The 56,743-nt window shown below is 59.5% G+C and carries 52 protein-coding genes, 1 pseudogene, 1 CRISPR repeat array and 3 riboswitches (1 of these 57 running past the window's edge); of the genes and pseudogenes, 28 read left to right on the top strand and 25 right to left on the bottom strand.

Features of this window, described 5'->3' with window-relative positions:
• The first annotated feature begins 101 nt into the window (after positions 1-101).
• The gene (locus L7A20_RS07225) at positions 102-833 is read left to right on the top strand and encodes a hypothetical protein (RefSeq protein WP_237222938.1); all 732 of its coding nucleotides are present in this window, start codon (positions 102-104) and stop codon (positions 831-833) included.
• A 132-nt stretch (positions 834-965) separates the two neighbouring features.
• Here L7A20_RS07225 and L7A20_RS07220 read toward each other — a convergent pair whose 3' ends face one another.
• Positions 966-2,432 (bottom strand): LLM class flavin-dependent oxidoreductase, encoded by a 1,467-nt coding sequence (locus L7A20_RS07220; protein ID WP_237222937.1) that lies wholly within the window; start codon positions 2,430-2,432, stop codon positions 966-968.
• Between the two features lie 108 nt (positions 2,433-2,540).
• Positions 2,541-2,641, bottom strand: a riboswitch (SAM riboswitch).
• A 201-nt stretch (positions 2,642-2,842) separates the two neighbouring features.
• A riboswitch (SAM riboswitch) is annotated at positions 2,843-2,936 on the top strand.
• Positions 2,937-2,940: 4 nt separating this feature from the next.
• On the opposite strand from L7A20_RS07220, the gene L7A20_RS07215 reads away from it, so the two are divergent.
• The 9 genes from L7A20_RS07215 to L7A20_RS07175 all read left to right on the top strand — a co-directional run bounded on the left by L7A20_RS07215 (position 2,941) and on the right by L7A20_RS07175 (position 12,590).
• Entirely contained in the window at positions 2,941-3,747 is an 807-nt protein-coding gene (locus tag L7A20_RS07215; RefSeq protein WP_237222936.1) for an ABC transporter ATP-binding protein, read from the top strand.
• An 8-nt stretch (positions 3,748-3,755) separates the two neighbouring features.
• The gene (locus L7A20_RS07210) at positions 3,756-4,796 is read left to right on the top strand and encodes an aliphatic sulfonate ABC transporter substrate-binding protein (RefSeq protein ID WP_237222935.1); all 1,041 of its coding nucleotides are present in this window, start codon (positions 3,756-3,758) and stop codon (positions 4,794-4,796) included.
• Positions 4,797-4,798: 2 nt separating this feature from the next.
• Entirely contained in the window at positions 4,799-5,656 is an 858-nt protein-coding gene (locus tag L7A20_RS07205; protein ID WP_237222934.1) for an ABC transporter permease, read from the top strand.
• Between the two features lie 265 nt (positions 5,657-5,921).
• On the top strand, positions 5,922-6,818 hold the full coding sequence (locus L7A20_RS07200) for a type IV toxin-antitoxin system AbiEi family antitoxin domain-containing protein (protein WP_237222933.1): 897 nt from the start codon (positions 5,922-5,924) through the stop codon (positions 6,816-6,818).
• 317 nt (positions 6,819-7,135) lie between these two features.
• Positions 7,136-9,244 carry an AMP-binding protein gene (locus L7A20_RS07195; protein ID WP_237222932.1) on the top strand — a complete coding sequence of 703 codons (2,109 nt, stop codon included), beginning with the start codon at positions 7,136-7,138 and terminating at the stop codon, positions 9,242-9,244.
• Positions 9,245-9,370: 126 nt separating this feature from the next.
• Positions 9,371-9,994, top strand: coding sequence for a hypothetical protein (locus L7A20_RS07190; RefSeq protein ID WP_237222931.1), 624 nt, complete (start codon positions 9,371-9,373; stop codon positions 9,992-9,994).
• 5 nt (positions 9,995-9,999) lie between these two features.
• On the top strand, positions 10,000-11,214 hold the full coding sequence (locus L7A20_RS07185) for a glutathionylspermidine synthase family protein (protein WP_237222930.1): 1,215 nt from the start codon (positions 10,000-10,002) through the stop codon (positions 11,212-11,214).
• 152 nt (positions 11,215-11,366) lie between these two features.
• Positions 11,367-11,816 carry a gamma-glutamylcyclotransferase family protein gene (locus L7A20_RS07180; protein ID WP_237207009.1) on the top strand — a complete coding sequence of 150 codons (450 nt, stop codon included), beginning with the start codon at positions 11,367-11,369 and terminating at the stop codon, positions 11,814-11,816.
• Entirely contained in the window at positions 11,817-12,590 is a 774-nt protein-coding gene (locus tag L7A20_RS07175) for a trimeric intracellular cation channel family protein (RefSeq protein WP_237222929.1), read from the top strand.
• Here L7A20_RS07175 and L7A20_RS07170 read toward each other — a convergent pair.
• A complete protein-coding gene (locus L7A20_RS07170) occupies positions 12,587-13,051 on the bottom strand; it encodes a GNAT family N-acetyltransferase (RefSeq protein ID WP_237222928.1) in 465 nt (154 codons plus the stop codon). The genes L7A20_RS07175 and L7A20_RS07170 overlap by 4 nt on opposite strands.
• A 136-nt stretch (positions 13,052-13,187) precedes the next feature.
• Between L7A20_RS07170 and L7A20_RS07165 the strand changes: the two genes are divergently transcribed.
• The gene (locus tag L7A20_RS07165; protein WP_237186906.1) at positions 13,188-13,409 is read left to right on the top strand and encodes a DUF6290 family protein; all 222 of its coding nucleotides are present in this window, start codon (positions 13,188-13,190) and stop codon (positions 13,407-13,409) included.
• Positions 13,410-13,411: 2 nt separating this feature from the next.
• A complete protein-coding gene (locus tag L7A20_RS12115; protein WP_283489840.1) occupies positions 13,412-13,675 on the top strand; it encodes a type II toxin-antitoxin system RelE family toxin in 264 nt (87 codons plus the stop codon).
• 137 nt (positions 13,676-13,812) lie between these two features.
• Here L7A20_RS12115 and L7A20_RS07160 read toward each other — a convergent pair whose 3' ends face one another.
• From L7A20_RS07160 to L7A20_RS07145, 4 genes are read right to left on the bottom strand one after another with little or no spacing between them, the layout of a single operon-like run.
• Positions 13,813-14,562, bottom strand: a complete 750-nt coding sequence (locus L7A20_RS07160) for an amino acid ABC transporter ATP-binding protein (protein ID WP_237198707.1) — start codon at positions 14,560-14,562, stop codon at positions 13,813-13,815.
• Complete coding sequence (locus L7A20_RS07155; protein WP_237222927.1) at positions 14,555-15,232, bottom strand: amino acid ABC transporter permease; 678 nt, start codon at positions 15,230-15,232, stop codon at positions 14,555-14,557. Before L7A20_RS07155 ends, L7A20_RS07160 begins: the two co-directional genes overlap by 8 nt.
• A gap of 57 nt (positions 15,233-15,289) precedes the next feature.
• Entirely contained in the window at positions 15,290-16,114 is an 825-nt protein-coding gene (locus tag L7A20_RS07150; RefSeq protein WP_237222926.1) for a transporter substrate-binding domain-containing protein, read from the bottom strand.
• Positions 16,115-16,154: 40 nt separating this feature from the next.
• Positions 16,155-17,291, bottom strand: a complete 1,137-nt coding sequence (locus L7A20_RS07145) for a trans-sulfuration enzyme family protein (RefSeq protein WP_237222925.1) — start codon at positions 17,289-17,291, stop codon at positions 16,155-16,157.
• 299 nt (positions 17,292-17,590) lie between these two features.
• Here L7A20_RS07145 and L7A20_RS07140 point away from each other — a divergent pair, with 299 nt between their 5' ends.
• Complete coding sequence (locus L7A20_RS07140; RefSeq protein ID WP_237222924.1) at positions 17,591-19,813, top strand: ZmpA/ZmpB/ZmpC family metallo-endopeptidase; 2,223 nt, start codon at positions 17,591-17,593, stop codon at positions 19,811-19,813.
• A 96-nt stretch (positions 19,814-19,909) separates the two neighbouring features.
• On the opposite strand, the gene L7A20_RS07135 is transcribed toward L7A20_RS07140, so the two are convergent.
• Positions 19,910-20,731 (bottom strand): NlpC/P60 family protein, encoded by an 822-nt coding sequence (locus L7A20_RS07135; RefSeq protein WP_237186900.1) that lies wholly within the window; start codon positions 20,729-20,731, stop codon positions 19,910-19,912.
• A gap of 364 nt (positions 20,732-21,095) precedes the next feature.
• Positions 21,096-22,217, bottom strand: coding sequence for a pirin family protein (locus tag L7A20_RS07130; RefSeq protein ID WP_237222923.1), 1,122 nt, complete (start codon positions 22,215-22,217; stop codon positions 21,096-21,098).
• A gap of 273 nt (positions 22,218-22,490) precedes the next feature.
• Positions 22,491-23,433: a CRISPR direct-repeat array (repeat unit 28 nt; unit sequence GGCTCATCCCCGCACACGCGGGGAACAC).
• Positions 23,434-23,438: 5 nt separating this feature from the next.
• Here L7A20_RS07130 and L7A20_RS12110 point away from each other — a divergent pair.
• Entirely contained in the window at positions 23,439-23,522 is an 84-nt protein-coding gene (locus L7A20_RS12110; RefSeq protein WP_369126953.1) for a hypothetical protein, read from the top strand.
• A gap of 58 nt (positions 23,523-23,580) precedes the next feature.
• Here the strand turns inward: L7A20_RS12110 and L7A20_RS07125 are convergent, their stop codons facing one another.
• From L7A20_RS07125 to L7A20_RS07110, 6 genes and pseudogenes are all read right to left on the bottom strand, one after another.
• A complete protein-coding gene (locus L7A20_RS07125) occupies positions 23,581-23,748 on the bottom strand; it encodes a cysteine-rich KTR domain-containing protein (protein WP_002319681.1) in 168 nt (55 codons plus the stop codon).
• A gap of 122 nt (positions 23,749-23,870) precedes the next feature.
• Positions 23,871-25,790, bottom strand: a complete 1,920-nt coding sequence (tet(M), locus tag L7A20_RS07120) for a tetracycline resistance ribosomal protection protein Tet(M) (RefSeq protein ID WP_002364936.1) — start codon at positions 25,788-25,790, stop codon at positions 23,871-23,873.
• A 15-nt stretch (positions 25,791-25,805) separates the two neighbouring features.
• A pseudogene (locus tag L7A20_RS12105) lies at positions 25,806-25,859 on the bottom strand (hypothetical protein); the annotation flags it as partial.
• A 9-nt stretch (positions 25,860-25,868) separates the two neighbouring features.
• Positions 25,869-26,327: an HD domain-containing protein gene (locus L7A20_RS12100; protein WP_423817433.1), complete on the bottom strand. Its 459-nt coding sequence runs from the start codon at positions 26,325-26,327 to the stop codon at positions 25,869-25,871.
• A gap of 416 nt (positions 26,328-26,743) precedes the next feature.
• Positions 26,744-27,247 carry a CoA-binding protein gene (locus L7A20_RS07115; RefSeq protein ID WP_135012911.1) on the bottom strand — a complete coding sequence of 168 codons (504 nt, stop codon included), beginning with the start codon at positions 27,245-27,247 and terminating at the stop codon, positions 26,744-26,746.
• A 3-nt stretch (positions 27,248-27,250) separates the two neighbouring features.
• Positions 27,251-28,765, bottom strand: a complete 1,515-nt coding sequence (locus L7A20_RS07110; protein WP_237222922.1) for an O-acetylhomoserine aminocarboxypropyltransferase/cysteine synthase family protein — start codon at positions 28,763-28,765, stop codon at positions 27,251-27,253.
• A gap of 342 nt (positions 28,766-29,107) precedes the next feature.
• Here L7A20_RS07110 and L7A20_RS07105 point away from each other — a divergent pair, with 342 nt between their 5' ends.
• Positions 29,108-29,734 carry a DedA family protein gene (locus tag L7A20_RS07105; RefSeq protein ID WP_237222921.1) on the top strand — a complete coding sequence of 209 codons (627 nt, stop codon included), beginning with the start codon at positions 29,108-29,110 and terminating at the stop codon, positions 29,732-29,734.
• 107 nt (positions 29,735-29,841) lie between these two features.
• Here the strand turns inward: L7A20_RS07105 and L7A20_RS07100 are convergent, their stop codons facing one another.
• The gene (locus L7A20_RS07100) at positions 29,842-31,047 is read right to left on the bottom strand and encodes an RNase H family protein (RefSeq protein ID WP_237222920.1); all 1,206 of its coding nucleotides are present in this window, start codon (positions 31,045-31,047) and stop codon (positions 29,842-29,844) included.
• A 388-nt stretch (positions 31,048-31,435) separates the two neighbouring features.
• Here L7A20_RS07100 and L7A20_RS07095 point away from each other — a divergent pair, with 388 nt between their 5' ends.
• Positions 31,436-31,873 carry a LytTR family DNA-binding domain-containing protein gene (locus L7A20_RS07095; protein ID WP_237222919.1) on the top strand — a complete coding sequence of 146 codons (438 nt, stop codon included), beginning with the start codon at positions 31,436-31,438 and terminating at the stop codon, positions 31,871-31,873.
• Between the two features lie 17 nt (positions 31,874-31,890).
• Entirely contained in the window at positions 31,891-32,334 is a 444-nt protein-coding gene (locus L7A20_RS07090) for a DUF3021 domain-containing protein (RefSeq protein ID WP_237222918.1), read from the top strand.
• 70 nt (positions 32,335-32,404) lie between these two features.
• Here L7A20_RS07090 and ilvD read toward each other — a convergent pair whose 3' ends face one another.
• From ilvD to L7A20_RS07075, 3 genes are all read right to left on the bottom strand, one after another.
• On the bottom strand, positions 32,405-34,243 hold the full coding sequence (ilvD, locus tag L7A20_RS07085) for a dihydroxy-acid dehydratase (RefSeq protein WP_237222917.1): 1,839 nt from the start codon (positions 34,241-34,243) through the stop codon (positions 32,405-32,407).
• Between the two features lie 174 nt (positions 34,244-34,417).
• Positions 34,418-34,927, bottom strand: coding sequence for a GNAT family N-acetyltransferase (locus L7A20_RS07080; protein WP_237222916.1), 510 nt, complete (start codon positions 34,925-34,927; stop codon positions 34,418-34,420).
• Positions 34,928-34,935: 8 nt separating this feature from the next.
• Positions 34,936-35,178: a hypothetical protein gene (locus L7A20_RS07075; RefSeq protein WP_237222915.1), complete on the bottom strand. Its 243-nt coding sequence runs from the start codon at positions 35,176-35,178 to the stop codon at positions 34,936-34,938.
• A 341-nt stretch (positions 35,179-35,519) separates the two neighbouring features.
• Between L7A20_RS07075 and L7A20_RS07070 the strand changes: the two genes are divergently transcribed.
• The 3 genes from L7A20_RS07070 (at position 35,520) to L7A20_RS07060 (ending at position 39,665) form a co-directional block, all read left to right on the top strand.
• Positions 35,520-36,725, top strand: coding sequence for a cobalamin-independent methionine synthase II family protein (locus L7A20_RS07070; RefSeq protein WP_237209769.1), 1,206 nt, complete (start codon positions 35,520-35,522; stop codon positions 36,723-36,725).
• Positions 36,726-37,119: 394 nt separating this feature from the next.
• Positions 37,120-37,854 (top strand): trehalose operon repressor, encoded by a 735-nt coding sequence (treR, locus tag L7A20_RS07065; protein ID WP_237222914.1) that lies wholly within the window; start codon positions 37,120-37,122, stop codon positions 37,852-37,854.
• Between the two features lie 161 nt (positions 37,855-38,015).
• On the top strand, positions 38,016-39,665 hold the full coding sequence (locus L7A20_RS07060) for an alpha,alpha-phosphotrehalase (RefSeq protein ID WP_237222913.1): 1,650 nt from the start codon (positions 38,016-38,018) through the stop codon (positions 39,663-39,665).
• Here L7A20_RS07060 and L7A20_RS07055 read toward each other — a convergent pair.
• A complete protein-coding gene (locus L7A20_RS07055; protein WP_237222912.1) occupies positions 39,662-40,195 on the bottom strand; it encodes a TetR/AcrR family transcriptional regulator in 534 nt (177 codons plus the stop codon). The two genes, L7A20_RS07060 and L7A20_RS07055, sit on opposite strands and share 4 nt — an antisense overlap.
• A 195-nt stretch (positions 40,196-40,390) precedes the next feature.
• On the opposite strand from L7A20_RS07055, the gene L7A20_RS07050 reads away from it, so the two are divergent.
• Positions 40,391-41,911 carry an MFS transporter gene (locus L7A20_RS07050; protein WP_237222996.1) on the top strand — a complete coding sequence of 507 codons (1,521 nt, stop codon included), beginning with the start codon at positions 40,391-40,393 and terminating at the stop codon, positions 41,909-41,911.
• 89 nt (positions 41,912-42,000) lie between these two features.
• Here the strand turns inward: L7A20_RS07050 and L7A20_RS07045 are convergent, their stop codons facing one another.
• On the bottom strand, positions 42,001-43,014 hold the full coding sequence (locus L7A20_RS07045) for a magnesium and cobalt transport protein CorA (protein ID WP_237222911.1): 1,014 nt from the start codon (positions 43,012-43,014) through the stop codon (positions 42,001-42,003).
• A 122-nt stretch (positions 43,015-43,136) separates the two neighbouring features.
• Positions 43,137-44,432, bottom strand: coding sequence for an adenylosuccinate synthase (locus L7A20_RS07040; RefSeq protein ID WP_135012930.1), 1,296 nt, complete (start codon positions 44,430-44,432; stop codon positions 43,137-43,139).
• 262 nt (positions 44,433-44,694) lie between these two features.
• Here L7A20_RS07040 and L7A20_RS07035 point away from each other — a divergent pair, with 262 nt between their 5' ends.
• Positions 44,695-45,720, top strand: a complete 1,026-nt coding sequence (locus L7A20_RS07035; protein ID WP_237222910.1) for an Ltp family lipoprotein — start codon at positions 44,695-44,697, stop codon at positions 45,718-45,720.
• 103 nt (positions 45,721-45,823) lie between these two features.
• Complete coding sequence (locus tag L7A20_RS07030) at positions 45,824-46,249, top strand: low molecular weight phosphatase family protein (protein ID WP_237222909.1); 426 nt, start codon at positions 45,824-45,826, stop codon at positions 46,247-46,249.
• Positions 46,250-46,339: 90 nt separating this feature from the next.
• Here the strand turns inward: L7A20_RS07030 and L7A20_RS07025 are convergent, their stop codons facing one another.
• Complete coding sequence (locus tag L7A20_RS07025) at positions 46,340-47,326, bottom strand: aldo/keto reductase (protein ID WP_423817432.1); 987 nt, start codon at positions 47,324-47,326, stop codon at positions 46,340-46,342.
• A 113-nt stretch (positions 47,327-47,439) separates the two neighbouring features.
• Positions 47,440-47,529: riboswitch (SAM riboswitch) on the top strand.
• Between the two features lie 104 nt (positions 47,530-47,633).
• On the opposite strand from L7A20_RS07025, the gene L7A20_RS07020 reads away from it, so the two are divergent.
• Together L7A20_RS07020 and metE are read left to right on the top strand one after the other, a co-directional pair.
• A complete protein-coding gene (locus tag L7A20_RS07020; RefSeq protein WP_237222907.1) occupies positions 47,634-48,545 on the top strand; it encodes a methylenetetrahydrofolate reductase in 912 nt (303 codons plus the stop codon).
• A gap of 37 nt (positions 48,546-48,582) precedes the next feature.
• Complete coding sequence (gene metE, locus L7A20_RS07015; protein WP_237222906.1) at positions 48,583-50,913, top strand: 5-methyltetrahydropteroyltriglutamate--homocysteine S-methyltransferase; 2,331 nt, start codon at positions 48,583-48,585, stop codon at positions 50,911-50,913.
• A gap of 109 nt (positions 50,914-51,022) precedes the next feature.
• Here the strand turns inward: metE and L7A20_RS07010 are convergent, their stop codons facing one another.
• Both L7A20_RS07010 and L7A20_RS07005 read right to left on the bottom strand, forming a co-directional pair.
• A complete protein-coding gene (locus tag L7A20_RS07010) occupies positions 51,023-52,540 on the bottom strand; it encodes an MDR family MFS transporter (RefSeq protein ID WP_237222905.1) in 1,518 nt (505 codons plus the stop codon).
• Between the two features lie 170 nt (positions 52,541-52,710).
• Positions 52,711-53,556, bottom strand: coding sequence for a ChaB family protein (locus L7A20_RS07005; RefSeq protein ID WP_237222904.1), 846 nt, complete (start codon positions 53,554-53,556; stop codon positions 52,711-52,713).
• A 153-nt stretch (positions 53,557-53,709) separates the two neighbouring features.
• Between L7A20_RS07005 and vapB the strand changes: the two genes are divergently transcribed.
• The 3 genes from vapB (at position 53,710) to L7A20_RS06990 (ending at position 56,403) form a co-directional block, all read left to right on the top strand.
• Complete coding sequence (gene vapB / locus L7A20_RS07000; protein WP_237196682.1) at positions 53,710-53,946, top strand: type II toxin-antitoxin system VapB family antitoxin; 237 nt, start codon at positions 53,710-53,712, stop codon at positions 53,944-53,946.
• Positions 53,946-54,347 (top strand): type II toxin-antitoxin system tRNA(fMet)-specific endonuclease VapC, encoded by a 402-nt coding sequence (gene vapC, locus L7A20_RS06995; protein ID WP_237205445.1) that lies wholly within the window; start codon positions 53,946-53,948, stop codon positions 54,345-54,347. The genes vapB and vapC overlap by 1 nt, the downstream gene beginning before the upstream one ends.
• A 79-nt stretch (positions 54,348-54,426) precedes the next feature.
• Positions 54,427-56,403, top strand: coding sequence for a M13 family metallopeptidase (locus tag L7A20_RS06990; RefSeq protein WP_237222903.1), 1,977 nt, complete (start codon positions 54,427-54,429; stop codon positions 56,401-56,403).
• A 245-nt stretch (positions 56,404-56,648) separates the two neighbouring features.
• On the opposite strand, the gene L7A20_RS06985 is transcribed toward L7A20_RS06990, so the two are convergent.
• Positions 56,649-56,743: the end of a tyramine oxidase subunit B gene (locus tag L7A20_RS06985; protein WP_237222902.1), read on the bottom strand. It continues 1,090 nt past the right edge of the window; the window shows 95 of its 1,185 coding nt (coding positions 1,091-1,185); its start codon lies beyond the right edge, outside the window; it ends in the stop codon at positions 56,649-56,651.

Raw genomic sequence — 56,743 nt, 5'->3', positions numbered from 1 at the left:
GCCTTAATATTTATCTACTAAAAATGTAGTACGGGTTACATTTATCCAGAAGCTAGGTATACTTATTAAACGCACAAATGAACGAGTAAGGAGAGATGCCCATGACACCCTACTACTCGAAAACCACTCTGGCTTCTGCTTTTTTGATAGGTTCAATGGCCTTTGCGGGTTGCGGAGCCGCGCAGGAGGCCTCTGACTCAACGTCATCTTCTGTGGAATCAGTAGGGGCTGCCATTAACCTCACTGAAGAACAGAAGCGCCAGCTGGAACCTGCTATCAAGAACTACTTCATGAAGGCAAGAGAAGCTGGCTCTTTGCATAATATGCCAGATGATATTCAAGCCATCATCGACAAAGCTGAGGGCGGCGAAGACGCTGAAAATCTCAAAGACCTCGGTAAAGCTATCGATACGTTGAGCGCCGATGATCGCCAGAAGTTACTAGAGTACAGTCGCGGAATTGACCCTACCTATGACCTCTTCGAACGATCTGGTCTGACTGAGGGAGAAGATGTTGCTCTCAGTCTTATGAATACTTTTGTTGGGTCAATGTTCTCTGGCCTGGACACTGCAATCATTGAATCCATCACGGTTGACCTCAATAAAGTTGAATTTGGTGAACGGACCGCAACGACCAGCACAGATTCTTTTCTAACTGAAACAGAGACATCCACAAGCACGTCGGTTCCTGAAAGCGTCACGGCTGCTGCTGAAGGTGCTCTCGTAGCGTTGTTTGACGGTACTAGCTTCACCTATGAGGAGGGAGCTTGGAAAATCGATGCGGATAGCTTCCTTGATACCTTTAACCGTTCCATCGACGATGCGAATAAGTAGATAAAGATATCTTGCCGAGCTTCAAACTTCTCAGAAAAGAATAGCCAGAACGCCCCCATGTAAGGACGCCGCCCCGCACTCCCCTGCCCGTTGGCAGGAAGGTGCGGGGCGGCGTCCTTACAGCTCTAAGAACTAGTGGCCTGCGGCCTCAGCCTTCTCAGCGTTCTCAAGCGCCAGCTTGAGGAAGTCACGGGCCGGGGTGTCGGCAGCCGACGGCTTACCCGCGTAGGCGCCGCGGTACTTGGCGGCCGGGTGGCGCTCGTCCACGTACTTGTTGCCCTCACCGAAGAGGCTCTCACGCAGGGTGGAACCCTCATAAGCGGTGCGGTAGCGGCCGCGCTTCTGCAGCTCGGGAACAACGAACTCAACGAAGTCCTCAAAGGAGCCAGGGGAAACGTGGTAAGCCAGGTTGATGCCGTCCAGGCCGCCCTCGTCAATCCACTTCTCCAGCTCATCGGCAACAGTCTGGGGGGAACCCACCAAAACCGCACCCATGCCGCCGGTGGCGCAGTGCTCGGCGATGTCCTTGCGGGTCCACTCCTTCTCCTTATCCTGCAGGGTAAAGGGGGTCAGGAAGGACTGAATCGACTCGGTCTCAACGTACTTGAGGGCCTCGTCCTCATCGAACTGGTCCAGGTCAAGGCCGCTCCAGCCGCCGATGATGCCCTGGGAAGCCTCAACATTCTGGTACTTGAGGTACTCGGCGTACTTGGCCTGGGCCTTCTCGTCGGTCTCGTCCACAACAACGGAGAGCATCGCCAGAATCTTCACGTCATCGCGCTTGCGGCCGGCCTTTTCAGCCTCAGAACGGATACGCTCGGTCAGAACCTTGGTCAGGTGGGGACGCAGGGCGGTAATGAAGATAGCCTCGGCGTGCTGGCCCGAGAAAGCCTGACCGCGGGAGGACGCACCGGCCTGGAAAATCACGGGGGTGCGCTGGGGTGAAGGCTCGGTCAGGGCGATGCCGGGCACCTGGAAGTACTTGCCCTTGTGCAGGATGGGGTGAACCTTAGAGGGGTCAGCAAAGACACCGTTTTCACGGTCGCGGGGCACAGAGCCGTCCTCCCAAGAGCCTTCCCACAGCTTGTAGCAGACGTCGAGGAACTCTTCGGCAATCTCGTACCGCTCATCGTGCTCAATCTGACCGGGCAGACCCTGGTTCTCAGCAGCAGACTGAAGGTAGGAGGTCACCACATTGAAGCCCACGCGACCACCGGTCAGGTGATCCAGGGTGGAGTAGGAACGGGCCAGAGTATAGGGCTGGTTGTAGGTCACAGCGGCGGTCACGCCAAAGCCCAGGTGCTCGGTTACAGCGGCCATAGCAGAAATCTGCAGGAAGGGGTCACCCACAGGAACCTGGGCGCCGTCCTTCAGTACGGGAGCTACTGAATCCTTGTAGACATCGTAGACACCCACCACGTCAGCGATAAAGACAGCGTCGAACAGACCCTTCTCGCAGACCTTGGCCAGGTCGGTCCAGTACTTAATGGTGTTGTACTCATCCGCCCGGTTACGGGGGTGACGCCACAGGCCAAAGCTCTGGTGGCTGGTGGTAGTCATATCGAAGGCGTTGACGACGATGCGCTTCTTCTCGGTCATGAACCGGGCCCTTTCACAGGTGGTGCTTGGCCCTCCGCGCCCGTGCTGCCACCGGCGTCCTTACCCAAAGTAAAAGGCACCGAGCCTTCGCGAAGGTGGCGCCTGGTTGCGCCGTACTTGCATTACTGCCTGATCCTCATCTGGGGCACCCCGCTACGGGAGAGGGTTGCCGCCCAACTAGCCAGAGCTTGACGTTGGGACTCTTGATCTTGAGATTTAGTGTAGCCCGCCCGGCCTGCCCAGGTGCAAGCATCTGAGGCTACGTTTCACATTGTGGCGCGTGTTGAGCTCTGTTACGGACGCCGGCGAGTTTCGGTCAGTTTTACCCACAGCGTCACACTCGTAACCGGCCGAAATACCGCGTCATACTCTTGCCCAGTCCCAACAAACGCCCCTAGCGTTGAAAGCGTTAACCATCCAGAGCGACCGAGAGACTTGGCTCAACGACGTCGCAGCAACCTCCCTACACCAGGGGTCGGTGCTAACGCCAAGAGACGATGGAGAAAGCATGAGCGCACCCACGCTAGAACGCACCCCCACCACCCTCACCGCCTGCGAAATCGACTTCAATGCCGTTGGCAAGACCTTTATCGGTGAGCGCGGGGAGACCCGCACCGTCCTTGAAAACGTGTCGTTTACCGCCTACCCCGGTGAGATTATTTCGATTATTGGTTCCTCGGGCTGCGGCAAGTCGACCCTCTTACGGGCTGCTGCAGGCCTGGGGACAGCGACCGCCGGTACCGTCACGATTGACGGCAGCCCGGTACGGGGTCTCGATTCCCGTGTGGCTATTGGTTTCCAGGAGCCGCGTCTGCTGCCCTGGCGCACCGTTGAGAAGAACGTGGCGCTAGGTCTGCCCAAGGGTACCCCCAAGGACGTTGCCCGCGAGCAGGTTGCCCGCCTTCTGGACGTCGTGGGGCTGGCAGACTACGCCCAGCACCGCCCCCGTGAGATTTCCGGTGGCATGGCTCAGCGCGCCTCCCTGGCACGGGCGCTGGCGCGGAACCCCGGCGTCCTTCTGCTCGATGAGCCCTTCGGCGCCCTTGATGCCCTCACCCGCATCAACATGCAGGATCTGCTGCTCGATATTCATGCCCACGACCCGGCCACCGTCCTGCTGGTCACCCACGATGTGGAAGAGGCCCTCTACCTCTCAGACCGGGTGATTGTGCTGGGTAAGCCAGGCCCCGCCGCACCCGCGACGATTGCCCGCATCGTTGAGGTGCCCGATCACCGCCCGCGCGACCGCGGCAACCCCGCACTATCGTCCCTGCGTAAAGAACTTTTGGCCGAACTCGGCGTTGAAGAACACTAGGAACACACATGTCACTCATTTCTCGTCTCACCACCACCTCTGCCCTGCTCGCAACCGGCACCCTACTACTGACCGGGTGCCTGGCAGGGGAAAACGCTTCTACCGCCGATACTTCTGCCGCAGCGGGCGACACCACCGTCACCATCGACTACGCCACCTACAACCCGCTCTCCCTGATTATCAAGGAAAAGGGCTGGCTTGAGACCGCCCTACAAGAGCAGGGTAAGGACGTCGAATGGGTACAGTCAGCCGGTTCGAACAAGGCTAACGAGGCCCTGCGCTCCGGTGCGATTGACGTGGGTTCCACCGCGGGCTCAGCTGCCCTGCTGGCTCGCTCTAACGGCTCCCCCATTCAGGTGATTGACCTCTACTCCCAGCCCGAGTGGCCCGCTCTGGTGACCCGCACCAACACCAGTATCTCATCGGTGAAAGATCTGGCCGGTAAAAAGGTAGCCGTCACCAAGGGCACCGACCCCTACTTCTTCCTGCTCCAAGCTCTTGAAGAAGCAGGAGTATCACCCGATGAGGTCACCATCGAGCAGCTGCAGCACGCCGACGGCCGCACCGCCCTCAACCAGGGCATCGTAGACGCCTGGAGCGGCCTTGACCCCATCATGGCCAGCGCCGAAATTGAGGACGGCAACACCCTCTTCTACCGCAACGTCGACTTCAACACCTACGGCTTCCTGAACGCCACCGAGGACTTCATCGAGAGCGACCCCGAAGCCGCCCAGACCATCGTTGACGTCTACGAATACGCCCGCGACTGGGCACTCGCCAACGAAGAAGAGGCCGTGCAGATTCTGGCGGACGGCTCCGGAATTGAGCTTGAAACCGCCCAGGTCGTCTGGGACCGCACCTACCTCGATATCGATAACGTACCCGGCGACAAGCAGCTCGCCGTGCTGGAGAAGGTCGGCCCCTACCTGGTTGAATCCGGCGACGTTGCCTCACAAGACGAAGTAGACACCGCCCTGGGCAGCATCGTCAACGATACCTTTGCCCAGAAGGCCGACCCCGCCCGCATTTCAACCCTGGTGGCTGAGTAATCATGTCAGTTACCTCTGATCTCACCACCCAACCGGCAACCCGCCGCCGTCTGGCGCGCACCGAAACACCGGCGTCCGCGAAGGTACCCCGCCGCCCCCTGCTCACCCGCCGCTGGGCACCCTGGCTCGGCGCCCTGCTGCCCCTGATTCTTCTGGCGCTCTGGCAGTACCTGAGCACCGCCGGGGTCTTCAGCGCAGTTCAGCTCCCCGCCCCCTCCAAGGTGGTTGCTGCCGCCCTCGATCTGGCAGGACGCGGCCAGCTCGGCCTGCACGTCGCAATCTCAACCCAGCGCGTGGTACTGGGCTTCAGCATCGGCGCTCTCTTGGGGCTGCTGCTCGGAGCCTGGGTAGGGCTCTCCCGCTGGGCCCAGGTGCTCGCCGCCCCCACTATCGGCGCCCTACGCGCTGTACCGTCGCTGGCCTGGGTGCCCCTGCTGCTGCTCTGGATCGGCATCGGTGAAAACTCCAAGGTCACCCTCATCGCTATCGGCGCCTTCTTCCCCGTCTACACCACCGTCTCGGCGGCCCTAGCCCACGTGGACCCCAAGCTGGTTGAAGCGGCCCGCACCTTCGGCGTCCGCGGCATCAACCTCTTTACCACCGTGCAGCTACCTGCCGTTCTACCCGCTGTGGTCTCGGGTCTGAGGCTGGCCCTGGCGCAGGCCTGGCTCTTCCTGGTCGCCGCCGAACTGCTTGGTGCTTCGATGGGGCTGGGCTTCCTACTCACCGACTCCCAGAACAACGGCCGCACCGACCGCCTGCTCCTGGCCATCGTGCTACTCGCTATCCTGGGTAAAATCACCGACGCCCTGCTGGGTGTGTTCGAACGCTGGGTCAAGGCCCGGTTCCCCAGCAACTAGAAGACGAGGTGGGCGGACGCGCCGGGTTGAGGGGCGAGGGCGCGACCATCCGTGAATGTAACCGAAAGCTTCATCTGCATGTTCTTTGAACACGCAGATGAAGCTTTTGGCTACCTACAGCACTGGTGAAGCTCCCCTGTGGAAAACAGCCCTTCAAGCGTCATACAAACGCATAGAGGTATAAACCCACACAAAACACCCCGAGTTATCCACAATTTATATATAACCCCTTGTCATGGACGAAACTATAGGAGACATTCATGGCATGGAACAATTCTTTACCGAAGTAAAAACCTCTACGGAGCTGCGCCATCTCGGGAAGTCGTCCTCAAGCATCACCAGGGCGTGTCAGGGCGGAACCCTTCGTCGCATCTGCCACGGAGCCTACATCAAGACCTCCACCTGGAACAGCTGGGACGCCCGCGCCCGCTGCATCGCCCAACACGTAGGGTTTCTCAAAACCAGATCAGACTTCGTGCTCAGTCATGTATCTGCAGCACTCTGGTGGGATGCGCCCCTACTGCGGCTCCCCCGCAAAATTTGGGTCAGCCATCCAATGGAGACCGTCCGCTCTACCCCAAAAGTCCATGTCAGCCGTGCCCGAAAGACAGAGTGCTCATCTGCTGTCTTCCATCAAGGAGCTTTTGTCACTCCTCCCCTACAAACAGCAGTCGACTGTGCGCTGACTCTGCCCATACTTGATGCCCTGTGTATCGTGGACTTTTTTCTCAACCAAGGACTCATCGCCGCTTCTGATTTCACCAGTAGCATCACGGGTTTACGTTGCAAAGGGGTCAAAAACGCGCGTGAGGTCAGCCGTCTCATGAGCGAACGCTCAGAATCTCCTGCGGAAACGGTGACCCGCTATCGAATTGCGATGTGGGGGTTCACCCCGCCCAAGGAACAGGCAACCATTTGGGTGGGGAGTTCCTACTACCGCCCCGACTTTCTGTGGGAAGAGCTCAAACTCATCTTAGAAGTCGACGGTTACGTCAAATATGATGGCACCTACGGCGACCCTGGGGCAGCTATCCGCGCTGAGAAAAGACGCCACCGTGACCTTGAGAAACTCGGGTACCGGGTCATTAGGGTGCAGTGGGAAGACATCGTGCATCACCCGGAAAATTTACGCATCCTTTTGGTCAATGCCGGGGTGCGGTAACGTGGCGTGTGCTCGGCGAATGTCGTCAAAACCTTCATGTGCATGTTCTTTGAACGCGCAGATGAAGGTTTCGGTTACATTCGGGGACGAAGCAGGCGGACGGACGCGCGTCACGCGGCGTCATAAACGTTAAGGGGCGTCACGGTTTAGTAGCAGTGGCTCGCAGGTGCTTACCCTGAAAGAGATTTTGTCCATCACGAGCGATACGAGAGACCTGGCTCTACGACGATCGCAGCAACCACGCCGAACAAGCCGCCCACGGGCGTCCTGCGAGAACCGGCGCCGGTGCTACAGCCAGCTACCGATGGGAGATACCCTTGGGCGCACCTGCCGACTTCGTGTACACCGACCCCTTCAATCCCACGCCCAACCCGGCGCTCATCTCAGATAAGGCCCGAATCCAATTCTGGGCTGACCAGGCTAAAGCCCGCCTGACCTGGGGTGAGATGTTTGACGAAGCCAACCCCCACACCTTCGCCAAGCCGCAGAGCCTGGGCCTCGATGATGAGGGTATCGAGCAGTTCACCGTGCCCGAGATTAAGTGGTTCGAGGGCGGCAAGCTCAACGTTGCCTACAACTGCGTAGACCGCCACGTCGAAGCGGGTAAGGGCGATAAGGTGGCCCTCTACTTCGAAGGTGAACCCGGTGACCGCGAGGCTATCACCTACGCTGAGTTGCAGCGCCATATTGCCAAAGCAGCCCACGGCCTGGAGAAGCTGGGCGTCGGCAAGGGTGACCGTGTGGTGATTTACCTGCCGGTGATTCCCGAAACCATCATCTTCACTCTGGCCTGTGCCCGTATTGGCGCTATCCACTCCCTGGTTTTTGGAGGTTTCTCCGCCGAGGCCCTGAAGTTCCGGGTGGAAGATACCGGCGCTAAGGTGCTCATCACCACCGACGGGCAGAACCGCCGCGGAACCGTCGTGCCGGTCAAGGCTACCGCCGATGAGGCCTGCTCGGGTGAGAACAACATCGAGCACGTGATCGTCATTGACCGCACCGCTGGCACCCCCGAAGCCCACGCCGCCGTGCCCTGGACTGAGGGCCGCGACATCTGGTACCACGACCTGGTCGATGACCTGCCCGACACCCACGACTACCAGCTCTTTGACGCTGAGACCCCCCTCTTTATCATCTACACCTCGGGTACCACCGGTAAGCCCAAGGGTCTGGTGCACACGTCCGCTGGCTACCTGACCCAGGTGGCCTACACCCACGCCCTGCTCTTCGACCTGCTCCCCGAAATTGAGGACGAGCAGGGCCAGCGCCGCGTGGACGAACTGGCAACCGTCAACGACCCCGCCAAGGTTGAGAACACCGTTCACTGGTGCACCGCCGACCTGGCCTGGGTCACCGCCCACACCTACGAAATCTACGGGCCGCTGCTCAACGGCGTCACCGAGGTCATTTACGAGGGCACCCCCAATACCCCCACCTTTGAGCGCCACTTCGAGGTGATTGAACGCTACGGGGTCACCAACTATTACACGGCCCCCACCCTGATTCGCTCCCTCATGGGTGCCTTCCCTGACGGCCCGCCGGCGGGCAAGTACGACCTCTCATCTGTGCGCCTGCTGGGGTCGGTGGGTGAGTCCATCAACCCCGAGGCCTGGCGGTGGCTGCGGACGCATGTGGGCGGGGGCACCGCGTCCTTCATCGATACCTGGTGGCAGTCCGAGACGGGCTCGACCGTCTGCTCGCCGCGTCCGCACGACCCCCAGTTCGCGCCCGCTGGCACCTTCGCGGACGACGCACCCCACACGGCATCCAAGCCCGGCTGCGCGACCCGGGCGGTTCCGGGTATCTCAACCCGCGTGGTCGATGAGCACGGGGCCGACGTTGAGCCCGGCCTGCAGGGCTTCATTGTGGTCGATAAGATTGGCCCCTCCATGGCCCGCACGGTCTGGGGCAACCCCCAGCGCTACCTAGATTCCTACTGGCGGCACTACGGCGAGCGCGGCTGGTTCTTGGCCGGTGACGGCGCCAAGGTCGATGACGAGGGCGATGTCTATATTCTGGGCCGTATCGACGATGTCATTAACATTTCGGGCCACCGCCTGTCGACCATTGAGATTGAGTCTGCCCTGGTTACGCATGAGGCTGTGGTGGAGGCCGGGGTCTGCCCGGTGGAGGACGAGCTGACCGGCCACCAGGCGGTTGCCTATGTGACCCTGTCTGAGGCCGGCCGCGCCCTGAGCGCCGAAGAGTTGAAGGCGGCGCTAACCGAGCATATCCGCCACGAGATTGGGCCGATTGCCAAGCCCAAGGACGTCATTGCGGTGGCTGATATTCCTAAGACCCGGTCGGGCAAGATTACCCGCCGCCTGCTCGGGGAGCTCTACCAGGGCCGGTCACTGGGCGATACCTCCTCCCTGCAGAACGAGGAAGCTCTCGAAGCTATCGCCCAGGTGCTGGCAACCCGCTAAAGGCACCCGAACCGCCCCGCGCGTCCGCGTCCGCCTGCCCGCCCCGCGGGCGCCCCTTTGCGCAGGTGAGCGCCTACCCGTCCTAAAATAGGGAGGGAACACACTCACCTACCATCGGGAGATTTCATGCCAAGGTTCTCACGCGCGACCAAGACCGTGCTTGCCCTGCTTGCGGGCGGGGCAGCCATCATCGGTATTGGCGCCACCAACCACGCCGCCCCGACTCGTGTTGCGCCCCTGATGGGCGGCTCGTCCTCGTCGTCGCAGAAGCAGGGCGGACGTTCCTCCACCAGTTCGCAGATCAGCGGCAGTTCCAAGGAGTACGCCGAGATTTGCTACGACCCCGGTACCGGGCAGCGCCTCGAGAACTCCGAGTGCGAGGACGGCAGCGGCTCAGGTTCCAGCGGAGGCGGTGGCGGCGCAGGCGGCACCGGGCGCTCCTACTGGGTTCCCTATTCTTCGTCGTCGACCCTGCCCAAGGTGGGTGAGAAGGTGGCAGGCGGTTCGGAGAGCCGCCCGTCCGATGGCACGATCTTCCGTAACCTGCCTTCGCAGGGCGGCGGGTTTGCCGAGTCTTTCCGCGAGTCAAAGAGCTCTTATACCGTGGAGAACTCGCAGGTGAAGTCGAGCCAGAGCGGGGACTCCTACGGCGGTTTCAACCAGGATGCCAAGAAAGACACCACCACCAAGAAGAGTCGCGGCGGCTTTGGCGGCGGGTCGAAGACCGGCGGCGGAACCAAGGGAGGCTAAGGCAGATGAGACGACTGTCCTTCCCCCTGGGCCGCCATAACTGGGAGCAGACTATCGCCACTGAGGGGCTAATCTATTCGCTCGAAGGCCCCGACGACACCGACCACTACTGGAACGAATTTGCTGCCTACGAGTTCACCGTGGCTGAAGCCCTCTGGCTGCAGGAGCAGATCGAAGAGGCCCACCGCATGTGCGTTGCGGCCATCGACCACATCATTGCCGGCCCCCTCAAGTACAAGCTGGGGCTCAGCGACGCTGCGCTGAAACTGGCGATTGATTCCTGGCGCTGGCACGAATACGACTTCTACGGCCGCTTTGATTTTGTCTACAACCCCGAGACTCACGCGCTCAAAATTCTGGAATACAACGCAGATACCCCCACCGGCCTGGTGGAGGCGGCAGTCAGCCAGTCCACCTGGTTCAACGACCAGCGTCTGGATCTGCGCGGCTTCAAAGAGTGGAACGACCTGGGTAACGCCTTTGTCGCCCGCTGGGCGCAGATCCGCCAGCGCGTCAAGTACCCGGTGCTACACCTGGCCTGCGTGAACGAAGACATCGACGAGCTCGGCGAGGACATTGAAAACCTCAAGGTCGTAGCCCACGCCGCGCACATGGCGGGCTGGGAAACCCACATCATGCGCATCGACGACCTCTACTGGGACGCTGACCGCCGCATCTGGCTCGATCACCACGACCGGCAGGTGCACAACCTCTTCAAGCTCTACCCCTGGGAAGACATGGTTGAGGACGCCTACGGGCAGGTCCTCTTCGAGGGCGGCTACGCTGCCATGGAGAACTGGTTTGAACCGGCCTGGAAAATGTTCCTCTCCAACAAGGTGCTAATGGTAGCCCTCTGGGAACTCTACCCGGGGCACCCACTGCTGCTGCCGGCGTCCTTGTCGCCCGGCCACGGCTTCACCAACTGGGTCAAGAAACCCATCTTTGGGCGGGAGGGCGACGGTATCGTAGTGAACGCCCCGACCCACGGGGTGCAGGTTGCCCACACCGACGGCTACATGACCGAAACCGCCGCCGACCACGAGTACATCTACCAGCAGTACGTGCAGCCGCCCAACTTCACCGGGGACGCCGGCGAACCCAACTACCCCGTCATCGGGGCCTGGGTGGTGGGCGGACGCTCCGTGGGCTTCGGCGTGCGCGAATCAGACGGGGCAATTACCGACGGTTACTGCCGGTTCGTGCCGACGGTGCTCAAGTAAGCGAATAGGTGAAGCAGGCTCGCGCTCGCTGCCGACCCTCTCGCTGGTTCGCTAACGCTCACAAGCGATTCACGCCAGCCGCCGAGCCAGCAGCTTCGCTGCGAGCCTGCTTCACCTACGCCTTCAATAAACCCGATGGGTACGATAGATGCATGACAGCCCACCACCCCGTTTTCGTTTACGGCACCCTGCGCCCCGGTATGAGCAATAATCGCTGGTTCCGCGGGGCTGATTCCAACCGCACCGATGCGACTATTACCGGCTACGAGCTGGTCACGAACGGCTCCTACCCCTACCTGCTCCCGGCGTCCGCATCGGTCGGCAGCGACGCCGCCGGGCAGGACGCCCCGGTGGTGCGCGGCACCCTGGTCTTTGTAGACCCCGCCGACTGGGAGGCCGTTGCTGCATCCCTCGATGAGCTTGAGGGGACCGACCCCGCGCGTCCTGTGCACGATGACAACCTCTACAACCGGGTGCTGGCCGAGGTGGTGACGGACGCCGGTGAGCCGGTCACCGCCTGGGTCTACATTCCGCCGGTGAGCAAGCAGGCGCAGCTGCGCGAGCGCTACCCCCTGGTGCCGGGCGGCGAGTGGACCGAGTAAATGCCCCCTTTTGATTTTGAGCCAGAAACCTGGTTCCGTGTGATTGATGTTGCCGCTATTGTCACCAACGGTCTGTTGGGTGGGGCGGTTGCTCGCGCCCACCGTTTCGATATTGTGGGGTTCATTATTTTCTCGGTCATTACGGCGATGGGCGGGGGCATTATTCGCGATGTTTTGCTTGATACCGGTTTTCCCGTTGCTCTGACCGATAGCTACTATTGGGTGGCTGCGCTGGGGTCTGCGGCCCTGGCCTATCTGATGGATTTTGGGTCCCATTGGGCTGACCGCACCCTGCTCGTGGCGGATTTTCTGGGCATGGGCTGTTGGACCGCCACCGGAACCATCAAGGCCCTCGCCCTGGGTCTGCACTGGCTGCCGGCGATTGCCCTGGGTGTGGTGACAGCTGTGGGCGGTGGGGCTCTGCGCGATATTATGGTCAACCGTATTCCGGCGATTCTGGGTGGGAGCCCGCTCTATGCCACGGTGGCTTTTGTGGGGGCTTCTGAGGTTGCCCTGTGCGTGGTTTTGTGGGACCAGCAGGTGCTGGGCATGGCTCTTTCTATTGTGACCTGCCTGGTCATGGGTATTTTGGCGCGGTGGCGCCGCTGGCAGCTGCCGGAGCCGGTTCAGCTCAAGGTGCCCCGGCCACGTTTGCGGTTAGGACGCCGCCGCCCGGCTTCGCGCGACCGGTGGGTGCCCGGAGCCCCGCTGACCCAGGAGATGCGGATTATCGACGAAGAAACAGCCCGAGCCCACCGCGAGGGGCGGGCTTAGGGTGTAGCATTCACCCCTTTAACCTCATCAAAGGTAAATTTCGCCAGGGTCACGCAGCCGTAGCCCTCGACGGGGTTGAAGCCCCTACCCCGGTAAAGGTCAATCACGTGCTGGTTGCTAGGGTGGGTGTCTGTGGTGATGTAGACCTGGCGGACGCCGCCGACGGCAGCCAGCGCCATGTCGAGCAGGCGGGAACCAAGGCCGGACTTCTGAAAGTCCGGGTTAATGAGTAAATCTTGAATATAGCTAATGCTGACCCCATCGCCGACGACCCGCACCAGCCCGGCGAGTCGGCCGGTAGTCTCCTCGCGGGCTACCGCCAGGTAAAGGCTACCGGTGCACATGGGCACCAGGTCTTCAGGGTGGTCGGTGTAAGCACTCCACCCAACAGAGGTATAGAGATCTACCAGTTCCTGCTGGCTAGGCACCAGACCTACTGAAAAAGTAAAAGCGGTGGTCATGGGCAAAACTTTACCGTGCACTTATCCCTGAAAATACTCCCAGCTTCTTCATCACAGAAAGCAAGCCCAGAACAATATCCTATTGTTGAAAGTACAGCCGTTTGCCATACTGGAAAGCACAGTAAGGAGAGAACCTATGACCGTGCATGTTGAGTTTACAGCTACTGAAGAGGCACAACTACAGAGTCTTTCTTCCGCCCTTGGCACGAGCACCGAAGAGCTAGTGCGTTCTGCTGTACTTGATTATCTTGAACAGCAGGAAGAACAGGTATGGGCACAGCAGGCGTTGGCACGATTCGAGGCAGACGGCCGTGAGACCCGCCCTGCCCAGGAATTGTGGGATGAACTCGGGGTCTGAATGTGGCCTGGCAATTAGTACTGGCAAAAGAGTTTGAACGATCGATTAGAAAGCTCGATAAGCCGGATATTCGTAGAATTAAGACTTACCTTGACCAGGTAGTTCAGTTAGATAATCCGAGGGACCGGGGAAAAGCGCTGACAGCTGACAAGGTTGGCCTGTGGCGTTATCGTGTAGGAAATTTTCGAGTACTCGTAAAATTTGAAGATCAGCAGATGCAAGTTATTGCTCTCGATGTTGGTCACCGCTCAACAATTTACCGATAGTCTTCTAAGCTCCTCTGGTAGTAAAAAATCACCCCATCCTTTTTCTCTTCACCCTAGTGATTATCTCGGGGTGAAGAGAGAAAGGACGGGGTGAAGTCGGCTCCCGGAGCGCAGACCGCCCCTAGCGCCCCGGCAACCTAGATACGGTAGTCCGTCATCTCGAAGATCTGCAGGAAGCGCTGGATGCGTTCGTTGTCGGAGGCGAAGAAGGCTTCGGGGGCACCGTTGTAGAGCACGCTGCCGCCGTCGAGGAAGACGATACGGTCGGCAACCCGGCGGGCAAAGGCCATATTGTGGGTAACAACTACCAGGGAGCGCTTTTCGCGGGCCAGGTCGATGAGCACACGAATAACCTCGGCTTCGAGCTCGGGGTCAAGAGCAGAGGTGGGCTCGTCAAAGAGCAGGTAGTCGGGGGCAACAGCCAGGGCGCGGGCGATGGCGACGCGCTGCTGCTGGCCGCCTGAAAGGTTATCGGGGTAGGAGTCTGCCTTATGCCCCAACCCCACCTTCTCCAGCAGGTCACGCGCGAGCTGGGCGGCGGCGTCCTTACCCATCTTGCCGTTGAGCACCGGGGCCAGCGCCACGTTCTGCTCGGCGGTGTAGTGGGGGAAGAGGTTGAAGTTCTGGAAGACCATGGCCGAGTGCTTGCGGATGGTACGCACCTGCTCGTCACTCAGGCCAGCGGCGAAATCCACCGAGTCGCCCTCGATGGCCAGGACGCCGGACTCGGGGGTTTCGAGCAGGTTCAGGCAGCGCAGCAGGGTGGACTTACCCGAACCGGAGGGCCCGAGAATGACCGTGGTTTCGCCGTTTTCGAGGTCGAGGGAGATGTCGCGCAGAATGGTGTTCTCGCCGAAGCTTTTGGTGAGGTTCTTCAGGCTAAGCATTGGCTGTCCTTATGTAACGGCTGGTGCGCTTTTCAAGGGCGCGCTGGGCGATGGAGAGAAGGGTGAAGATGACCAGGTAGATGGCGGCTACTTCAAGGTACATGGCCAGCGGTTCGAAGGTGCGGGCGGCGACCTGCTTGCCGGACTGGAAAAGGTCGACCATGGAGATGACCGATACCAGGGAGGTGCCCTTGACCAGGTCGATCAGGTCGTTGCCCAGCGGGGGTAGGGCGATGCGGGTAGCCTGCGGGATGACGACGTGGCGCAGGGTCTGCATCTTGGTGAAGTTGAGGGTGCGGGCGGCTTCGAACTGGCCGCGCGGAATGGAGGCGTAGGCTGAGCGGAAGGTTTCGGCCACGTAGGCGCCGGTGTTGAGACTCAGCGCGATGATGGCGGCGGGCCAGGTGTCGAGGGTAATGCCGACGCGGGGTAGCCCGTAGAACACCAGGAAGAGCTGCACTAGAAGCGGGGTGCCGCGGAAGAACCACACGAAGGCTGTGGCTAGCCAGTTGAGCGGGTTGTAGCGGCTGAGGTTGCGGGCAGCGGTGGCCAGCAGACCCAGTACCAGCGCGAGGACGAAGGAGATGAGGGTCAGCGGGATGGTCACCTGCACGGTGGCCAGCAGCAGGGAGGGCAGGGATTGTGCCCAGAGTTCTAGGTAGCGGTCCATAGTGTTCTACGGGTTACTTTCGGTTCGGACGCCGGGGTTCGGCTTGCCGGGGCCGGGTTAGGCCTTGGGGCTGAGGTCGATGCCAACGTACTTTTCGTAGATGGCCTTGAAGTCGCCGTTCTCCAGGTGCTTGGCGATGGATTCGTTGATGGCGGTCTGCAGGGTGGTTGCGCCCTTGGGCATCAGGATTGCTGATTCGGAGGCGTCGCCGAGTACGCCGTCGAGCAGGCGGATGGGGGCGTCGGGGTGCTGTTCCTGATAGTAGGCGAAGGTGACGGCGTCGTTACCGCAGGCGTCCACGCGGCCGGTGAGTACCTGTTCGATGGCTTCGTCGAAGCCGGTAACGATGGTCATCTGGGCGCCTGCTTCTTCGAGCAGGGTGCGGAAGTTAGAGGTCTCTGATGAGGCTGCGGTGGCGCCGTTGAGGTCGGCGATGGTCTGCAGTTCTGAGTCCTGCAGGACGGCGACCTTGCCCTCTGAGGCGACGTAGGGGTTGGAGAAGTCGTACTTCTGCTTGCGCTCTTCGGTGGGTGAGACGTTGTTGATGACGATGTCGTAGCGGTCGGCGTCGACACCGGCGATCAGGGAGTCCCAGGGGGTTTCGGTGTATTCGGCGGTGACGCCGAGGTCGGCGGCGATGAGGTCACCGATTTCCTTTTCCATGCCGACGAGTTCGCCGGCTTCGTTGTGGTAGTTCCAGGGGGCGAAGGTGCCCTCGAAGCCGATGCGGATCTTACCGGCGTCCTTGATGGCCTGCAGCTTATCGGCTGCGGCAGAGGAGTCAGAGGTGGTAGATGAGGAGGAGCCGCAGGCAGCCAGGGCCAGGGCAAGGGCGGACGCGCCAGCTGCGGAGAGCGCGGTACGGCGAGTGATGTTCTGCATGGGTTTACCTTTCGGTGATTGTGTTTGTTGTGGGGAAGGCTTAGGCGGCGTCGAGGGCGCTGATGATGTCTGCGCGCAGGTCGTCGACGTCCTCGATGCCGACGGCTACGCGCACCAGGCGGGTAGTGAGGCCGGCGTCATCGCGGTCTTCTTGGGAGTAGGCGCCCTGGGTCATGGTGGTGGGCAGGCAGACCAGGGATTCGATGCCGCCGAGGGAGACAGCGAAGGTGAAGACCTGCAGGGCATCGAGGAAGGCCTTGATGTCGTAGCCCTCCTTGACGGTGAAGGAGAAGAGGGCGCCCTTGCCGGTGGCCTGTTCGGCCTGGATCTTAGCTTCTTCGGCGCTGTAGGAGCCGGGGAAGTAGACGGTGTCGACGGCGGGGTGGGCGGCGACGGCCTCGATGAGGACGTCGGCGTTGGCCTGCTGGCGCTCCATGCGCAGGGCCAGGGTCTTGACGTTCTGCAGCAGACGGTAGGAGTCGATGGGTGAGAGCACGCCGCCAGAAATCAGCTGGGCCTTGAAGAGCTTGTCGGCCAGGTCGGCGTCGTTGGTGATGGCGACGCCCGCGAGCAGGTCACCGTGACCGGCCAGGTACTTGGTGGCTGACTGCACGACGATGTCGGCGCCCAGTTCCAGGGGCTTTTGCAGGTAGGGGGTCATGACGGTGTTATCGACGACCAGTAGGGCCCCGTGGCGATGGGCCAGCTCGGCGACCTTCTTGATGTCGGTGACGCGCAGGGTGGGGTTGGAGGGGGTCTCAATGAAGACCATGCCCACGTTCTTGCCTTCAAAGTGGGCGTCGGAGAGGGTGGTGAGGTCGTAGACCAGTTCGTGCGCGACTCCGCGCTTGGGCAGTTCGATGGTGACGAATCGGTAGTTGCCGCCGTAGACGGGCATGCCCATGAGTAGGGTCTGGCCGTGTTCCAGGATTCCCATGGCGGCGGCGGTGGCTGCCATGCCGGAGCCGTAGAGGAAGGCGTGCTCGGCACCCTCGATGGCGGCGAGGGTGGTTTCTGCCTTGGAGCGGGTGGGGTTGCCGCCGCGCTGGTATTCGAAGGGGCCTTCGGTGCCGTCGGTGGGCTGGCCGAAGGTGGAGGCGGTGTAGATGGGGGGCACGACGGCCTGCTCTTCGTTGGAGTGGACGGCGTGAATGGCGCGAGTGGTAAAGCCTGCCATGGTGGTTCCTTTCGGTATCAAGAAAAAGCGTATTTATAGAGCCTATACCTGCTATCTGCAAGGCAGAGAATTAATGTTACGCGTTTATGACGTTACTCTTGGGCAAATACAAGAGGTATAGCCAAGGGCACATCGGCTCGGTGACCCAGACCCCACAAGCCCACTACCCCGCCCCAAAACCGCCCACAGCCGGTATTCTTAAAGAAGAGGTGCGGGCTCTGCGCCCCCTTCGTCTGCTATCACTTGAGGACGATACCGCCACCTCACACATCCCCTAGATACCACACAAAGAGTTCTCTATGCCTGTCTCCCCCATTCATCGCCGCACCCTCATTCAGGGCGCAGCCTGGTCTGCTCCCACCATCATTGCCAGCTCGGCGGTGCCCGCCTACGCTGCCTCGACGCCGTCCACCGACCTTTTTGCCACCCTGGCAGCAGAACTGGGCGGTATCTCCTTCACCGAGTCGCAGACCGTCTACGACTCGCTCTCACCCACCATTCGCTTTACCGACATCGCCAACAAGCGGCTAGAGATTTCTCGCCGCACCGGGCGTCCTTTCAACTCCGTGACCGAGGCAGAGGCACGCGCTGAGCTCCAGCCCGAGGTGCTCAAAGCTACCGGCCTTGAGAAGCAGTTCAACGTCTCAAAGCTCCTGGCCCAGAACACCCTCACCGCGATTGCCGCAAACCCCCTCTACGCCCATCTCACGCCCCAAGAGCGCGAAACCCTGATCACCAATAAGGTCAGCGGGCGCAAGGAGCAGTTTCTGCTGGGCCTGGCCTACCTGCGGTCGCTCTACTCCTTCGAGCTGGGCGGCGTGAACGTGGCCGAGGCCCTCATTGCTAACCCTGAGCAGTTCGGCATCACCGGGGTTGACCCGATTGACTACATTCTCAACATTGGCTCCCAGCAGGCTAGCGTGCTGGCTTTCAGCAACTCCCCCACCGCCCACCGCACCGTGGTGCGCCTGCCGGAGCTCACCAGCTTCATTGCCGACCGGGCAGGCACCAGCGACCTGGACGCCTGGATGCGCGAGCAGAGCGGGGCCATCATTGCGGATGCCGCCGCCCCGCTCTACAGCAAGCTGGCGGCAGACCCTGCCTCCCAGCGCTTTATCCTGCCCCTGCTTTCGCAGGAGAATGACGGGGTCTATGTTGCAACGACCCCGGCCTCTATCACCTTCGGCCACACCTACACCTATGTAGACCCCGCCACCGCAGGTAGCAGCACCGCTGAAAAGACCGCCTTCATCGACGAACTCAACCGCCGGGCAGCCGAGCAGAACGCCTTTGTGGAACTCTGGACCCGCCTGGCTCCCGCCTACGCTGGCGAGCTCACCGGTAACCGCCTAGCGATTGACACCTTCCAGGGCTACAAGGCCCAGAACATCTCAACCTCCTGGCTGCCTAAAACCAACCCCGGGGCTATCAGCGACTTCTTCGCACCCCTCAACCTCTGGGCACCCTACACTCAGGCAACCGCCCAGGCCGAGGGCACCGGCATGCGCTACTTCATGGGCAAGGCCATCTCTGCCAACGGTGTGACCACCTACGGCCACGAGATAACCCACCTCATCGACGACACCCTGCTCACCAACAGCGGTGGCCTGCGCGACGGTTTTGGCCCCGAAACAATCGCCCGCGGTATCTTCGAGGGCCCCGACAGCCCCACCTCAGCTATCGTTGGCTTCAACCAGTACTTTGACTGGACGGCCGTCCCCAACCGCCTACACAACGGCAGCCCCGAGCAGTTCGCCACCAAGCAGGACCTCTCAGCCTACATGCGCTCCCAGCTCGATACCCTCTACCTACTCGATGCCCTTGAAGCAGAAGCTATCCTGCGCCGCCCGGCCGAGGAGCGTGCCGTCCTGCTCAACCGCCTGAGCCAGACCCCACGCGGCACCACCGGCCACACCGATGACACCTTCAGCACCATCACCGTGGACGAGGCAGCCGCCCTCTCAACAGTGGAGGACTTCACCGCCCAGGGTCTGGTGGTCTCCCGCTACCAGTGGCGCGGCATCAGCACCATCGGCACCGCACCGGCCAACAGCTACTACACCATCCCCCTCTTCGACCCCGCCTACGGCGCCTACACCCCCGCTACCGGGGCGCCCGGCGATATCACCGTCCGACGTCAGGCCTTCGACCTGCTGGCTTACAAGGGCTACGACGAGGGCCTGGTGCCCTACATCTCCAACCAGTACAAGACCGCTGCCGGTGGGGCGCTTTCGGATAGCTTCATCATGGGGCAAATCGGTATCGCCGACTATGCTGCCGACCGCGCATCTCGCTACCGTCAGGGGCTTGAGCGGGCGGAAGCGTCCGCGGCCTTCCCCTTCACCCACCGTGGGCAGACCATTGCCTCGCTCGACGACCTGCGAGCCCAGTTTGACCAGGCCCTTGCCGCCGACCTGCCCCACCTACAGCAGGCTCGGGCTGGCTCTACCAGCGCTATCTGGTCGGTGACTGCCGTGCGTGAGCTCAAGGCTTCCTTCTACCGGGCGGCTATGCAGCTCTAGAGCGCCCTAGCGTTAGAGCCCGAAGAACTGAAAAAGTCCCGCTCCCTGGTGAGGGAGCGGGACTTTTCTCAAGAAAAGACGCTGTTGGCGGTTGCCTTAGCTGTTGTAGCCAGCGGGTGATACGAAGATCGGTGCGGACGCGGTGGGCAGGTTCACCGAGAAAATGGAGGTGCCCATGCCGTTCCAGCCGCCGTGTACAGCCTGGCCGTTGCCAATGTAAACGGCGATGTGCTGCTGGCCGAAGCCGTTGGACTGGTAAAGAACCAGGTCGCCGGGCTGGGGGTTGCTGGTGACAGTACCCAGTGACATGTAGTCCATGGGCCAGCCGTGGAAGTTGATGCCAGCGGCACGCAGGGAGTTGGTTGCCAGCATGGTGCAGTCGGTCTGAGCGTTGACGGCTGCGGCACCCAGGGCGGCTGCTACAACAGCATCGCGCTTAGCCTGGTTGGTAGCGGTGGAAAGAGTGGGGGCTGCTGCGGGTGCAGGAGCGGGAGCCTGAGTTGCTACAGGAGCTACGGTTTCAACGGGTGCAGGAGCAGGAGCTGCTTCTACAACCTCAACAGTCTCGGACTGAACAGCAACGGTGGCTTCTTCAACGGGAGCTTCAACGGGTGCTTCTTCAACAACCGGAGCTTCTACAGGAGCCTCTTCAACGACGGGAGCTTCCTCAACGGGAGCTTCCTCGATAACGGGGGTTGCTTCAACGGGCTTTTCGGGAGCTACGATGTAAGCGGGAACGCCCCAGCTTACGACCTTGCCTTCACCTGCAACGGCGAATGCCTTGAGCAGGGGGGTTGAAACGGCTGCACCGTTGTCTACGGTGGTCTGCGGAGCTTCATTTACCGATGCGTTTGCTGCTGCGAGAACAGCACCGGAGAGGATGACACCTACCGCACCTACTGAGAGTGAACGACGCAATGTTGTACCTTTCGTCTCTTCTTGAGATTTCGCAGCCGGGTTGCTGCTACTGCTGGGTGGCCCGTACGTGGGGTTTTGGGCTCCCATGCTTCCCTCGGAAGCTGATTGGACTTTGAACAGCCTATAACGATTTGGTAACGATGTATACCGAATCGTTATAAAAAGTTGATTTTTCTGCCCTATGTCACGTCTTAACGGGTCCCCCGAATAGCCTGGGAATCAGCTATTAAGACTGGTCACGGCTGGTTACTGGCGAGTAACCTGTGCGGCAAGAACACACCGAAATAATCTGCGACACGGCAACGGCCGAGTCACGGTTTCATGACAAAACCGCGGCCCGGCCGCACCCCTGAACCAGGGTTTTTTAGTCGCCGCGCAGCTTCAAGCGCGCGTTGGGCAGCTCGGGAGCAGGAATCACCGACGTGCGGGGCTTCTCTTCATATTCCCCGGGCAGCAGCACCACTCCGCCAAAGCGGGGGTAGCCGGGGCCGGCGTCCTGACCGGCTGCAAGCGACCCACCGGTGACTATCTCGGTGCCCGACGCACCCGCCGGGGCGGTGATGGCCTCGAAGCTCTCGGCCTGGGCGTTCCAGGCGGCGCGGGCTTCGACGATGTCTTCGTGGGAGCGGCCGATGAAGTTCCACCAGATAGCGATTTTTTCGCCGAAGGGGGCTCCGCCGAGCAAGATCAGGCGGGTGTCGCCGATTGCCTCGATGGTGAGTTCGGTGGTGCCGGGTTCGATAAAGAGCATTTCGTCGGCAGCCACCTGCTGGCCCTTAATAAGGAGAGCGCCGGTGTCGACCACGAAGCCGTGCTCGTACTCGGGATTGATGCTCAGGGTGATGGTGCGGCGCGGGGCGTCGTCTGCCGGGTTCTTGTCTGCCTCGGGGTCGGAGCCGGGGGCACCCACCAGAATTTCAGCGCCGAGTAGGGGCGAGAAAGTGGTGACGGGCGACGAGCCGGTCTTGGTTTCCTCATCGACAGTCACACCCAGCTCTCCCAGGAAGACGCGGGCCTGCACTCCAGCCGGGGTGGACGCGTCCTGCCCACTCTCCTGCCCGCCGAAGGTGAGGGCTTCGGGCACGAAGTTTTCGAAGGCGGGGGCGGTGTTCATGTCTTGGTGGGGCAGGGCGATCCAGAGTTGGATGCCGTGCAGCACGGTGGTGCCTGGCGTGGAGTATTCGGAGTGGTTGATGCCGTAGCCGGCGGTCATGAGGTTGAGTTCGCCGGGGCGGACGTCGGCGACGGTGCCGAGGGAGTCGCGGTGTTCGATGGTGCCGGTGAAGATCCAGCTGGCGGTTTGCAGGCCGGTGTGGGGGTGCGGGGCGACGCGCATGCCGCCGGTGACGGCGACGTCGTCGGGGCCGTAGTGGTCGATGAAGCACCAGGCGCCCACCATGCGGCGGTCGCGGGAGGGCAGCAGGCGACGCACCGTCATGGCGCGCAGCCCACCCAGGGGCACGGGGCGAGGCTCAATGAGTTTCATGGGTTTAGTGTACGCCGGGGCGGACGGGGGCAGGTGGGTGTGACGGGACGGCTGGGGCAAGCGGACGCCAGAGGGGCAGATACGCCGAATGCGACTCCTTTTCCCGAGCGGGCGTTGTTTTAACGTCCTATCGGGAAACAAAGTCGCATTCGATGAGCTGCCGGTAAGACCTATGCAGAGCAGAGCTTGCCTCTCCCATGCGAGCTGTTTTCTGTAGTAGTACACATCAGCGGGGAACACCAACTCTTACAACGAATTCGCCACCCTCATCGGGGCTCATCCCCGCACACGCGGGGAACACGCTAAGGGCGTAGCATCCAACGTCTCTGTGGAGGGCTCATCCCCGCACACGCGGGGAACACGATAGACACGACAGGCCGGCGCATCACCCCCGAGGCTCATCCCCGCACACGCGGGGAACACCCAGTCTTTGTCGTCGTCGGTGAGGGCGTCCCAGGCTCATCCCCGCACACGCGGGGAACACTTACCGGCTTGGGCTTGCTGTGGGATTCCATTGGGCTCATCCCCGCACACGCGGGGAACACTCTGGGTAAACTCGCGCGGGGTAACGACCTGAGGGCTCATCCCCGCACACACGGGGAACACATGTAGGGTTCATTTTTCCGCCCGGAAATCTAGGGCTCATCCCCGCACACGCGGGGAACACGGAATGGTTGTTGTTGCTGGGTCGTGCCTGGTGGGCTCATCCCCGCACACGCGGGGAACACACTTCTGTGGGGTCTACTGGTTGGGGGCGGACGGGCTCATCCCCGCACACGCGGGGAACACCAGCTTCATTGATGTCACCTTCACCTTCCCAAAGGCTCATCCCCGCACACGCGGGGAACACTGAAGGCGGCGGCCTCCCTGCCCTCCCGGCGGAGGCTCATCCCCGCACACGCGGGGAACACGAGAGGGCACGCTGATAGCGGGTGACGCGCTTGGGCTCATCCCCGCACACGCGGGGAACACCGGCTGTAGCGAACGGGGCCCACCAAACCTTTGGGCTCATCCCCGCACACGCGGGGAACACAACGTCCAGACTCTCGCCACTTCGTTTCTGTCGGGCTCATCCCCGCACACGCGGGGAACACTTCGGGTACGAGCTGCCTGACATGCTGACCGTGGGCTCATCCCCGCACACGCGGGGAACACTTTTTCTTTCGTTGGGTGGGGTGAAAAATCGTGGGCTCATCCCCGCACACGCAGGTAGAAAAACTACTGGATAACTTCACAGATAAAGAACTATCGTTGATTGAAGCCTTAGCTAGTGGTATCAATGAATCAAGAAACATCAAAAACTAATCATAATAACAATACATAAAACAGAAAGAGCCGATAAAATGAGAATGCTAATCTCAGATTATCGGCTCTGCGTCTTTGCGTCTGGCTCTGTAATCACAGTTAACTTGAACTGCTTTATATCAACTAAATTTTCCTGTCTACATTTAGGACAATAGAGAGGAAAGTTCTTCAATTCAGTATCTTCCCTTATTTTCAAACGTGTTTTATTTCCACAGATGGGACACAGTACCCACTCACAGTTTATAATAATTATCTTCTCCTTTACATTTAATTCAAATCTGTATTAAAGAATATTTCATCTCGTTTCGTTTAACAAGAAGCCACATTTATATAACAATATAAAATGTGCTAAGTTATTTTATTGAACATATATCGTACTTTATCTATCCGACTATTTGGACGACGGGGCTGACAAACAGATTCACCAGTAGTAACATAGTACCCTTTTAACTCTGTTAAACAAACGCTACGTCCATTTGTAAAGAAAGTTAAATCATTACGATATTCTTGAATACACCGAGCAGGAATTTCTCCACTAAGAATGACCTCATTATTTTTCAGTTGAGTATTTACGATATTTGCACAATATTTGGGAGCATCGTTATATGCTCGTGAAAGATATTCTTGTGGTGCATAAATTTTAAAACTAAGATATGGCTCTAACAATTCTGTTCCAGCTTTTTTTAAAACTTGTTCCAATACAATAGGAGCAAGCATCCGAAAATCTGCTGGGGTACTAACAGGGCTATAGTATAAGCCATACTTAAAACAGATTTTACAGTCCGTCACATTCCAACCATACAATCCTTGTTCACAGCCATATCGTATCCCTTCCATAACTGCATTTTGAAACGATTGATTTAAGTATCCAAGAGAAACCGAGCTCTCATACTGTACTCCGCTCCCTAATGGAAGCGGTGCTACAGAAAGACCAATGGAAGCCCAGAAGGGATTCGGTGGCACTTCGATGTGAATGGTATACTCTGCTTTTTTTAACGGTCTTTCCATATAAATGACTGTAGGCTTTTTTATTTTTACCTCCACATGATACTTTTCTTGCAATAGAGCACAAGTCACTTCCATTTGTACTTTCCCTAAGAAAGAAAGTATGATTTCATGTGTCGTAGAATCCACATAATATTGTAGAAGCGGGTCACTGTCGGAGATTTCTAAAAGTGCATCAAGTAACATTTCCCTTTGTTGAGGTTTGCTCGGTTCAACAGTTGTTTGCAGCAGAGGGAGCGGATTTTCAATTCTCTCTCTCTGTGGCAATAGCTTTGTATCTCCAAGAACACTATTTAGCTTCAAAAACTCATTTTGCAAAATAACAATTTCCCCGGAATAAGCCTTATCAATTTTACATAATTCACCATTTATTGAAGTATACATTTCTGTAATTTTTATTTTTTCCTTTTCCGATATTCTAACCGAATCCCGCAAATGCAGGATTCCGCCATAAAGGCGTACATATGCAAGACGTTGTCTTTCTTCCGAATATTCAATTTTGAAGACATTTCCGCAAAGTTCAGACTTCTTTCTGTATGTTGATGAATAAAATTTATTCGTTATCACTTCTATAAGCTGCTCAATCCCTATGTTGCTTTTTGCGCTTCCATGATAAACAGGGTACAAGGAGCAATTCTGAAATCTTATGCTTTCCTCTTGTTCGAGTTCCAATGCTTCTAATGATTTACCGGACATATATTTCTCTAAAAGGTCATCGTTTCCCTCTATTACCGTATCCCATTGTTCAGATTCGGTAAAGTTCGTCACACACATATTAGGATACAGTTCTACCTTCTGTTTGATTACAATTTCGGCAGAAAGTTTCTCTTTAATATCCTGATAAACCGTTGATAAATCAATTCCATTTTGGTCAATCTTATTGATAAAAAAGATTGTGGGAATCCCCATTTTCCTAAGTGCATGAAATAATATACGAGTTTGTGCTTGTACGCCATCTTTTGCAGAAATCAGTAGAATTGCCCCATCTAAAACTGATAATGAACGATATACTTCTGCTAAGAAATCCATATGTCCTGGCGTGTCTATGATGTTCACCTTCGTATTTTCCCACTGAAAAGAGGTTATTCCTGTCTGAATTGTAATTCCTCTCTGACGTTCTAAAAGCGTATTATCCGTCCTCGTTGTACCTTTGTCCACGCTTCCTAATTCTGTAATCGCTCCACTGTTATATAATAAGCTTTCTGTTAAGGTAGTTTTTCCTGCATCAACATGAGCTAAAACACCTATATTAATAATTTTCATGTGATTTTCCTCCATTCAAAAGCCAAAAAGGCATAAAAAATCCCAGTGACAGATACTCTTATCACTGGGTACAAAAAACTAACCCCTCCTAAATAAGGTGCGGTAACTGCTCTGACCAAATTTTTCATCGAAGAACCGAGTCAAAATAATGTAGCTCGCTGCAGAGTGTGGGGACCACTGGTCTGAAGGTACTGCAGAAGGCACGTTCAAACCCGTTGCACGTATCTGGTCAGCCAGGAAACTATAGCGCGATGACTCGTTGAGCTGACTCGCGAAAGATTGACTAGCTTTGCCTACGTCGTGAGATCCGCACAGGAAAGCCACGAATCGCTGGCAGTCTTCACTCGATAAAGCAAGCTGTTCTTGAATGAACCTACGGTGATTTTCTGAGAGGTAGTGACTCCATAGGTAAGCCCCAACCTGGGCAGAATCCATCATGTGCTGGGGAAGGTTTAAGCCAATCAGTACTCTGGTCGTCAGACCGGTCAGTCTTGGCCCATAGACTAGCGGCTTGCGGACTCCAGCTAGGGAAATCATCGGTAAAAAGCTGCTTCATCGTCAACCTTCTTCGCGTGGGTACATCAGTTTAGTAGTATCTCCTAGTGCTTAGTAAACACCTTCAAGATTTTTATGTCAACTAGTATATGTGAGAAAATTTTTAGTATCTAGAACCATGTGAAAAGCCCCCCGGCAGTCAAAGCCAGGGGGCAGCCTCATCGACACGAGGAATAGGTACTTGATGCACATCTACTAGGGCTCATCTCCAAACTTCTTTGAAGATCAGTCTCGTGAAGCCCTCATCCTATTTCACCAGCTTTTTCGTGAAGGTGCTACCTACTGGAGCAAGTGCAGACAGCCCTGCCCCTTGCCTCTATCCCCTCCAGAAAAGACCAGCTAAACCAGAGATGACCACCAGCCAGGTGGTCATTTCTGATTTAGGTGGTACCTAGTGCCTAGGCCAGGACCTGCCGCTTGGACGAGATCACGCCGGTCACGAACCCGGCCAGGTGCAGGCCACCGTGGAAACGGGCGTGCTCAATCTTCACACACCGATCCATCACCACGTTCAAACCAGCGTCCTCACCCAGACGCGCAGCCTCCTCATTCCAGGAGCCCAACTGCATCCACACCGTCTTCGCGCCCACCTCAATGGCCTCCTGAACCACACCAGGCAGGTCCTCATTACGGCGGAAAATCTCCACCAGGTCAGGGGCCTCCGGCAGATCAGCCAGCGACGCATACACCTTCTGCCCCAGCACCTCCTTACCCTTCGCCGCCAAAATCGGGTTCACAAAATACAGGGTGTAAGGGCTCGACGACTGCAGATAGGTCGCCACAAAATAGGAAGAGCGCGAAATCTTGTCAGACATACCCACAATCGCAATGGACTTAGTCTCGTGCAGAATCTTTAGTCGCTCCGGTGCGCTGGGGCCTTCCCAGGTACGAATCTCAGTCACGGCTTAGGCCTCCTTCTTGGGTGCAGGGATCTCGCAGGCAGGCGCGGACGCCGGGGCGGACGTCCCAGCCCCCTCCCGCGCGGCGCGTTCGGCGGCGTGGGCGGCAGCGTCCGCCTCCAAGGCAGCCTTCTGGGCAGCCGCCTCAGCCTCGGCAGCTTCGCGGCGGGCCACCAGCTCGTCCGCACTGGCGGTGCCCACGACCTCACCGGCGTGGTTGCGGCCAGAGGCGATGGTTAGGGCCTGGTCGAGGTCCCAGATAATGTCGACGGCATCTTCCAGTCCCACCGAAATACGAATCAGGTCTTCGCCCACGCCACCGGCAGCCAGCTGCTCAGCGGTCAGCTGCTGGTGGGTGGTGGACGCCGGGTGCAGAATCAGGGTGCGGGCATCACCAATGTTGGCCAGGTGGGAGGCCAGCTGCAGGTTCTTGATGAACTCGGCGCCCACATCGCGTCCGCCTGCCTTCTCAGTACCGGCAACGCCGAAGGAGAAGACTGACCCAACGCCCAGCGGCAGCAGCTTCTGCGCCCGCTCATAGTGGGGGTGGTCGGGTAGGCCGGCGTAGTTGACGTAGGAGATGCGGGCGTCCTCGTTCAGCCAGGCGACGACGTCCTTGGCATTGGCCAGGTGGGCGTCCATGCGCTGGGGCAGGGTCTCAACACCCTGCAGCAGGTTGAAGGCCGCCTGGGCTGAGAGGGAGGGGCCGAAGTCACGCAGCTGCTCCGAACGCAGCTTGGTGAGGAAGCCGTACTCGCCGAAGTTACCCCACCAGGAAATGTTGTTGTATGAGGGAATCGGCTCGGTCATGGTGGGGAACTTGCCGTTGCCCCAGTTGAAACGACCCGACTCAACGACCACGCCGCCCAGGGTGGTGCCGTGGCCACCCAGGAACTTAGTGACCGAGTGAATCACGATGTCAGCGCCATGTTCGATGGGGCGAATCAGGTAGGGGGTAGAGAGGGTGGCATCCACGACCAGGGGAATGTCATTCTCGTGGGCCACGCGGGCCAGGCCCTCCAGGTCAGCGACCTGACCCGAAGGGTTGGCGACGATTTCGGTGTAGACAGCCTTGGTTTCAGGACGAATCGCAGCAGCATAGTCGGCCGGGTCAGTGCCGTCCACAAAGGTAGTATCGATACCGAACCGGCGCAGGGAAACATCCAGCTGGGTAATAGTGCCGCCGTAGAGGTTGGACGAAGCAACAATATGATCCCCAGCCTGGCAGAGCGCCGCGAAAGTAATAAACTCAGCGGCCATACCCGAAGCGGTCGCCACCGCACCGATACCGCCCTCCAGCGAAGCGATACGCTCTTCCAGCGCCGCCACAGTGGGGTTACCCAGGCGGGAGTAAATGTTGCCGTACTTCTGCAGGGCAAAAAGGTTGGCGGCGTCGTCCGCGTCCTTAAAAACAAAGGAGGTGGACTGGTAAATCGGAACCGCACGAGCACCGTGCTCGGCGTCGGGGGTACCACCCGCGTGCAGGGCGCGGGTGCGGAAGCCAAAAGTATGCTCAGCCATGGACTCTCCTGATAGTAGGCCTAGTTATCTACCCTCCATAGTCACCCATGCCCCTCTACCTGCGGTAACTTATTTCACCGTGTGAACAGGTTACGCAGCATTACCGGGAAGGGCAGGGCGCCCCATTCCCCACCTCGGCCAGTGTCCACCAAACTCGCGTAACGTCCATCCTGCGCGTAAGCACCGCGCGATTCTAGTAGACGCTGAGCCCCACCAATCTAACGTGACCAAAACCCCCAGCCTCTCTACAAGCTAGCTCATAGGAAAACACAGGGTTCTAAGGGAGAATAGAGAAAGTTTTGTCACCGGGCGGCTGCCCGCACTCGCAGAGAAAGGGCACTCGTGCTCCAGAACATTATCGACTGGGTTATCTCCGTCATGGAGGCCATCGGTTCCCCCGGCGTTGGCCTGGCCGTTTTCCTTGAGAACGTCTTCCCGCCGATTCCCTCCGAGGTCATTCTGCCCCTGGCTGGCTTCACCGCCTCGCAGGGCTCCATGAACGTGGTCGCGGCCTTCATCTGGGCGACCGTTGGCTCCCTGGCTGGCGCCTACTTCCTCTACTACCTGGGCGCAGCTATCGGCGCTAACCGCCTGCGCAAGATTGCGGCCTGGATGTGGCTGGTCAAGGTTGAGGACGTCGACGCCGCCCTGGCCTGGTTCGATAAGTACGGTAAGGCCTCCATCCTGATCGGCCGTGTTATCCCCGGTATTCGTTCGCTGATTTCGATTCCCGCCGGTATTGACCGTATGAACCCGCTGACCTTTGGCCTTTATACCCTGCTGGGTTCATCTGTGTGGAACGCCCTGCTCATTTACTGCGGCTGGATTCTCGGCGAAAACTGGCATGCTGTTGAAGGCGTCATCGACCAGTACTCCAAGGTGGTTTACGCCCTGGTAGCCCTGGCTCTTGTGGCTGTCTTCCTCTGGCTGCTGCGCCGCGCCCGCCAGGAAAAGCGCGACGTAGCCTAGCGGCGGGCGTCCGCGCCAACCCGGTCAGTTAGTACCATCTAAATCAGAAAAACCCACCAACTAGGTGGGTTTTTCTGGTTTAAATGGTACCTAGGGCAGCGGCCCCGCTACTTCCACAGACGGTTGCGGGCGTGCACCACCGACGGGCGAATCTGAATCCAATCCGCACAGGGCAGACGCAGAGCCTTCTCACACCCAGACAGGGCGGTAATAATCGACTCGCAGCGCTTGTTGAACTCAGAGACATGCCCCTTATCCACAATCTGCCCGGGGAAGTGCCGGTGCATCTTCGACACAGAATCCGATGACTCCTGCAGCCCGTGCCCGGTATGCCCCGGGATATGCTTGACCAGCACCCGGCGCTCCCGAATGGCCTCGGTCAGCCGCTCCATCTCGTCCAAAACCTGCTGGTTCTGCACGCCCTCTTCAACCCAGGTGTTATAGACCCAGCGGTTGTGCGCCAGGCGCAGCACAAAGGTCAGAGCCCCCAGCGAATCGGTGTGAATAATCAGCTGGCGGCCACCGTGGTAGAAGATATTAAAGGCTGCCAACATAGCCGAGAGTTCCCCGGTCATAATGTTGGTTGCATCGTAGTGGGAGTGGAAGAAGAAGCCGTCTTCGCTCACCCCGCCGATGCCCATGCGTCCGCCCTTTAAATACTTCTTATTATTGGTTGACCGGAACGAACAGTCGGTAAAGACGCTGTACTCCACCAGCTTCTCTACCGGCAGCTGGGCGGTGTTCTTCTCAAGCTCAGCGTGAGCCAGACGCGAGGCCTCGTCCATAAAGTGCGGCATGAGCTCACCTGCCGGAGTGCCGATGAGCTTCACGTGAATCTCGCCCAGGGAGTGCGACTCGTAGGGGTTCATGACCTTATCAATGGACCGGTATTCCAAGAAGTCGCGGAAGGCCGTGAACTTGCGGAAGAGCAGCTTGAGGTAGTGCTTATCGGCTGCCACGGTGATGAGGTTGGTCTTATACTCCTCGGGGATGGCGTCCATGGTCGCCAGAATCGCACGGCCCAGCATGTCGGTATGTACGGTGTCGCAGGGGTCCATGAGGCTGTGTGTCAGAGACTCAGCCACAGGTTCGCTCTCAATGACCTCTCGCTCGCCGTTTTCGCGCGAGATAAAAGCGAAGGACGTCAGCCCCACATGGCAGTCACCGGCAGCTCGCACCTGGTCCATGACCACCACGATGACAGCCACACCCTGCTCGGTGAAGCCTGCCGGGTAGGAGCTGGTGTAATCCGGCGGCTCCCAGGTCAGCTCACATTTCTTGATATGTGCAGGCGTAATTTCCACATTATTCATCTCCTAAGGGGTGTCTATAGTTGTTTTGCTTACTCTTTAAAGCTATACCAACTCCACGCCCTTTTGCCAACAGCTAGAGCCGCATCGGCTGCCCGTTCACTCTCTCGGTGAACGTCCACGGTTCTCGCGTGGCATCCATCCCGCGCGTAAGCACCGCGCGAGTCTGGTGGGCACTCACGGGTGGACGAGCGGTCGGAGCAGATGGACGGACGGACAGGCAGGCGCTGAGACAACCCGGTAGGAGATAAACCGGGCAGGGCTACAGAATCCCACCCACACCGCTTATCAGCTAGGTACTACCGCATGTCGCAAAAGTCTTGTTGGGGTTCCTGAGAATCCGTTTTACTAGGGATGTCAGCTCTAGTTACCCCCGTTGGAAAGGGAAACCATGAAATTCACGCTTACTCTTGATCGAAAATTTCAAGAAACCCGTGTTGATGTCACGGCCCCGGAACTCACTGCGGAGGTAGAAGAATTACAGAACTATCTAACGAGTACATCCCTAGTTCCCCTTCTGGCCTACACAAAGGGCAGCGCTGTGCCGTTGGAGTTAAAGCAAACTCTCCGGTTCTATACCTCGGATAAAAATGTCTATGCACACACGATTCAGGGTGTATTGAACGTCAAGCTCCGTATGAAAGAGCTCGAAACCAGGTTGCCTACCAGTTTTATCAGAATCAATCAGGGCGAACTCATCAATATTCACTGGGTCGAACGCTTCGACGTTTCGTTCTCCACCACTATCGGCGTAGTACTCAAAGACGGTACCCGATGTTTTGTTTCTAGACGTTCGCTAGCCAGAGTCAAACAGGCCCTCGGCCTTTAGTCCACAGGAGAAAAATAATGATTCGCAAAATCGCTATTGGTGCTCTCATCGGGTTTGCAATTGGTTGCACTATGGAGCTTTTATTTTCAGCTTTCACCGGCAACTCCTATATCCCGGGAGTTACTAGTTACCTCAATCAATTCGATAACCAGAATATCGCTGTGCTCATACAACGCCTTACCTATTCCGGACTTGGCGCTATTCAGTATTGTGCGGCTGACCTTTATAAGAAGGAGAGCTGGTCGCTACCTTTCGCCACTTTGACACATGCCATTATCGTGCTTACCAGTGTCTTACTGGCTGGTGCTTATTTGCATTGGTTTCCGCTGACTCTCTCTGCTTTTATAGGGTTTATGATTGTTGCCGTGCTGATATATGCCCTGGTGTGGGTCGTGTTTCTCTGCATAGCGTTAAGCGAAACCCGCAGAGTTAACGCTGCTTTGGAAAAGGCCCAGGTATAAACACAAGGACGCCCCGCCCCGGCTTACGTAAGCCGGGGCGGGCGTCCTTATCTTGGGTGAAAACCGAGGTTTACTCGGGGACGATGCGCACAGCACCCTTGTCGGCGCTGGTCACCATGGAGGCGTAGGCGCGCAGGGCGCTAGAAACCTGACGCTCACGGGGCTTGGTGGGCTTCCAGGGGGCCGGGCCCTTCTTGGCGCGACGCTCGGCCAGCACCTCGTCGGAGACGTTCACGCGCAGGATGCGGTTATGAACATCGATCTCGATTTCGTCGCCGTGCTCAATCAGACCCACGGCACCGCCGGCAGCAGCCTCGGGAGAAATGTGGCCGATGGAGATACCGGAGGTGCCGCCCGAGAAACGGCCGTCGGTAATCAGGGCGCACTTCTTACCCAGGCCCAGGCCCTTGAGGTAGGAGGTGGGGTAGAGCATTTCCTGCATGCCGGGGCCGCCCTTGGGGCCCTCGTACTGAATGACGACGATGTCGCCTTCTTTCACGTTCTTCGACAGAATCTCGAAGACGGCCTCGTCCTGGGACTCCACCACAAAAGCCTTGCCAACGAAGTGGAAGAGCTCCTCGTCGATACCGGCGCTCTTGATGATGGCCCCGTCCTCGGCGATGTTGCCGTAGAGGACGGCCAGGCCGCCGTCCTTGGTGTAGGCGTGCTCAACGGCGCGGATGCAGCCGTTTTCGGCGTCGGTTTCGTGGCTCTCGTACTTGTTAGCGGTAGAGAAGGCCTGGGTGGTGCGGACGCCGCCGGGGGCAGCCAGGAAGAGCTCCTTGGCGGCGTCGGTGGCGGCGCCGGAGCGGATGTCCCAGTCAGACAGCCACTGTTCCAGGGAGCCGGAGTGTACGGAGTGGACGTCGCGGTTCAGCAGACCGGCGCGATCCAGCTCACCAAGCAGGGCGGGAATACCGCCTGCGCGGTGCACGTGCTCGATGTGGTACTTGGTGGAGTTGGGGGCTACCTTGGCCAGGCAGGGCACCTTGCGGGAGATCGCGTCGATGTCGCGCAGGGTGAAGTCAACGCCGGCTTCGTGGGCAATCGCCAGAATATGCAGAACGGTGTTGGTGGAGCCGCCCATGGCAACGTCCAGGGCCATGGCGTTCTCGAAGGCAGCCTTGGTGGCGATGGAGCGGGGCAGCACACTCTCGTCGTCCTGCTCGTAGTAGCGCTTGGCCAGCTCTACAATCTTGGCGCCAGCTTCGAGGAAAAGCTGCTTGCGGGCGACCTGGGTAGCCAGGGTGGTGCCGTTACCGGGCAGGGCAAGACCGATCGCCTCATTGAGACAGTTCATGGAGTTAGCGGTGAACATACCGGCGCAGGAGCCACAGGTGGGGCAGGCGTTCTTCTCAACCTGGGCCAGGGCGTCGTCGCTGACGCTGTCGTCCACGGCCATGACCATGGCGTCCACCAGGTCAAGGCGGTGCTCAACGACCCCCTCGATGCCTTCACCGGACTCCATCGGCCCACCGGAGACAAAGATGACGGGGATGTTCAGGCGCATAGCTGCCAGGAGCATGCCGGGGGTGATCTTGTCGCAGTTAGAGATGCAGACCAGGGCGTCGGCGCGGTGGGCGTTGACCATGTATTCGACCGAGTCGGCAATCAGGTCGCGGGAGGGCAGGGAGTAGAGCATACCGTCGTGGCCCATAGCGATGCCGTCGTCCACGGCGATGGTGTTGAATTCCTTGGCCACGCCGCCTGCTTCGCGGATAGCACCGGCGACCAGTTCGCCCATGTTCTTCAGGTGCACGTGGCCGGGGACGAACTGGGTGAAGGAGTTGGCGATAGCGATGATGGGCTTGCCGAAGTCGTCGTCGCCCATGCCGGTGGCGCGCCACAGTGCGCGGGCACCTGCCATGTTTCTGCCGTGGGTTGATGTACGCGAGCGCAGTTCTGGCATCGATAGCTCCCAAGAAAGTTTGTGGTTGGAGGTTTGGGTACTAGTCTACGCCTGAGTGCGGGTAGTCCACAGGGTGGGAAGCGGCGTTCTCATATAGTGAAGATAGGGGCGGACGGTTTCTCCCCCACTCCCCTGCCAAGGGGCAGGGACGGCAGGACGGGCGTCCGTGGGACGCTACTCCAGTAAGCCTCGCATAAATCTCAGCGCATATTCCAGAAGCTGGGGGTGGTTATCGTCAACTAGGGTAAATCCAAAGCGCTCAAAGGCCCGTTGAGACTTTGTATTTCTGCGGTCGATAGCGCAGGTCATGATGTCACTGGTGAGGTCTTTAAATTTGGGGTGCTCTTGGGCTGTGATAACGCATTGCTGAATAAGCTGTTGTGCAATTCCCTGGTTTTGGGCGTGGGCGGCCGTAGAGATATAGGTAATGTCGAAGACATCATCATAGGGGCGATATGTAATGAGAGCGGCAGCTGCTATCTGCCCCTCCAAGAAAGCTCCGATAGAGACCTTGTAGGGATCTCGGGCAATTTTCTGGGGCTGAGTTTCCCGGACGAAGCTTTGAACCTTTAGCTCCCATTCCGCGGGGTGTGAAGCGGTGTGGTAGTGCCGCTTGGCAGGGTAGGTGCAGACCCATTGTTGAAGGGCCGGTATATCGCTTGTGCTGAGCTCTCGAAAATACACTTAGGCCCCTAGTTTTTGAGGGCTAATCCTACTGGGGTAGGCTCGAGCTGCTCAAGGGCTCTACGATGCTGAGCCGAAAAAGCCCGGTTCTGCTGGGTTTCGTATTCCGATGCGAGGGTTTTTCGCTCTGTATCCGTTAGGCCGTCGTTCCCGATAGCCGTGGTGTGATGGCGCAGAACTTTTTGCAGGGTTTGACGGGCCGCTCGATGAGTGGGCTGCCAGCGAGTTGCATCTTTAGCGTTTACGGTCATAGTTCTGCTCCTTTCCTTGGTCTTGTTGTTTCGAGTCTAACAAGTAGCTCTTGGGGATGACTAGGGGCGGACGGTCCCGTCTCCGCCCTCTCAAAGGGGACCTTAAAACCTAAAAGGGACCGCATAATATGAGGTCCCTTTTGAGTTTTGCGGTCCCCTTGCGGTGAGGCAGGCGCTCATGACGCGCGTATGACGCGCATCCGTCACCGAAGTTCATTTTTGAAATATGCCGTCTTAGGGCCTGGAGGGCTTGGGCGCTCACCGGGTAGGGGTGTTAGCTGGGTTTATGGCCGCTGACGCAAGCAGCCTCTACAGCCGTAGGACTACCCCAGGAGCAGACCATGCCCATCAATACCGACCGCATTCTGACCACTCACGTTGGTTCCCTGCCGCGCAGCCAGCGCCTGATTGAAGCTAACGCCGCCCGCCGCGATGGCAGCATCGACGAGGCAGATTTCCAGCAGATTCTGACCGAGGAAACCCAGGCAGTGATTGACCGCCAGGTAGACATCGGTATCGACATTGTGAACGACGGCGAGTACGGGCATGCCATGAGTCAGGCGGTAGATTACGGGGCCTGGTGGCACTACTCCTTTGCCCGCACCGGCGGTTTGAAGCTGCTGACCGAGGGCAACCCCGCGAACGAGGTGCACCGCTCTGAGCCGGGCAAGCTCAAGTACACCAGCTTTGCCGACCGCCGCGACTGGACCCGTTTTCAGGACTTCTACACCGCAGAGCTCGACCTGGGTAACGACCCCGACCGCAGTTTCCCTGTTACCGTTGCCCCTCTGACCTACCAGGGTCAGGACGAGGTGGGGCGGGACGTCCGCAACCTCACCGCAGCGACCGAGGGCAAGGGGGCGCACAGCGCTTTTGTGGCGGCACTGTCACCCGGGTCAGCTGCCCGCGTGGGTAACCTCTACTACCCCACCGATAAGGAGCACATCTACGCCTGGGCCGATGTGCTGAAGGAAGAGTACAAGGCCATCACCGATGCCGGCTTCACCCTGCAAATCGACGACCCTTCCGTGGCTGAGGGCTGGGACCAGATTAACCCCGAGCCCAGCGTCAGTGACTACCTTGACTTTATCCAGGTGGCGGTTGATGCCCTCAACTACGCGCTTGAGGACATCCCGACCGAGCAGACCCGCTTTCACCTGTGCTGGGGTTCCTGGCACGGGCCGCACAGCACCGACCTGGAGTTCAAGCACCTGGCCGATACCCTGCTGTCTATTGACGCAGCCGGTTACACCTTTGAGGCCGCTAACGCGCGGCACGCCCACGAGTGGAAGGTCTGGGAGAACCTGGAGCTGCCCGAGGGCAAGTACGTGATTCCCGGTGTTGTCTCGCACTCGACCAACCTGATTGAGCACCCTGAGCTGGTTGCCCAGCGCATCGAGCAGTTTGCTCAGGTGGTGGGCAAGGAGAACGTGGTGGCGTCGACCGACTGCGGTCTGGGCGGACGCCTGCACCCCGACCTGGCTTGGGCCAAGCTGGGGTCGCTGGCCGCAGGCGCCCGCATCGCCAGCGAGCGCCTGTTCAGCTAGTTATCTGGCTAGCCGCCCTACCCAAAGGGGACCGCATAACTTAAAAGAGACCTCGTATTACGCGGTCCCTTTTAAGTTATGCGGTCCCCTTGTTAGGGATTGAGGGAGGCGCAAGGACGCTTGTGGGCCGCTCGCTGCGCCCGTCGGGCGAGTTTCACACCACACTTTTGACAGAAGTGTTTTCAACACCAAGGATTTCCGCAGGTCACGCAGGGGCTACACCGGTTAAAACCTGCACGTAGACAGGCTGACTAACGTGTGACACACATTTACATGTGTGTCTCTCGCAAACACCCCGTGCGAGTCCTAGACTATAGGGAAACACAATCACCGTGTGAAACTCTCACTCCATCTCGCACAATGTGCTCTTGCACCTGTTACTTAGGGGAACCAAATGGGAAAGTTTGAACGCATCTACCACGACCTGGCTCGTGATATTGATGAAGGTAAATACGGCGTCGGCGATCTGCTGCCCAGCGAAAAGAAGCTGACCGAAAAGTACAACGTCTCTCGCGAGACCGCCCGCAAGGCTCTGGCAATTCTGACCGACCGCGGCTACATCCAGCGCATCATGGGCAAGGGCTCCCTGGTCATTGACCACAAGCGCTACTCCATTCCCGTGTCATCACTGGTCAGCTACAAGGAATTTGCTGAGTCAGCCAGTCGCGACACCCAGACTGAACTGGTTGAACTTGAGGACGCCCTGCTGCCGCATGTACCCTTCCAGGCCCTGACGGACGGCTCCGTAGAGCAGGTGCCCGTCACCCACATCATGCGAGTTCGCCACATGGACGGTGCCCCCGCCATCATCGACCATGACTACATCATCAAGAGCGTAGTAGCCGAAATTCCCCGCGAGGTCGCTGAGGACTCCCTCTACCAATACTTCGAGGGCGAGCTGGGTCTGAACATCGTCTCGTCTGCCAAGCAGATCACCATCGAGCAGGCCACCCCCAACGACGCCAAGTACCTGAACCTGCACGCTGGCGAGTACGTTGCGGTAACCACCTCAATCACCGTGCTTGAGGACGGCACCGCCTTCCAGTACACCATCTCCCGCCACCGCGCCGACAAGTTCCGCTACTTGGACTTCGCCCACCGCCGCCAGGAAATTCCGGTTTCTGAATAAAGTTCCAAATCAGCTGTAATACAGACTGAAGAACCTGTTAGACAGGTAAGGTTAAGGAGCGTATCCCGCTTTGGCGGGGTGCGCTTCTTTTCTTTTACCCCAGCCCCCACCCACCGGGCGCACCCGCCCTAGCACCGGCGTCCTACCCTTTGGAGCACACCATGAGCTTTCACGATAAGGTCATCTACCAGGTCTACCCCAAGTCCTTCTACGACTCGAACGGCACCGGCGTAGGCGACCTACGGGGCATTATCGAGAAGGTCCCCTACATTGCTTCCCTGGGGGTGGACATGGTCTGGTTCAACCCCTTCTTTGTCTCACCGCAGAACGATAACGGCTACGACATCGCTAACTACTACGAGGTAGACCGCGAGATGGGCACCATGGCGGACGCCGAAGAGCTGATTGCAGCCCTGGGGCGAGAGGGAATCGGGGTTATGTTCGATATGGTGCTCAACCATGTCTCCACCGAGCACGAGTGGTTCCAGCGGGCTCTAGCCGGCGAGAAGGAGTACCAGGACTTCTTCTACCTGCGCCCCCTACAGGAGGACGGTTCCCTGCCGACCAACTGGGAATCCAAGTTCGGCGGCCCGGCCTGGTCACGGTTTGGCGACACCGACCTCTACTACATGCACCTCTACGACGTGACCCAGGCAGACCTCAACTGGCACAACCCCAGGGTACGCGAAGAGCTCTTCAAGGTGGTCAATTTCTGGAAGGACAAGGGAGTTCGCGGCTTCCGCTTCGATGTGCTCAACGTGATTGGCAAGGCCGAGGACCTGCGGGACGCCGCCCCCGGCGAAAACGACAAGCTCATCTACACCGACACCGAGCGCGTGCACCCCTGGGTGCAGGAGCTGAACCGGGCCACCTTTGGTGATACCGAGGGCACCGTGACCGTGGGCGAGATGTCGTCAACCACCATCGACAGCAGCGTGCGCTACACCAACCCAGCCAATGAAGAGCTAGACATGGTCTTCTCCTTCCACCACCTCAAGGTGGACTATGACGGTGCCGAAAAGTGGTCTGATGTGCCCTTTGATTTCATGGCTCTTAAGGGTCTGCTGACCGACTGGGCGGTAGGTATTCAGGCAGGAGGCGGTTGGCAGGCGTCCTTCTGGAATAACCACGACCAGCCCCGCGCCATCAACCGCTTTGGTGATGTGGAGCGTTACCGAGCCGAGTCCGCCACCATGCTGGCTGCCGCCGTGCACCTGACCCGCGGCACCCCCTACATCTATCAGGGTGAAGAGATCGGCATGGTTGATCCGGTCTATTCGTCCATGGATGACTACGTGGACGTTGAATCCCACAACGCCTTTGCCATTCTGCAGGAGCGGGGCGTGAGCGAGGCCGAGGCCTTCCGCATTGTCACCAAGAAGTCCCGCGACAACTCCCGTACCCCCATGCAGTGGGACGCATCTGAGTTCGCCGGCTTCTCTCAGGTGAAGCCCTGGCTGATGCCCACCTCGCAGGCCGACATTAACGTGGAGCGCGAAGAGGCTGAGGGCACCATTTTGCCCTTCTACCGGGAGCTGGTGCGCCTGCGCCATACGATGCCTCTGATTGCTGAGGGCTCCTACGAGCCCTTTGCCCGCGAGCACGAGAGCGTCTACGGGTTTGTACGAGAGCATGAGGGTCAGCGCCTGCTGGTGCTCTGCAACTTCTACGGTAAGGACGCCGCCGTGCCGCTGCCTGCCGAGTTCGCGGCGGGGTCTGTGCTTCTGTGTAATTACAAGAATGAGCCTGGGCTGGGAACCAGCGAGCTGGTCTTGCGGCCCTACGAGACGGTAGCTGTACTGGCTAGCTAGCGCCCCTTGAGCTGCTCCACCACCTCAAGCAGGGCGTCCATATTGCCGCTGAGAGCAAGGTTGGGGCGGGACTCACTACTGGCGACCGCCGCGTTGTAGTAGAGCCCGTCCCCCATCAGCAAGATAGCGCGAGCCGCAGCATCCGAGGGAGTCTCAGCCCGAATCATCTCAAACCAGCGCCCCTGAATCCTGTCATAGACCTCGGCAACCTTCTCGGCGGCGTCCTGGCGCAGGCGCGAAGCGGCCACAAAAACCCGGTCAAAGGGGGTGTCCTGGTAGACCGAGGTGCGCACATAGTAGGCACAGGCCCCAGCGGGGTCGCCCGCCATAGCCTTAAAGTCCTGCTCAGCGAGCGCCCATGCCCGCCCCAAAAGCCCGTCAATCAGCGCGGTCTTATCGGGGAAGTGATAGAGCAGCCCTCCCTTGGACACCCCGGCACGGGCGGCAATAGCGTTCAAGGACGCCGCCCGCTCCCCCTCTTCGATGAGTAGGGCTTCGTAGGCGTCAAGGATTTTTTCGCGAGAACTCATGTGCCCCACCCTACCGCCTCCCCACTTGAAAACAAAACCGTCCAGACGGTACAGTAACAAGTGTGCTCCCCACCGAGCACCCCGCTACCGATGAGCGGCCAAGCGTACCCCGGCGTCCTGCCCGGTACCGCGCCCGCACCAACCCCAGGTAGCCATCCTCACGAAAGAGCAGACATGCACCCCGCAACCGGCCAGATGAGAGCCGTCACCACTGAAGAATCCTCAATCACACCCTACCCCCGTCGCTGGGCGGCCCTGGCTGTGCTCATGCTGCCGGTGCTGCTGGTCTCGGTCGATAACACCGTGCTCTCTTTCGCCCTGCCCGAGATTTCAGCCCAGCTCTCCCCCAGCGGCACCCAGCTACTCTGGATCAACGATGTCTACCCGCTGATTCTCTCGGGTCTACTCATTCCCGCAGGCAGCATGGGTGACCGCTTCGGCCGCCGCACCATGCTGCTACTGGGCGGCTTCGGCTTTACCGTTATTTCAGCTGCCGCCGCCTTCGCCCCCACCGCCGCCTGGCTCATTGCCGCCCGCGCCGGTATGGGTATCTTCGGGGCTATGCTCATGCCCGCGACTCTCTCCATCATTCGCAATATGTTCGCCGACGCCACCGAACGTCGTACCGCCATCGCCATCTGGGCCTCAGGCTTCGCAGGTGGCGCAGCCCTGGGACCTGTCGTCGGTGGGTTCCTGCTGGAGCACTTCTACTGGGGCTCGGTCTTCCTCATGGCAGTGCCCGTCCTGCTGCCCATGCTCCTGCTGGGCTTCTGGCTGATTCCTAACTCCAAGGACCCGGCCCCCGGCGCCATCGACTTCGTCAGCATCGCCCTGATCATGGCGACCATGACCCCCTTCGTCTACGCCATCAAGCACTTTGCCCACGACGGCTTCGACCTGCTCACCGTCGCCCTGCTGCTGGTTGCAACCATCTGCGGTCTTGTCTTCACCCGCCGCCAGCTGGCCCGCACCAACCCCATGCTGGACGTCCGTCTCTTCACCAACAAGCAGTTCACCGGTGCGGTACTGACCAACCTCATGGCGATTTTCTCACTGGTTGGCTTCCTCTACTTCGTCTCCCAGCACCTGCAGCTGGTCAGCGGCCATTCCCCCTTCAGCGCCGCCCTCCTGCTGCTGCCCGGCCTGGTGCTAACCGTCATTGCGGGCCTGGTCGTGGTCTACCTGGTCAAAATCATCAAGCCCTGGATCGTGATTGCTGGTTCCCTACTTATGAACGCAGCCGCCTTCACCCTGGTCTTCCTCACCGCCGATTCCGGCTCGGATACCGGCATTCTGGTCGCCTTCGCCCTGCTCGGTGTAGGCATTGGCTTCGCTGAGACCCTGACCAACGACATCATCCTGGCCGCTGTTCCCCCGCATAAGGCGGGTGCGGCGTCCGCTATCTCGGAGACCGCCTACGAGACCGGCTCGGTCATGGGTACCGCGATTCTGGGGTCAATCCTGAACGCAGCCTACGTTGCCCACCTGGTGGTACCCGAGGGGGTTAGTGCTGCGGACGCGGACGCCGCCCGCGAAACCCTAGGTGGGGCAGCTGAGGTGGCTGAGAACATCGGCGGAGAGACCGGTGCCGCCCTGCTGGCCTCAGCCCAGCACGCCTTCGACTCGGGCGTGGTCTACACCTCGGCTATCGGCGTGGTGCTCATGCTTCTCTGCGCTGTGATGGTGGTGCGCACCCTGCGCGGGGTAAAGATGTAGAAGGGGACCGGAAAACTTAAAGAGGACCGCAAAATATGCGGTCCTCTTTAAGTTTTGCGGTCCCCTTGTAGGAATAGGCCAGCAGACCGCTAAAGCCATTCTTTCTTCTTAAAGACCACCCACAGCCCAAAGGACACCACAACCATCAGCAGCAGGGACGCCGGGTAGCCGAAGGTCCAGTGCAGCTCGGGCATAATGTCAAAGTTCATGCCATAAATCGAGCCGATGATTGTGGGGGCCACCAGAATCGCAGCCCAGGCTGAAATGCGCTTCATGTCGTCGTTCTGCCGCTCAGCTACGATCGTTGAGTTCACCGCCAAGGCGTTCTCTAGCGAAGACCGCAGGTCGTCCACCCGGTCTACCACACTGATGACGTGGTCCTTCACATCGCGGAAGTAGCGGAGCAGCTCAAGCTGGTGCTCATCGCCGGTCTCAGCCTGAATACGAATACGCCCCATGAGTAGGTCCAGCATCTGCCCCACCGGCTTGACCGCGCGTTTGAAGTCACTGACCTCGTTCAGCAGACTGTAGATGCGCTGGGAGATTTCGCTAGCCTCAGAGTTGTCGGAGAAAAGGGCGTCCTCAATTTCGTCGCCGTCGTTTTCTAGCCCCTCGATGACGGGGAAGTAGCCGTCCACCAGCATATCGAGCACCCGGTGCAGGAAGACGAGAGGGCCGGCCTGTCGTGTGGCACCGCCTGTAGCGCTGGTGAAGACCGTATCCATAGTCTGGCGGGTGGTAGCGTCTGACCGTAAGGCATCTTTGACCAGCCAAATCGCGAAATTCTGCCCTACGAACATGTGGGTTTCGCCGAAACGAATCTCTTCGATGTCGTCGAGATAAATCGCAGGGCGGAGCACTAGGTAGTAGGTGTCGCCGTACCGTTCGAGCTTAGCGCGCTGATGGCCCTGCTCGGAGTCTTCGACGGCAAGGGGGTGCAGGTCGAAGAGGCCGGTGAGGGTGGTGAGATCATCGCGGGAGGGGTCAACCAGGCCGATATAAGCGCAATCGGTGCCGGGCGTGAAGGCCCGGGCAAGGTCGGCGAGGGAGTCGTAGCCGGTGACGGCCCCGGTGGTGTGGTTGAGTGTGTTGAGTAAGGGCATGGTGTCTATCGTAGTCCTTCTACAAAAAGACCATTTAAATCAGAAAAACCCACCTAGTTGGTGGGTTTTTCTGATTTAGATGGTACCTACCCGGTGCAGGGGAAGGGGCGCGGACGTCCGCCCTACTTCTCGTCCTCGATCAGGTCGCGCACGACGATGGTCTGCTCGCGGCCGGGGCCAACGCCAATTGCCGAGATACGGCAGCCGGAGATTTCTTCCAGCTTCTCAAGGTACTTACGGGCGTTCTCGGGCAGCTCGTCGAGGGTTTTAGCCTCGGTGATGTCTTCGGTCCAGCCGTCGAAGTACTCGTAGATGGGCTTGGCGTGGTGGAAGTCCGACTGGGTCATGGGCATCTCGTCGTGGCGAACACCGTCTACATCGTAGGCGACGCAGACAGGAATCTTCTCAAGCCCGGTGAGCACGTCCAGCTTAGTGATGAAGAGGTCGGTGAAGCCATTGATGCGCACAGCCTGGCGGGCCAGGACCGCGTCGTACCAGCCGCAGCGGCGAGGGCGGCCGGTGTTCACGCCGAACTCGCCACCGGTGGTGCGCAGGAATTCGCCCATGTCGTCGAAGAGTTCGGTGGGGAAGGGGCCGGCGCCCACGCGGGTGGTGTAGGCCTTCTGAATACCGATGACGCGGGAGATGCGGGTGGGGCCAACGCCGGAACCAACGGAGGCGCCGCCTGCGGTGGGGTTAGATGAGGTGACGAAGGGGTAGGTGCCGTGGTCTACGTCGAGGAAGGTGGCCTGGCCGCCTTCCATGAGCAGGGTCTTGCCCTCGTCCAGGGCCTTGTTGAGCAGCTGGGTTGATTCAACAATCATGGGTGCCAGGCGGTCGGCGAAGCTCATGAAGTACTCAACGATTTCTTCGACCTCTACGTGGCGGCGGTTGTAGACCTTGACCAGCAGTTCGTTCTTCTGACGCAGGGCGCCTTCAACTTTCTGGCGCAGGATGGACTCGTCGAGGATATCCTGCACGCGAATACCCAGACGGCCAACCTTATCCATATAGGTAGGGCCGATACCGCGGCCGGTGGTACCAATGGCGCGCTTACCCAGGAAGCGTTCAGTGACCTTGTCCATGGTCTGGTGGTAGGGCGCTACCAGGTGGGCGTTAGCTGAAATCTTGAGCTTGGAGGTGTCTGCCCCACGGGCTTCAAGGCCGTCAATTTCTTCGAAGAGGGCCTCGGGGTTGACGACCACGCCGTTGCCGATAACGGGTACAGCGTTTTCTGAGAGGATGCCGGCGGGAAGGAGCTTGAGCTCGAACTTCTGGCCGTTGACGACGACGGTGTGGCCTGCGTTGTTACCGCCGTTGGGCTTGACGACGTAGTCGACGCGGCCGCCGAGCAGGTCGGTTGCCTTGCCCTTACCTTCGTCGCCCCACTGGGCGCCTACAATCACAATTGCTGGCATAAGTCTTACTCCTGAATAGGGTGGTCACCTGCCGGGTTTCACGGCGGTGGGGTGGGGCTGCGCGGCCTGTGCAGACGGCGCGGACGCAGGGCACACCATTCTTAAGGATAGCAAGGGTGGTTTGTCTTTGGGTGGGTGTTCCAGGTTTTGCGCTACTAGCGGTAGAAGGTGGGCGGACGCCGGTGGCAGGTTCCCGGGAATCACCGAGAAATAATCCGACATGTGGCCAGCAGGCACCGGGATTGTCTTTAAACTGGTAGGTATGAGCGAAAACCCATACACACCCAACACTCCGTCTTCTCAGCCCGATCAGCCCGAAGCGCCAGCATCGTCTGCCGGGGCTTATGCCGCACCGGGCCAGTACCCCTATCAGGACCCCTACGCCGCACCTCAGCAACCTAACGGAAAAAAGCCTAAGAATGTGGTTGGTCTGGTGGCTCTGGGCCTGGGCGTTCTCGGCTTTATTTTGGCTTGCATTCCCGCCGTTGCCGTCCTTGGCTGGCTCTTGCTGTTTGCAGCTTTTGTGACCGGCATTGTTGGACTTTTCCAGAAGAACAAGGAAAAGGTCACCTCGATTATCGCCATCGTGCTCTCAGTTATCGGGTCAGTGATTTCAGGTATCGTCCTGTTTTTCTTTGCCCTCAATACTATTGCTAACGACCCCGAGCTCCAGCAGAGCCTGCAGGAGCTTGAGTCAGCGGTAGCTAGCCCGTCGGCAACTGCATCTGCTCCGGTAAGTTCTGCTACTCCGGCCGTCACTACCCCTGCCCCTGCTACTTCTAACGCACCGTCTGCCGAAGCCTCCCAGCAGACCACCTCTGCTGCCGGGGATATCCCCCGCGATTACACGAGCGCTCTTGCCGAGGCCCGTGACTATCTAGAGTTCAGCAGTTTCTCCTACACTGGCCTCTACGATCAGCTCACCAGCGAGTACGGCGGCCAGTATTCACCTGAAGCAGCCCAGTACGCTATGGATAACCTGAGCGATGTTGACTGGAACGCTGAAGCTCTTGAAGCCGCTGAAGACTACATCGAATTTTCTGATTTCTCTTACGCAGGTCTCTACGATCAGCTGACCAGCGAGTACGGTAGCCAGTTCACCCCCGAACAGGCCCAGTACGCGGTTGACAATGTCAATGCTGACTGGAACCAGGAAGCTCTCGATGCCGCTCGTAGCTACCTAGAAATCTCTGAGATGAGCGATGCTCGCCTCTTCGATCAGCTGACCAGTGAGTACGGTAGCCAGTTCACCCCTGAACAGGCCCAGTACGCCATCGACAATCTTTAAAACTGGAAAAATATCAAAGCCCGCCCTGTACCCTTTCTCTGAGATGGGGTCGGGGCGGGCTTTTGTGTAGGTAGAAGTTCTTGATGAACCCTATGATGGAGCTATGACTTCTATCCCCCACGTTCTTTTTATCTGCCAGTCCAATAAAGGCAAGTCTCAGATGGCTGAGGCCCTGATGAACCTCCATGCGCAAGGACGCGTGCGGGCGACGTCCGCGGGTACCAAGGCTGCGGTGGGCAGCGCGGTCAACGCTGAATCTGCCGCTTCGCTCGCTGAGATCGGTGCAGATATGAGCAAGGGTACGCCCAAGTTTGCCAGCGCCGACGACCTGGCTGCTGCTGACCGTATCGTCATTCTGGGTGGGGCTGCCCAGCTTGAGACGACGGACGAGGAAGTCTTGGCTAAGACCGAACGCTGGAATACCGTTGAGCCCTCCCACGATGGAGTTGAGGGGGCTGAGCGCATGAACCTGATCCGGGACGACATCGACGCCCGCGTCCGTGCCCTGCTGGCTGAGCTCACCCCCTAGTTAGGCATACAACGGCGCCCCATCTTTCTTTCCACGCACCGGAGTGCTGCGGGAAAGAGGGAAGGAGCGTCGTTTGCTGTATGGGGTGGGTTAGAAGAGCGCCACCTTCGGCGGTGCCGGGAAAATCTCGTCGAGCAGGGCGAGCTCGTCCGCGTCGAACCGGCGGACGATAGCCGCCGCGTTGGCGCGCACCTGCTCTTCGGTGGTAGCCCCGGCGATCACAGAGGCAACCGGCTCCTGCTGAGCCAGCCACGAGAAGGCAACCTGAACCTCGGTCAGGCCGCGCTCAGCAGCGAAGGCTGAGAAGGCTTCGAGCTGGTCCCAGTTAGCGCCGTCCAAGATGTCGGGTTTGATGCGGGTCAGACGGCCGTCCGCCGGGGCAAAAGAGCGCGAATATTTGCCCGTCAGCAGCCCGTTAGCCAGGGGGAAGTAGGGCAGCACACCCAACCCGAATTCGCGAGAGGCGGGCAGCACCTCAAGCTCAGCGCGGCGGTCAAGCAGGTTGTAGTGGTTCTCAGCCGCAACGTAGCGGTACCCCAGGGCCCGGCCCAGGTGCTCAGCATGGGCGATCTGCCAACCGGTATGGTTGGACGACCCGATGTAACGCACCTTGCCCTGCTCAATCAGGGTGCCCAGAGCTGAGAGGGTTTCTTCGATAGGGGTTGCCGGGTCGGGGGTGTGGTGGAAGTAGAGGTCGATGTAGTCGGTGCCCAGGCGGCTCAGGGACGCCTCAACCGCCCGCATAATGTACCGGCGGGAGCCGCGCACCCCGTGGTCGGTGCCGTTGGCCCCACCCATGTCCATGCCGAATTTAGAGACAATCACAATCTCGTCGCGGTCAATCCCGGTCTCCCGCAGAGCCTTCCCAAACATGGTTTCAGAAACCCCCGGTGCAGACCCGTAAATATCGGCCACATCAAAGAGGGTGATTCCGGCTTCAACGGCAGCGGTGAGGACGGCGTTGGTTCCGCTTTGCGTTTCGGTGGCGGTTGTGGCACGGCCCAGGTTGTTACAGCCCAGGCCCACGTTCGAGACGGTCAACCCGCTTTTTCCTAGTTGGCGATACTCAATACTCATACCCGTCATATTACTGTCATGTGTCTCAACACACCCGACACAGAGTCAAAAAGGTACATAGAGCGGCGGTTTCTTGCCAGCGCCCTACCTGCGCTTTTAGTGTAGAACCATCAAATCTATCCAGAGCGACCGAGAGACCTAGCTCAACGACGTCGCAGCAACCACCCTGACGGGAAAGGTGCTCCTGCTAGGACCGATAGAGTGCATCACCAGCGGTCCACCCACCGCCCTGTGTGGCGCCCTCCCGCCACCAGTGGGAGCGGCCACTGCATTCTTTCGGGTCTACCCAACGACCTGTAAGGAAACCATGAGTACCCATATACCGGCGCTCTCTTATGAACTCTTCCCACCGCGAAGTTCCGCCAGCTGTGAGAGTCTACTGACGACTATCGACCAGCTGGCTCCCACTAACCCCGACTATGTCTCGGTGACCTACTCCGGTGATCGGGCTCGTAAGCAGAAAACCCTGGCTCTGTTAGACCATCTGGTACACGAAACCCGGCTTACTCCCCTGGCCCACCTCACCTGTGTGGGGCACAGCGCTGAGGAGCTGGAAGCCGCTGTGCGTCGCATACTGGCAATCGGCGTCCGCGGATTTTTAGCCCTGCGCGGCGACCTGCCAGCGGGCAGCAGCCAGGCCCCTGACATCCCTTTTGCCCGTTCCCTGGTTGATCTCATTCGACGGGTGGAGACCCAGGATTTTGCCCATCTTGCGGCAGGACGCGTGGCGGTGGGGGTAGCTGCCTACCCCTCCCGGCACCCGGAGTCCAGCTCAGAATTACAAGATATTGAAATTCTGCTCTCCAAGGAGCGGGCGGGGGCTGATTTCGCTATCACCCAGGTTTTCTTTGAGGCGACCCTCTACGAATCCCTGGTGCAGCGGGCCCGAACCGCGGGGGTGACCCTGCCCCTGATTCCGGGCATCATGCCGGTCACCAGCCTGCGCAGGCTCACCACGCTCTGTTCACTAGCGGGCCTACCCGTACCCCAGAAGCTGGCCTATGACCTAGAAACAGCAGGCAGTGACGCTGAACGTCACCGCATCGGGGTGGAGTTCGCCGTCCGCCTGCTTCAAGAATCCCTCGACGCCGGTGCCCCCGGCATCCACTTCTACACCTTCAACGAACACGCAGCGGTACTGGACGTTCTTGAGCAGGTTAACCTGCCCCGCTACAACAGCCGCTTTGAAAACCCCTTAGCCGAACTGATCTACGCCTAAAAATATCGGCCTCAAGACTTCACAGAAAGACACCACCATGACCACCACTTTCCCCACTGCAACCATCACCGGCTACCCCCGCATCGGCGCCCGCCGCGAGCTCAAGCGCGCTGTTGAAGCCTACTGGGCAGGTAAAACTGACCAGACTGAGCTGAAGCAGGTTGCCCATCAGATCCAGCAACAGGCCTACCGCACCCTGACCGAGCGCGGTCTGACCGGCGACTACGCTATTCCCGCTGACTTCTCTTTCTATGACCAGGTGCTCGATACCACCCGCCTCTTTACTGCCCTGCCCTCCCGCTTCGAATCGGTACGCGACGACCGTGGCCTGATTGACCTGGACGGCTACTTCGCGCTGGCCCGCGGCACCGAGCAACTGCCCCCGCTGGAGCTGACCAAGTGGTTCGATACCAACTACCACTACCTGGTGCCAGAAATCGGCCCGGCCACCGGCTTTACCCTCAACACTGAAGCTCTCGACGACCTACTGGCAGCCGCTGAGGCGGCGGGGACGTCCTCCCGCCCCAGCATCACCGGCCCCCTCACCTACCTGCTCCTGGCAAAAGCTGAGGACGGCGCCCCCGCCGACTTCGCGCCCCTCGACCGTCTAGTAGACCTGCTGCCCCTCTACCGGGATCTGCTCGCCCACCTGGCTGGCCGCGGTGTGCGCTGGGTTCAGTTCAACGAGCCCGCCCTGGGTGCGGACCAGCCCGTCACCGAAACCGACCTAGCAAAGCTCATCGAGGGAACCTATGGGGAGCTGACAGCCCTCACTGACCGCCCTGCCCTGCTGGTCACTAGCCCCTACGGCAACCTGGCCGGCCTGCTGGAACCCCTGGCCGCTTCGGGCGTAGAGGCCCTGCACCTTGACCTGGTATCTACCGGCTATGATCAGGACGCCCTCGCCCGCCTCTTCGGCGGCGATTCGGCTCCCCTGCTGGTGGCAGGTGTGGTGAACGGCCGCAATATCTGGCGCAACGACCTGGAAGCCTCCCTCCACACCCTGCAGGCGGTGGGGGCGGCGTCCGTCTCAACCTCGACCTCCCTGCAGCACGTGCCCTACGACCTTGACCTGGAAACCGGGCTCGACCAGAAGCTCACCAGCTGGCTGGCCTTTGCCCACCAGAAGGTCAGCGAAGTTGCCCTGCTCGCTCGGGGGCTCGCTGAGGGGCCCGAGGCTATCGCCTCCGAGGTTGAGCAGGCCAAGGCAGCACTGGCAGCGCGCGCCCAGTCCAGCGGAGTCAACGACCCCTGCATCCGCGAGCGCACCCTCTCCATTACCCCCGAGAACTACGAGCGCGCGTCCGCTCAGGTGCGTCAGCAGGCCCAGGAGGATCTGAACCTGCCCCTGCTGCCGACCACCACCATCGGGTCTTTCCCGCAGACCGGCCATATTCGCTCCCTGCGGGCGGACTACCGCAAGGGTGCGCTGACCAGGGACGAGCTCGATGCCCATCTGCGGGAGGAGATTCGCTGTGTCATCGACTTCCAGGAGCGTCTGGGGCTAGACGTCCTGGTACACGGTGAGGCTGAGCGTAACGACATGGTGCAGTATTTTGCTGAGAACTTCGACGGGTTTGCCCCAACCGAGCACGGCTGGGTGCAGTCCTACGGTTCGCGCTGTACCCGCCCCTCGATTCTATGGGGCGATGTGAAGCGCAGCGGTGCAGGTACCCGCGGTGAGGCCTTTACCGTGCCGTGGATTAGCTTCGCGCAGCAGCAGACCGATAAGCCGGTCAAGGGTATGCTCACCGGCCCGGTCACGATTCTGGCCTGGTCGTTTGTGCGCGATGATCAGCCTCTGGCGGCGACCGCGACCCAGGTTGCGCTGGCGTTGGCTGATGAGATTGCTGACCTTGAGGCCGCGGGTACCCGCATTATTCAGGTGGACGAACCCGCCCTGCGCGAGCTGCTCCCCCTGCGCGCCGAGGATCAGGCGGCCTACCTGGACTGGTCGGTGGGTGCCTTCCGCCTGGCGACCTCGCAGGTTGCTGACTCCACCCAGATTCACACCCACCTCTGTTACTCAGAGTTCAATGAAATCTTCGGTGCGATTGATGCTCTCAACGCCGATGTCACCTCGATTGAGGCGGCGCGCTCCCGCCTGGAGCTGCTGGCCGATGTGCCTGAGAGCTTCGATCGTGGCATCGGGCCCGGCGTCTGGGACATTCACTCCCCGCGTGTACCCTCGGCTGATGAGGTAGAGGCGCTTCTGACGACCGCGCTAGAGCACATTCCTGCCCGCCAGCTCTGGGTCAACCCCGACTGCGGCCTGAAGACCCGCGCCTACAAGGAGACCAAGGCTTCCATCGAGTCCCTGGTTGCCGCAACCGAGGCGGTACGGGCCAGCTTGACGGTGGCACTCTAGGCCCCCGGGGTTAGAGGGTCAGCAGAAGGACGCCGCCTCCCGCTCTACCTGCCACCTGACAGGAGGGTGGGTGGCGGCGTCCTTGCATCCGTGAAGCGCAGGTGCGACCCTAGTGGGCCATGGGGGCGCTTCCGGCAGCCTGCTTGCCGGCGGGCAGAAGCAGGGCTACCACGATAGAGCCCAGTGACATGAAGGCTGCTACCAGGAAGGCCAGGTGCACACCGGCCATGTAGGCCTCTACGCCGGTGCCGCCGTGGGCAGCCGACCCGATACCCAGCAGAGCCACGAAAAGGGCGGTTGCTGCGGCACCGGATACCTGCTGGAAGGTGGTCATAGCCGAGGAACCGAAAGCGTGTAGTTCGTGATCAAGAGAGCCCAGCCCCAGGGACATCATGGGGGTGTTAACCAGCGGCAGGGCGAAAGTCATGAGCATGTAGGTACCCACCAGGTACCAGACGGGAGTCTGGGTGCTGAAGGTACTCATTAGCCAGATGGAGGCGCTAAAGAGCAGGGCACCGGGGATGACCAGGGTGCGGGCGCCGAAGCGGTCTGACAGGCGACCGACGACGGGGCTCAGCACCGCCATGAGCACGCCACCGGGTAGCAGCATCAGGCCGGTTTGCAGGGCGCTCATGCCCAGGACGTTTGCGGCGTAGAGGGGAATCATAATTGCGGTACCTAGCATGACGCCGATGCCCAGGGAGGTCATGATGACGGTCAGGGTGAAGGGGCGGGCACGGAAAATGCGCAGGTCCATGAAGGGGCCGCGGTCTTGCAGCTGAATCTGACGACGCACGAACACGGCCAGCAGGGCAACCGAGACAGCCACGATAACCCAGGGGTTGACGGGCAGGTGAGCGCCGCCGTGGGAGGAGCCCCCACCCATAGATGACAGGCCCAAGACCAGGCCGCCGAAGCCCAGGGTGGAAAGCACGATGGAGAAGATGTCGAGTTTCTGTGAGGTGCCTTCGGGCTTCTCAGCAGGTGCCAGACGCAGACCGATCAGCAGAGCGATAATGCCGATGGGCAGAATCAGCCAGAAGAGCCAGCGCCAGCCAGCGGCATTCAGAATGATGCCTGAAACAGTCGGGCCGGCTGCGGGAGCAGCTGAGATAACCATGCCGATGATGCCCATAGCCTGACCGATTTTGCTGGGGGCAACCAGGCGCATCATGGTGGTCATGAGCAGGGGGATCATCACGCCGGTACCGCCAGCCTGGAGCACACGCCCGACCAGCAGCAGGGCAATACCGGGGGCGGTAGCTGCCACCAGGGTGCCGACGGAGAAGAGCGCCATGGCTGCGACAAAGACGGTGCGAATGGAGTAGCGGGAGATGATGAAACCAGAAGCCGGAGTCACCACGGCCATGGTCAGCATGAAGCCGGTGGAGGTCCACTGGGCGGTCGAGGCGCTGATGTTCAGGTCTGCCATGATGTCGGGCAGAGCTACGCCCAGCAGAGTTTCATTCAGAATCAGCACGAAGGCCGCAATCACCATGATAGCCAGGAGCAGGAACTCGTGGCGCTCTAGTTTATGGGCGACGGGCATTGATGCGGTGTGCGCTGCAGGTTCGGTGACCGGGTGCGCTCCAGTTTCGGGGTGAGAGTGTGTTTGCGTAGAAGACATAGGCGTTAAGCCTACTCTTTGCGGTGCGCTCGCGTAATAGCTAGTTGCTCACAGACCCAGGTCACATAGGGTTTTTGTAGACGAGTAACCGTGCCGCATGGGAGCCATACAGGGGGCACTAGGTGGGGACCAGATTGCTCTGGTCCCCTGTGGTAGTTTCTGGAGGTTTCCTACTGAGCGGCGCGTACCGCGATCAGCAGATCACCCTTATTCATGGACGAGCGGCCCGGCACCTCAAGCTGCTTGGCTAGCTCGTAGAGCTCGGCGCGGGTGAGCTCCGCCAGGGGGCGCACCTCTGCAACTAGGAAGGTCTGGTCGTCGTCCTGCAGGTCAGGGGCGGACGCCGCATCCTCCTGGGCAGGCGCCTCGGCCAGGGGTTCGGTGGTCAGGTCTTCGTCGAAGTCAGCAGGGTCGGCGCTGGCGAAGGTTTCCTCGTAGAGCTCTTCGGCTTCTTCGGGCTCGTCGGCTTCTTCGGGAGCCAGTCCCTCATCTTCTCCAACCTCGGTTACGGCATCGGGAACATCCAGTTCTGGGGCTTCCTGGCCGCCCTCAAACGCTTCAAGGTCGCCGGGCTCCAGGCTCTCAGCATCAAGGATCTCTTCGTAGCCGGCAGCTTCCTCCGGGCTCTCAGCTGTCTCAGCCAGAATCAGCTCAGCCTCCCGCTGGGCCGCGCTCTTAGTACCCTTCTTGGTTTTCTTCTTTGAGTCCTTCTTCTCTGCCTTCTTCGGCTCACTCTTCTTGGGCTCAGTTTTCTTAGCCTTCTGGGACTTCTTAGTCTCGACCTTCTTCGAGTCCTTCTTGTCAGACTTCTTCTCTGCCTTTACCTTCGCGGCGATTTTTTCGTATTTCTTACCCACCAGCTCGTACTTCTTCTCAAGCTTCTTCTGGGCCTTCTTGCGGGCTTTCTTCTCGTCGCCGTGCTTGTCTAGGGCCTTGGCATAGGCCTTCACGTAGCGCTTCTGTGCCTTGTCGCTGGAGCGCTTAAGTTCCTTGCTGAGTTCTGGTTTCTTGCCCATGGTTCACCTTCCACTTATCAGTGTTCTTACTGTCTAAGCGTAGTCCCGGTCACGCGCCACCCCAAGCGCGGCACGGCTTGGTTACGCCCACCCATGCCCTGTTCACCCCGTCAATATAGGTATACATTTAATGTATATAGCAGGAGGTTTCTAATGACTCAGTCAACAGTTTTTATGAACAATAGAACCCAGGCAGTTCGCCTGCCCGCACATATGCGTTTTAGCGAAAACGTCAAAAAAGTCAACGTACGCAAAGTGGGTCTGGAGCGCATCATAGCCCCGGAAGGAGCAGTATGGGACAGCTTCTTCGCCCCGGATGCCCCCGCCGTAACGGATGATTTTATGAGCTCCCGCGATGGCGGAAGCCAACCTGAGCGCGAGGACTTCTAATGCTGACCTATATGCTCGACACCAATATCGTGATCTATGTGATGAAACGGCGCCCACCCGAAATTCTCGATACTTTCAACCAAAACGCTAGCCGCTTGTGCGTCAGCAGTATTACAGCAGCCGAACTGTTTTTTGGCGCAGCAAAAAGCGCTAAGCCTGAGCAAAATTTGCGCGTAGTTGAGGATTTTTTATCACGACTCACCGTGCTGCCCTACGACATGGACGCCGCAGCTCAGTTTGGTGACATCAAGGCTACGCTGCAAAAGACAGGTCGCATCATCGGCGAGAACGATCTTCACATCGCAGCCCACGCACGGAGCCGTGGACTGGTGGTGGTCACGAATAACGAGCGGGAATTCGAACGGGTTGAGGCGCTACGCGTGGTGAACTGGGTGAGCTAGAGCCCCTCTCCCTCACGCTCTGAGCCGAACCCGCGCACGGCACCTGACGGGTGGCGTCCGCACCCCTAAACTAGGTGATATGACTAACTCAGGTATCGACACTAGCTTCCTTGACCCCGCGACCAGCCCCGCCGACGACTTCTTCCGTCACGTCAACGGCACCTGGTACGACGCCCACGTCATCCCCGCCGACCGCTCGCGCGACGGCGGCATGTACTTTCTCCGCGACGCCGCCGAGGAGCACGTGCGCGAAATCGTCGAGAAGTTCGCCGCCGAGCAGCCGTCCTCACGCATTGGCGCCCTCTACTCGTCCTTCATGAACACCGAGAAAATTGAGGCGGACGCCGCCGCCCCGCTGCTCGCCGAGGTGCAGCCGGTGCTGGACGCGGCTACCTCCGATGATTTTGTGCAGGTCATGGCGGAGCTCGACCGCCAGGGCCACGGTGGACCCTTCGGCTGGTACACCAGCATCGACGCGAAGAACCCCGAGAAGTACGTGCTCTACCTGGCGCAGACCGGCCTGGGTCTGCCCGATGAGTCCTACTACCGCGACGAGAAGTACGCCGAACTGCGCGAGGCCTACGTCGCCCACATTGAGCGCATGTTTGAGCTGACCGGCCTGGCCGAAAACTTCGGTCTTGAACCGGCGGACGCCGCCCGCGCCGTCTTCGCCCACGAGACCGAAATTGCCTCCCACCACTGGGATAACGTACGTACCCGCGACGCCGACCAGCGCTACAACCCGGTCGACGCTGCAGAGCTAGACGAGAAGTTCCCCGGTTTCCCCTTCACCACCTGGCTGGCAGGCATGGGCATTTCCACCGAAAAGGCCGGTACCGTTGTGGTCAACCAGCCCTCCTACTTTGAGGCAGCCGCCCAGATGTGGGCCACCGCCCCCCTCTTTATCTGGAAGCTCTGGTACATCTGGCACATGGCCCACTCCCGTGCCCCCTACCTCAACCAGGCCATCGTTGAAGAGAACTTTGACTTCTACGGCCGCACCCTCTCGGGCTCCGAAGAGCTGCGTGACCGCTGGAAGCGCGGCGTCGGCCTGGTCGAAGGCTCCCTGGGTGAAGAACTGGGCAAGGAGTACGTGGCGATTCACTTCCCGCCCACCCACAAGGCCAAAATGATGGAACTGGTAGACGACCTGCTCGAAGCCTACCGCCGCTCCATCACCGACCTAGACTGGATGACCGACGAGACCCGCGCCCGTGCCCTCGAGAAGCTCAGCAAGTTCGTCACCAAGATCGGCTACCCCGACAAGTGGCGCGACTACTCTGCCCTCGAACTCACCGACGACCTCTTCGAGAACCTGCGCCGCTCCGGCGTCTTCGAGCACGAGTTCCAAATCAACCGCATCAACGAGCCCGTTGACAAGACCGAGTGGCTCATGACCCCGCAGACCGTCAACGCCTACTACATGCCCCCGGCTAACGAAATCGTCTTCCCCGCCGCAATTCTGCAGGCTCCCTACTTCGACGTGGACGCGGACGCCGCCGTCAACTACGGCGCTATCGGCGGCGTCATTGGCCACGAGATCGGCCACGGTTTTGACGACCAGGGCTCCAAGTACGACGGCACCGGTGCACTGAACAACTGGTGGACGGACGCCGACCGCGAAGAATTCACCGCCCGCACCAAGGCCCTGGTGGAGCAGTACAACGGCTACACCCCCACCGGCCTCGACCCCGAGAAGTTCACCGTCAACGGCGAGCTGACCCTGGGCGAAAACATCGGTGACCTGGGCGGCCTCTCCATCGCGCTCAAGGCCTACCAGATTTACCTGGAACGACAGGGTCTCACCCTCGAGACCGCCCCCGTCATCGACGGTCTGACCGCCACCCAGCGCGTCTTTATCTCCTGGGCCCAGGGCTGGCGCATGAAGACCCGCCCGCAGACCGCCGAGATGTTCCTGGCCATCGACCCGCACTCCCCCGAGGAGTTCCGCGTCAACGGCGTGGTCCGCAACATCGACGAGTTCTACACCGCATTCGACGTACAGCCTGAGAACGCCCTCTACCTGGCACCGGAGGAGCGCGTGCGTATCTGGTAGAAGAAGCTATATAAAGTGCGGGGGACGGGCGTGCTTCCGCCTGCTGACCCTCTCGCAGCTCGCCCTGGGGGGCTCGCAGCGATTCACGCCCCGCCTGACGGCGGATTCCGTTCGCTCTCGTGTGCTGGCGCACCCGCTCACTCCATCCCGCCAGCAGGCTTCCAGCACGCCCGTCCCCCGCACCCCCGCTTAACTAAAAGGACGCCGGTGAACTACTCACCGGCGTCCTTTTGCGTACCCGAGCGTTAGGACATGGCGGGGACGTCCCAGAGGTTCAGCACGGTGCCGATGCCCTTACGGACGGCGTTGCGGTAGACCACGGTGCCCCAGGCGACGTCCT

The organism is Rothia nasimurium, assembly GCF_928381415.1.
GTDB lineage: Bacteria > Actinomycetota > Actinomycetes > Actinomycetales > Micrococcaceae > Rothia > Rothia nasimurium_H.
The sequence above is the reverse complement of the archived record's forward strand: the minus strand, read 5'-3'. Positions and strand labels throughout refer to the sequence as shown.

Bases quoted from the DNA above. Each gene is read 5' to 3' on its own strand.
- L7A20_RS07225 (WP_237222938.1), top strand. From the start codon at position 102: ATGACACCCTACTACTCGAAAACCACTCTGGCTTCTGCTTTTTTGATA.
- L7A20_RS07220 (WP_237222937.1), bottom strand. From the start codon at position 2,432: ATGACCGAGAAGAAGCGCATCGTCGTCAACGCCTTCGATATGACTACC.
- L7A20_RS07215 (WP_237222936.1), top strand. From the start codon at position 2,941: ATGAGCGCACCCACGCTAGAACGCACCCCCACCACCCTCACCGCCTGC.
- L7A20_RS07210 (WP_237222935.1), top strand. From the start codon at position 3,756: ATGTCACTCATTTCTCGTCTCACCACCACCTCTGCCCTGCTCGCAACC.
- L7A20_RS07205 (WP_237222934.1), top strand. From the start codon at position 4,799: ATGTCAGTTACCTCTGATCTCACCACCCAACCGGCAACCCGCCGCCGT.
- L7A20_RS07200 (WP_237222933.1), top strand. From the start codon at position 5,922: ATGGAACAATTCTTTACCGAAGTAAAAACCTCTACGGAGCTGCGCCAT.
- L7A20_RS07190 (WP_237222931.1), top strand. From the start codon at position 9,371: ATGCCAAGGTTCTCACGCGCGACCAAGACCGTGCTTGCCCTGCTTGCG.
- L7A20_RS07185 (WP_237222930.1), top strand. From the start codon at position 10,000: ATGAGACGACTGTCCTTCCCCCTGGGCCGCCATAACTGGGAGCAGACT.
- L7A20_RS07180 (WP_237207009.1), top strand. From the start codon at position 11,367: ATGACAGCCCACCACCCCGTTTTCGTTTACGGCACCCTGCGCCCCGGT.
- L7A20_RS07175 (WP_237222929.1), top strand. From the start codon at position 11,817: ATGCCCCCTTTTGATTTTGAGCCAGAAACCTGGTTCCGTGTGATTGAT.
- L7A20_RS07170 (WP_237222928.1), bottom strand. From the start codon at position 13,051: ATGACCACCGCTTTTACTTTTTCAGTAGGTCTGGTGCCTAGCCAGCAG.
- L7A20_RS07165 (WP_237186906.1), top strand. From the start codon at position 13,188: ATGACCGTGCATGTTGAGTTTACAGCTACTGAAGAGGCACAACTACAG.
- L7A20_RS07160 (WP_237198707.1), bottom strand. From the start codon at position 14,562: ATGCTTAGCCTGAAGAACCTCACCAAAAGCTTCGGCGAGAACACCATT.
- L7A20_RS07155 (WP_237222927.1), bottom strand. From the start codon at position 15,232: ATGGACCGCTACCTAGAACTCTGGGCACAATCCCTGCCCTCCCTGCTG.
- L7A20_RS07150 (WP_237222926.1), bottom strand. From the start codon at position 16,114: ATGCAGAACATCACTCGCCGTACCGCGCTCTCCGCAGCTGGCGCGTCC.
- L7A20_RS07145 (WP_237222925.1), bottom strand. From the start codon at position 17,291: ATGGCAGGCTTTACCACTCGCGCCATTCACGCCGTCCACTCCAACGAA.
- L7A20_RS07140 (WP_237222924.1), top strand. From the start codon at position 17,591: ATGCCTGTCTCCCCCATTCATCGCCGCACCCTCATTCAGGGCGCAGCC.
- L7A20_RS07130 (WP_237222923.1), bottom strand. From the start codon at position 22,217: ATGAAACTCATTGAGCCTCGCCCCGTGCCCCTGGGTGGGCTGCGCGCC.
- L7A20_RS12100 (WP_423817433.1), bottom strand. From the start codon at position 26,327: ATGATTTCCCTAGCTGGAGTCCGCAAGCCGCTAGTCTATGGGCCAAGA.
- L7A20_RS07110 (WP_237222922.1), bottom strand. From the start codon at position 28,765: ATGGCTGAGCATACTTTTGGCTTCCGCACCCGCGCCCTGCACGCGGGT.
- L7A20_RS07100 (WP_237222920.1), bottom strand. From the start codon at position 31,047: ATGAATAATGTGGAAATTACGCCTGCACATATCAAGAAATGTGAGCTG.
- L7A20_RS07095 (WP_237222919.1), top strand. From the start codon at position 31,436: ATGAAATTCACGCTTACTCTTGATCGAAAATTTCAAGAAACCCGTGTT.
- L7A20_RS07090 (WP_237222918.1), top strand. From the start codon at position 31,891: ATGATTCGCAAAATCGCTATTGGTGCTCTCATCGGGTTTGCAATTGGT.
- ilvD (WP_237222917.1), bottom strand. From the start codon at position 34,243: ATGCCAGAACTGCGCTCGCGTACATCAACCCACGGCAGAAACATGGCA.
- L7A20_RS07075 (WP_237222915.1), bottom strand. From the start codon at position 35,178: ATGACCGTAAACGCTAAAGATGCAACTCGCTGGCAGCCCACTCATCGA.
- L7A20_RS07070 (WP_237209769.1), top strand. From the start codon at position 35,520: ATGCCCATCAATACCGACCGCATTCTGACCACTCACGTTGGTTCCCTG.
- treR (WP_237222914.1), top strand. From the start codon at position 37,120: ATGGGAAAGTTTGAACGCATCTACCACGACCTGGCTCGTGATATTGAT.
- L7A20_RS07060 (WP_237222913.1), top strand. From the start codon at position 38,016: ATGAGCTTTCACGATAAGGTCATCTACCAGGTCTACCCCAAGTCCTTC.
- L7A20_RS07055 (WP_237222912.1), bottom strand. From the start codon at position 40,195: ATGAGTTCTCGCGAAAAAATCCTTGACGCCTACGAAGCCCTACTCATC.
- L7A20_RS07050 (WP_237222996.1), top strand. From the start codon at position 40,391: ATGAGAGCCGTCACCACTGAAGAATCCTCAATCACACCCTACCCCCGT.
- L7A20_RS07045 (WP_237222911.1), bottom strand. From the start codon at position 43,014: ATGCCCTTACTCAACACACTCAACCACACCACCGGGGCCGTCACCGGC.
- L7A20_RS07040 (WP_135012930.1), bottom strand. From the start codon at position 44,432: ATGCCAGCAATTGTGATTGTAGGCGCCCAGTGGGGCGACGAAGGTAAG.
- L7A20_RS07035 (WP_237222910.1), top strand. From the start codon at position 44,695: ATGAGCGAAAACCCATACACACCCAACACTCCGTCTTCTCAGCCCGAT.
- L7A20_RS07030 (WP_237222909.1), top strand. From the start codon at position 45,824: ATGACTTCTATCCCCCACGTTCTTTTTATCTGCCAGTCCAATAAAGGC.
- L7A20_RS07025 (WP_423817432.1), bottom strand. From the start codon at position 47,326: ATGAGTATTGAGTATCGCCAACTAGGAAAAAGCGGGTTGACCGTCTCG.
- L7A20_RS07020 (WP_237222907.1), top strand. From the start codon at position 47,634: ATGAGTACCCATATACCGGCGCTCTCTTATGAACTCTTCCCACCGCGA.
- metE (WP_237222906.1), top strand. From the start codon at position 48,583: ATGACCACCACTTTCCCCACTGCAACCATCACCGGCTACCCCCGCATC.
- L7A20_RS07010 (WP_237222905.1), bottom strand. From the start codon at position 52,540: ATGTCTTCTACGCAAACACACTCTCACCCCGAAACTGGAGCGCACCCG.
- L7A20_RS07005 (WP_237222904.1), bottom strand. From the start codon at position 53,556: ATGGGCAAGAAACCAGAACTCAGCAAGGAACTTAAGCGCTCCAGCGAC.
- vapB (WP_237196682.1), top strand. From the start codon at position 53,710: ATGACTCAGTCAACAGTTTTTATGAACAATAGAACCCAGGCAGTTCGC.
- vapC (WP_237205445.1), top strand. From the start codon at position 53,946: ATGCTGACCTATATGCTCGACACCAATATCGTGATCTATGTGATGAAA.
- L7A20_RS06990 (WP_237222903.1), top strand. From the start codon at position 54,427: ATGACTAACTCAGGTATCGACACTAGCTTCCTTGACCCCGCGACCAGC.